At 56.6% G+C, this 57671-nt stretch carries 50 protein-coding genes and 1 riboswitch (1 of these 51 running past the window's edge); of the genes, 25 read left to right on the forward strand and 25 right to left on the reverse strand.

Annotation, left to right across the window (positions count from 1 at the left end):
* Positions 1–465: 465 nt before the first annotated feature.
* Both murI and btuB read right to left on the reverse strand, forming a co-directional pair.
* Complete coding sequence (gene murI / locus SK62_RS19135) at positions 466–1317, reverse strand: glutamate racemase (RefSeq protein ID WP_003862067.1); 852 nt, start codon at positions 1315–1317, stop codon at positions 466–468.
* On the reverse strand, positions 1262–3112 hold the full coding sequence (gene btuB / locus SK62_RS19140; RefSeq protein ID WP_047718196.1) for a TonB-dependent vitamin B12 receptor BtuB: 1851 nt from the start codon (positions 3110–3112) through the stop codon (positions 1262–1264). Before btuB ends, murI begins: the two co-directional genes overlap by 56 nt.
* Before the next feature lie 65 nt (positions 3113–3177).
* Positions 3178–3354, reverse strand: a riboswitch (cobalamin riboswitch).
* Between the two features lie 104 nt (positions 3355–3458).
* Between btuB and trmA the strand changes: the two genes are divergently transcribed.
* The gene (gene trmA, locus SK62_RS19145) at positions 3459–4559 is read left to right on the forward strand and encodes a tRNA (uridine(54)-C5)-methyltransferase TrmA (RefSeq protein ID WP_003862063.1); all 1101 of its coding nucleotides are present in this window, start codon (positions 3459–3461) and stop codon (positions 4557–4559) included.
* 80 nt (positions 4560–4639) lie between these two features.
* On the opposite strand, the gene SK62_RS19150 is transcribed toward trmA, so the two are convergent.
* Positions 4640–4999: a YijD family membrane protein gene (locus SK62_RS19150; protein ID WP_017383113.1), complete on the reverse strand. Its 360-nt coding sequence runs from the start codon at positions 4997–4999 to the stop codon at positions 4640–4642.
* A 9-nt stretch (positions 5000–5008) separates the two neighbouring features.
* Positions 5009–5647 (reverse strand): HTH-type transcriptional repressor FabR, encoded by a 639-nt coding sequence (gene fabR / locus SK62_RS19155; RefSeq protein ID WP_059295810.1) that lies wholly within the window; start codon positions 5645–5647, stop codon positions 5009–5011.
* A 196-nt stretch (positions 5648–5843) separates the two neighbouring features.
* Between fabR and sthA the strand changes: the two genes are divergently transcribed.
* Entirely contained in the window at positions 5844–7244 is a 1401-nt protein-coding gene (gene sthA / locus SK62_RS19160) for a Si-specific NAD(P)(+) transhydrogenase (RefSeq protein ID WP_003862057.1), read from the forward strand.
* On the opposite strand, the gene oxyR is transcribed toward sthA, so the two are convergent.
* The 4 genes from oxyR to argC form a co-directional block, all read right to left on the reverse strand.
* Positions 7227–8144, reverse strand: coding sequence for a DNA-binding transcriptional regulator OxyR (oxyR, locus tag SK62_RS19165; protein ID WP_048249812.1), 918 nt, complete (start codon positions 8142–8144; stop codon positions 7227–7229). The genes sthA and oxyR overlap by 18 nt on opposite strands.
* A gap of 315 nt (positions 8145–8459) precedes the next feature.
* Positions 8460–9833 carry an argininosuccinate lyase gene (argH, locus tag SK62_RS19170; RefSeq protein ID WP_047718194.1) on the reverse strand — a complete coding sequence of 458 codons (1374 nt, stop codon included), beginning with the start codon at positions 9831–9833 and terminating at the stop codon, positions 8460–8462.
* Between the two features lie 105 nt (positions 9834–9938).
* Positions 9939–10715: an acetylglutamate kinase gene (argB, locus tag SK62_RS19175; RefSeq protein ID WP_006808651.1), complete on the reverse strand. Its 777-nt coding sequence runs from the start codon at positions 10713–10715 to the stop codon at positions 9939–9941.
* A 6-nt stretch (positions 10716–10721) separates the two neighbouring features.
* The gene (gene argC / locus SK62_RS19180) at positions 10722–11726 is read right to left on the reverse strand and encodes an N-acetyl-gamma-glutamyl-phosphate reductase (protein WP_047718191.1); all 1005 of its coding nucleotides are present in this window, start codon (positions 11724–11726) and stop codon (positions 10722–10724) included.
* Between the two features lie 88 nt (positions 11727–11814).
* Here argC and argE point away from each other — a divergent pair, with 88 nt between their 5' ends.
* The 3 genes from argE (at position 11815) to SK62_RS19200 (ending at position 17199) form a co-directional block, all read left to right on the forward strand.
* On the forward strand, positions 11815–12966 hold the full coding sequence (argE, locus tag SK62_RS19185) for an acetylornithine deacetylase (RefSeq protein WP_015569956.1): 1152 nt from the start codon (positions 11815–11817) through the stop codon (positions 12964–12966).
* A 271-nt stretch (positions 12967–13237) separates the two neighbouring features.
* Positions 13238–15889: a phosphoenolpyruvate carboxylase gene (gene ppc, locus SK62_RS19190; RefSeq protein WP_017383108.1), complete on the forward strand. Its 2652-nt coding sequence runs from the start codon at positions 13238–13240 to the stop codon at positions 15887–15889.
* A gap of 206 nt (positions 15890–16095) precedes the next feature.
* Complete coding sequence (locus SK62_RS19200; RefSeq protein ID WP_048249814.1) at positions 16096–17199, forward strand: bifunctional L-1,2-propanediol dehydrogenase/glycerol dehydrogenase; 1104 nt, start codon at positions 16096–16098, stop codon at positions 17197–17199.
* Positions 17200–17291: 92 nt separating this feature from the next.
* Here the strand turns inward: SK62_RS19200 and katG are convergent, their stop codons facing one another.
* The 4 genes from katG to metB form a co-directional block, all read right to left on the reverse strand.
* Positions 17292–19472: a catalase/peroxidase HPI gene (gene katG / locus SK62_RS19205; protein WP_017383105.1), complete on the reverse strand. Its 2181-nt coding sequence runs from the start codon at positions 19470–19472 to the stop codon at positions 17292–17294.
* A 145-nt stretch (positions 19473–19617) separates the two neighbouring features.
* Positions 19618–20508 carry a methylenetetrahydrofolate reductase gene (metF, locus tag SK62_RS19210; RefSeq protein WP_003862045.1) on the reverse strand — a complete coding sequence of 297 codons (891 nt, stop codon included), beginning with the start codon at positions 20506–20508 and terminating at the stop codon, positions 19618–19620.
* A 226-nt stretch (positions 20509–20734) separates the two neighbouring features.
* Positions 20735–23167 carry a bifunctional aspartate kinase/homoserine dehydrogenase II gene (locus SK62_RS19215; RefSeq protein WP_017383103.1) on the reverse strand — a complete coding sequence of 811 codons (2433 nt, stop codon included), beginning with the start codon at positions 23165–23167 and terminating at the stop codon, positions 20735–20737.
* Between the two features lie 2 nt (positions 23168–23169).
* Entirely contained in the window at positions 23170–24330 is a 1161-nt protein-coding gene (metB, locus tag SK62_RS19220) for a cystathionine gamma-synthase (RefSeq protein ID WP_015569951.1), read from the reverse strand.
* A gap of 275 nt (positions 24331–24605) precedes the next feature.
* On the opposite strand from metB, the gene metJ reads away from it, so the two are divergent.
* Positions 24606–24923 (forward strand): met regulon transcriptional regulator MetJ, encoded by a 318-nt coding sequence (gene metJ, locus SK62_RS19225; RefSeq protein ID WP_006179183.1) that lies wholly within the window; start codon positions 24606–24608, stop codon positions 24921–24923.
* A 48-nt stretch (positions 24924–24971) separates the two neighbouring features.
* Here metJ and rpmE read toward each other — a convergent pair whose 3' ends face one another.
* Positions 24972–25184, reverse strand: a complete 213-nt coding sequence (gene rpmE, locus SK62_RS19230; RefSeq protein ID WP_003862040.1) for a 50S ribosomal protein L31 — start codon at positions 25182–25184, stop codon at positions 24972–24974.
* A gap of 200 nt (positions 25185–25384) precedes the next feature.
* Here rpmE and priA point away from each other — a divergent pair, with 200 nt between their 5' ends.
* From priA to rraA, 7 genes are all read left to right on the forward strand, one after another.
* The gene (priA, locus tag SK62_RS19235) at positions 25385–27580 is read left to right on the forward strand and encodes a primosomal protein N' (protein ID WP_047718189.1); all 2196 of its coding nucleotides are present in this window, start codon (positions 25385–25387) and stop codon (positions 27578–27580) included.
* Positions 27581–27699: 119 nt separating this feature from the next.
* On the forward strand, positions 27700–28725 hold the full coding sequence (gene cytR / locus SK62_RS19240; RefSeq protein ID WP_032651968.1) for a DNA-binding transcriptional regulator CytR: 1026 nt from the start codon (positions 27700–27702) through the stop codon (positions 28723–28725).
* 92 nt (positions 28726–28817) lie between these two features.
* A complete protein-coding gene (gene ftsN / locus SK62_RS19245; protein WP_047718187.1) occupies positions 28818–29786 on the forward strand; it encodes a cell division protein FtsN in 969 nt (322 codons plus the stop codon).
* Between the two features lie 94 nt (positions 29787–29880).
* Complete coding sequence (hslV, locus tag SK62_RS19250) at positions 29881–30411, forward strand: ATP-dependent protease subunit HslV (protein ID WP_003862036.1); 531 nt, start codon at positions 29881–29883, stop codon at positions 30409–30411.
* A 9-nt stretch (positions 30412–30420) separates the two neighbouring features.
* Positions 30421–31752: an HslU--HslV peptidase ATPase subunit gene (gene hslU, locus SK62_RS19255; protein WP_047718186.1), complete on the forward strand. Its 1332-nt coding sequence runs from the start codon at positions 30421–30423 to the stop codon at positions 31750–31752.
* Between the two features lie 62 nt (positions 31753–31814).
* Positions 31815–32741 carry a 1,4-dihydroxy-2-naphthoate polyprenyltransferase gene (menA, locus tag SK62_RS19260; RefSeq protein WP_094089599.1) on the forward strand — a complete coding sequence of 309 codons (927 nt, stop codon included), beginning with the start codon at positions 31815–31817 and terminating at the stop codon, positions 32739–32741.
* 92 nt (positions 32742–32833) lie between these two features.
* A complete protein-coding gene (rraA, locus tag SK62_RS19265) occupies positions 32834–33319 on the forward strand; it encodes a ribonuclease E activity regulator RraA (protein WP_033487969.1) in 486 nt (161 codons plus the stop codon).
* A gap of 585 nt (positions 33320–33904) precedes the next feature.
* Here the strand turns inward: rraA and zapB are convergent.
* Positions 33905–34144: a septal ring assembly protein ZapB gene (gene zapB, locus SK62_RS19275; RefSeq protein WP_003862031.1), complete on the reverse strand. Its 240-nt coding sequence runs from the start codon at positions 34142–34144 to the stop codon at positions 33905–33907.
* Positions 34145–34543: 399 nt separating this feature from the next.
* Between zapB and SK62_RS19280 the strand changes: the two genes are divergently transcribed.
* From SK62_RS19280 to fpr, 4 genes are all read left to right on the forward strand, one after another.
* A complete protein-coding gene (locus SK62_RS19280; RefSeq protein WP_015569943.1) occupies positions 34544–35389 on the forward strand; it encodes an MIP/aquaporin family protein in 846 nt (281 codons plus the stop codon).
* A 21-nt stretch (positions 35390–35410) separates the two neighbouring features.
* Positions 35411–36919 carry a glycerol kinase GlpK gene (gene glpK, locus SK62_RS19285; protein WP_006808669.1) on the forward strand — a complete coding sequence of 503 codons (1509 nt, stop codon included), beginning with the start codon at positions 35411–35413 and terminating at the stop codon, positions 36917–36919.
* 122 nt (positions 36920–37041) lie between these two features.
* On the forward strand, positions 37042–38052 hold the full coding sequence (gene glpX / locus SK62_RS19290) for a class II fructose-bisphosphatase (RefSeq protein WP_015569942.1): 1011 nt from the start codon (positions 37042–37044) through the stop codon (positions 38050–38052).
* Between the two features lie 96 nt (positions 38053–38148).
* A complete protein-coding gene (fpr, locus tag SK62_RS19295; protein WP_003862024.1) occupies positions 38149–38895 on the forward strand; it encodes a ferredoxin--NADP(+) reductase in 747 nt (248 codons plus the stop codon).
* Here the strand turns inward: fpr and SK62_RS19300 are convergent, their stop codons facing one another.
* Positions 38896–39315 (reverse strand): DUF805 domain-containing protein, encoded by a 420-nt coding sequence (locus tag SK62_RS19300; protein ID WP_006808672.1) that lies wholly within the window; start codon positions 39313–39315, stop codon positions 38896–38898. It abuts the gene before it with no gap.
* A gap of 112 nt (positions 39316–39427) precedes the next feature.
* Here SK62_RS19300 and SK62_RS19305 point away from each other — a divergent pair, with 112 nt between their 5' ends.
* Together SK62_RS19305 and tpiA are read left to right on the forward strand one after the other, a co-directional pair.
* Positions 39428–40024 (forward strand): DUF1454 family protein, encoded by a 597-nt coding sequence (locus tag SK62_RS19305; protein ID WP_017383094.1) that lies wholly within the window; start codon positions 39428–39430, stop codon positions 40022–40024.
* Positions 40025–40135: 111 nt separating this feature from the next.
* Positions 40136–40903, forward strand: coding sequence for a triose-phosphate isomerase (tpiA, locus tag SK62_RS19310; protein WP_003862019.1), 768 nt, complete (start codon positions 40136–40138; stop codon positions 40901–40903).
* A 36-nt stretch (positions 40904–40939) separates the two neighbouring features.
* Here tpiA and SK62_RS19315 read toward each other — a convergent pair whose 3' ends face one another.
* The 6 genes from SK62_RS19315 to cpxP form a co-directional block, all read right to left on the reverse strand.
* Positions 40940–42244 carry an SLC13 family permease gene (locus SK62_RS19315; RefSeq protein WP_023295624.1) on the reverse strand — a complete coding sequence of 435 codons (1305 nt, stop codon included), beginning with the start codon at positions 42242–42244 and terminating at the stop codon, positions 40940–40942.
* 73 nt (positions 42245–42317) lie between these two features.
* Entirely contained in the window at positions 42318–43061 is a 744-nt protein-coding gene (locus tag SK62_RS19320) for a CDP-diacylglycerol diphosphatase (RefSeq protein WP_003862014.1), read from the reverse strand.
* Between the two features lie 111 nt (positions 43062–43172).
* The gene (locus SK62_RS19325) at positions 43173–44162 is read right to left on the reverse strand and encodes a sulfate ABC transporter substrate-binding protein (RefSeq protein ID WP_047718184.1); all 990 of its coding nucleotides are present in this window, start codon (positions 44160–44162) and stop codon (positions 43173–43175) included.
* A gap of 232 nt (positions 44163–44394) precedes the next feature.
* Positions 44395–45357: a 6-phosphofructokinase gene (gene pfkA / locus SK62_RS19330; RefSeq protein WP_003862009.1), complete on the reverse strand. Its 963-nt coding sequence runs from the start codon at positions 45355–45357 to the stop codon at positions 44395–44397.
* A gap of 184 nt (positions 45358–45541) precedes the next feature.
* On the reverse strand, positions 45542–46426 hold the full coding sequence (fieF, locus tag SK62_RS19335) for a CDF family cation-efflux transporter FieF (protein ID WP_017382698.1): 885 nt from the start codon (positions 46424–46426) through the stop codon (positions 45542–45544).
* Positions 46427–46579: 153 nt separating this feature from the next.
* A complete protein-coding gene (gene cpxP / locus SK62_RS19340) occupies positions 46580–47086 on the reverse strand; it encodes a cell-envelope stress modulator CpxP (RefSeq protein ID WP_003862006.1) in 507 nt (168 codons plus the stop codon).
* A gap of 150 nt (positions 47087–47236) precedes the next feature.
* Between cpxP and cpxR the strand changes: the two genes are divergently transcribed.
* Entirely contained in the window at positions 47237–47935 is a 699-nt protein-coding gene (cpxR, locus tag SK62_RS19345; RefSeq protein ID WP_003862004.1) for an envelope stress response regulator transcription factor CpxR, read from the forward strand.
* Positions 47932–49305 carry an envelope stress sensor histidine kinase CpxA gene (gene cpxA, locus SK62_RS19350; protein WP_015569937.1) on the forward strand — a complete coding sequence of 458 codons (1374 nt, stop codon included), beginning with the start codon at positions 47932–47934 and terminating at the stop codon, positions 49303–49305. Before cpxR ends, cpxA begins: the two co-directional genes overlap by 4 nt.
* 43 nt (positions 49306–49348) lie before the next feature.
* On the opposite strand, the gene yiiM is transcribed toward cpxA, so the two are convergent.
* A complete protein-coding gene (gene yiiM / locus SK62_RS19355) occupies positions 49349–50032 on the reverse strand; it encodes a 6-hydroxyaminopurine reductase (protein WP_023304640.1) in 684 nt (227 codons plus the stop codon).
* Between the two features lie 66 nt (positions 50033–50098).
* A complete protein-coding gene (sodA, locus tag SK62_RS19360) occupies positions 50099–50719 on the reverse strand; it encodes a superoxide dismutase [Mn] (RefSeq protein WP_003861999.1) in 621 nt (206 codons plus the stop codon).
* A 288-nt stretch (positions 50720–51007) separates the two neighbouring features.
* Between sodA and rhaT the strand changes: the two genes are divergently transcribed.
* Positions 51008–52042, forward strand: a complete 1035-nt coding sequence (gene rhaT / locus SK62_RS19365; protein WP_017694058.1) for an L-rhamnose/proton symporter RhaT — start codon at positions 51008–51010, stop codon at positions 52040–52042.
* Here the strand turns inward: rhaT and rhaR are convergent, their stop codons facing one another.
* Complete coding sequence (gene rhaR, locus SK62_RS19370; RefSeq protein ID WP_017382695.1) at positions 52043–52891, reverse strand: HTH-type transcriptional activator RhaR; 849 nt, start codon at positions 52889–52891, stop codon at positions 52043–52045.
* Between the two features lie 73 nt (positions 52892–52964).
* Positions 52965–53801, reverse strand: a complete 837-nt coding sequence (gene rhaS, locus SK62_RS19375) for an HTH-type transcriptional activator RhaS (RefSeq protein ID WP_015569934.1) — start codon at positions 53799–53801, stop codon at positions 52965–52967.
* A 301-nt stretch (positions 53802–54102) separates the two neighbouring features.
* On the opposite strand from rhaS, the gene rhaB reads away from it, so the two are divergent.
* The 3 genes from rhaB to rhaD all read left to right on the forward strand — a co-directional run.
* Positions 54103–55572, forward strand: a complete 1470-nt coding sequence (gene rhaB / locus SK62_RS19385; RefSeq protein ID WP_017694057.1) for a rhamnulokinase — start codon at positions 54103–54105, stop codon at positions 55570–55572.
* Positions 55569–56828 carry an L-rhamnose isomerase gene (rhaA, locus tag SK62_RS19390; RefSeq protein WP_015569931.1) on the forward strand — a complete coding sequence of 420 codons (1260 nt, stop codon included), beginning with the start codon at positions 55569–55571 and terminating at the stop codon, positions 56826–56828. Before rhaB ends, rhaA begins: the two co-directional genes overlap by 4 nt.
* A 96-nt stretch (positions 56829–56924) precedes the next feature.
* Positions 56925–57671: the 5' portion of a rhamnulose-1-phosphate aldolase gene (rhaD, locus tag SK62_RS19395; RefSeq protein ID WP_047718182.1), read on the forward strand. 84 nt of this gene lie beyond the right edge of the window; 747 of the gene's 831 nt are visible here — the first part of the coding sequence; it begins with the start codon at positions 56925–56927; its stop codon lies beyond the right edge, outside the window.

The raw sequence follows: 57671 nt of genomic DNA on the forward strand, positions 1-57671 counted from the left end.
CTTCCTGTTACCGTTCGACTTGCATGTGTTAGGCCTGCCGCCAGCGTTCAATCTGAGCCATGATCAAACTCTTCAATTTAAAAGTTTGATGCTCAATGAATTAAACTTCGTAATGAATTACGTGTTCACTCGTTGAGACTTGGTATTCATTTAGTGTCCGAGGACATTAAGAATCCATGTCACTTTGAGTGCCCACACAGATTGTCTGATAAATTGTTAAAGAGCAGTTGCAACGCGGCTTTCAGCTCATCGTTGCGAGGTCCCGTATATTACGTTTTCCTCATTCAGAGTCAAGCAATTATTTTCACTTTTCTCTGTTGGCATTCATCTCTGAACCCCGCTGTCCCGGCGGCTTGTAAGCCGTTGTTCCGTGTCAGTGGAGGCGCATTATAGGGAGTTCTCCGACGTTGACAACCCCTCTTTGAAAAAAAACGTTCAACCGTCTCTTTTTTGCTCAAAACCGTGCTACAGCGCCAGTTTTTCGAGCGTTTCGAAGCCATAACGACGTAAAACGGGCAAAAGTTGTTCGGTTTCTTTTGTTATCGCCATACAGAAAGCGATGTTCGCATCCGCTGATTTCGCATCCGGCGCCTCGTGTTCCAGCAGCCAGGCCGTCCGACGCGCAATCGCAGCACCGGAATCCACCAGCCGGGTCCCTTCAGGCAGAACCTTTAACAGCTCTTCCTGTAATAGCGGGAAATGGGTGCAGCCGAGAACAACCGTATCCGGTGGTTCCTGCATCCGCAGCCATGGACGCAGAATACGGCGCAGCTCTTCAAGCGATACCGTCTCGCCGTGCAGTTTCGCTTCCGCCATTTCCACCAGCTCCGCGGAGCCGAGCATGGCGATCTGGCATTCATTGGCAAAGCGCTCTATAAGCTCACGCGTATAAGGACGTTTTACCGTACCGCGCGTAGCCAGCAACCCCACAATGCCGTTCGCCGTCAGACGCGCCGCAGGTTTGATTGCCGGAACAACGCCCACAACCGGGAACGGGAATTTTTCGCGCAGGGCAGGAAGAGAGACCGTGCTTGCCGTATTACAGGCAATGACCGCCAGCGCCAGGGGATAACGCTTTTGTACCGCGGTGACGATTTCAACCACACGTTCAACAATAAAGTCTTCACTCTTTTCCCCATACGGGAACGCGACGTTATCGAAGGCGTAGATGTAATGGAGATCCGGCAGGAGCTGCCGAATCTCATCATAGACCGACAGCCCACCGACGCCGGAATCAAACACCAGCACGGTGGGACGCGGATCAGAAGGGGTAGCTGCCAGACAAGGTGTATTCCCGTCCTGCAGTTTGGTAGCCATAAACTGTCTCGTAATCTTTATCGAACAGGTTGGCTATTTTACCACGAACTGTGAGATGAGAGGTGACAGGATATGAAACCGCGACGTCCCACAGGCTGACGCCGCCCATTTTCACGCGTTCTGTGGCGTAGGTATTCGGATCAACGGCAACGTCATAGCGAGTGCCCAGATAACGGTACGCCAGATTCCAGTCGAGATCCCACACCTGCCAGTCAAGCTGATACTTAACCTGTTGCTTTGAGCGACGAGCCAGGACTTCGTTAGTTTTCGCATTACGCGGGTCGACGTAGTCGTAAGAAATCTGATGCCCTACCGGGCCAGTGTCGAACTGGGCCGTCGCCTCGATTCCTTTAATACGGGCTTCATCGACGTTGTAATAACGGTAAGTCCGCGGGTCGCTATTAATGAGGTTATCGATATCATTACGATAGCCCGTCACACGCCAGTTTACCGGCCCAGTCAGACCTTCAAAGCCACCTTCCCACTGCTTACTCTCTTCTGGCTTCAGATCCGGATTACCGTAATCTTTACTGTGGATCTGGCTCATGGTCGGTGCTTTATACGCTGTACCGTAAGAACCGATGATGCGATACCCCTCGATGAACTCCCATGCGGCGCTGGTCTGCCAGGTGGCGTGATTGCCAAAATTAGAGTTATCGTCATTACGCGCCGCCGCTTCCAGCGTCACGCTGTTGAACTGCTGCATCGCCGAAAGGAACACGCCGGTATTACGTTGTTCGTAACCTTTTTCCAGATAGCCCGTACCCGCCTGGGTTTTCTGCTTCTGCCAGTCCAGACCCGCGCCGATATTGCCGTGACCCACTTCAACCGTATTCAGCCACTGGGTGGTGTACTGCTTCACGTCATCCATGGTTGCGGAGTCAGCGTAGCGGCCTTTTTTCGGATCATAGTTCTGATCTTTGCTACGGCCATACCCTGCCACCAGCTGTGACTGGAAAATACCCTGGTTATAGCGCAACCCGGTGTCCCAGTTCTGGCTGTAAACCTGACGCGTGTCCGGCCGCCCATCAATGCCGGTCGCACCATAGTGATCGTAACCGTCATACGCGGAGCGGTTATCGTAGCCAAAGCCACGGACGAATCCGCTGACGCTGTCGGTAAACTGCTGCTCCACCGAGCCAAATAGCGATTTACTCATAAAACCATCGCGGTCTGGCTGGCGCGGGGCATCTTTTGCGGCAATATCAAAACCACGGGTATAGGTATAATCACCGGCCATGGTGATTTTGGTTTTATCGAACACCTGCTGGAAGGCACCGTTATAGTTTTGATACCCCTTTGAACCGACACCCGCAGAAATTTCCGCACCCGGCTTGTCGCGCCCGGTAATGATGTTAATCACACCGCCAATCGCGTCGGAGCCATACAGCGCCGAACGTGGGCCGCGAATGTACTCAATACGCTGAATCAGCGACGTCGGAATTTGGCTTAAATCGGGAACATTGCTGATCCCGGCATTATTCAGGGGGATACCATCAATCAGTACCAGAACATGGCGGGATTCCGTACCGCGAATAAACGTTGAAGAGGTTGACCCCATCCCGCCGCTTTGTGCGATGTCCACACCCGGCAGGCGTGACATGATTTCCACAACACTCGTTGCCTGCCAGCGTTCAATATCCTCACGGGTCACGACGGAGGTCGGAGCCAGAACGGTTTTTGCTGGTTGTTCGAAACGGTTTGCTGTCACCACCAACGAGTCGGCGCTTTCCTGCGCCCAGCCCGAAAATGCCGTGACGGAAAACGCCGTCAACAGCGATACTTTTTTAATCATTGTTAAAGCATCCACAATATAAGAAGGATGCCGCAGGCCTCATCGATAGCACGCGATGATGAAACCAAATGCGACGTGATCCCGGCAGGTCTTCGGGCTGGGTGGCGTTATACGGATGAAGACTTCCCATTTTCACAGTGTCTACAACTCTCATCCCGCCAGTCTTTACCGCTGCGCGTCAGCTCCAGATTTGCACTGGATTCCCTTTTCACTCTCAGGAGACCGGAAACAGAATGCTACAATTAGACACGTATAGATGTCCAGATAGCTATTAGCCATTAAATCTGGACATCCACTGCACAATCCCTACAATCCCCGCGTAATTCTTTATCACTCAGGACGCATCATGACCCCCGAACACCTCCCGACAGAACAGTACGACGCACAGCTGGCAGAAAAAGTTGTCCGCCTGCAAAGTATGATGACGCCTTTCAACGCGCCCGTTCCCGAGGTGTTTCGTTCTCCGGTCAGCCACTACCGTATGCGCGCTGAGTTCCGCATCTGGCACGATGGCGATGACCTGTACCACATCATTTTCGATCAGCAGACGAAATCCCGCATTCGCGTAGACAGTTTTCCGGCGGCGAGTGAGCTCATCAACCAGCTGATGACGCTAATGATCGACGGTGTACGCAACAATCCGGTGCTGCGCAACAAGCTGTTCCAGATTGACTACCTGACCACCCAAAGCAATCAGGCCATTGTTTCTCTGCTCTATCACAAAGCGCTGACCGACGAGTGGCGCGAGCAGGCAGAAGCCCTGCGCGATGCGCTGCGCGCGCAGAACATCAACGTGCACCTGATTGGCCGCGCGACCAAAACCAAAATCATGCTGGACCAGGATTACATCGACGAGCGTCTGCCGGTAGCAGGTAAAGAGATGGTTTACCGTCAGGTAGAGAACAGCTTCACCCAGCCGAATGCCGCCATGAACGTGCAGATGCTTGAGTGGGCGCTGAAGGCGACAGAAGGGTCTAAGGGCGATCTGCTGGAGCTCTACTGCGGTAACGGCAACTTCTCGCTGGCGCTGGCGCGTAATTTCGAGCGCGTGCTGGCGACGGAAATCGCCAAACCGTCGGTGGCCGCCGCGCAGTACAACATCGCCGCTAACCATATTGATAACGTACAAATTATTCGTATGGCGGCAGAAGAATTTACCCAGGCGATGAACGGCGTACGCGAGTTTAACCGCCTGCAAGGGATTGATTTGAAGAGCTACCAGTGTGAGACAATTTTTGTCGATCCGCCGCGCAGTGGCCTGGACAGCGAAACCGAGAAGATGGTGCAGGCGTACCCGCGTATTTTGTACATCTCCTGTAACCCGGAGACGCTGTGCAAGAATCTGGAAACATTAAGCCAGACGCACAAGGTTGAACGTCTGGCGCTGTTCGATCAGTTCCCGTATACGCACCATATGGAGTGCGGCGTTTTACTTACCGCACGGTGATCTGTAGGCCGGATAAGCGTAGCGCCATCCGGCATTTTTTGGCAGATGGCGCTTCGCTTACCTGCCCTACAAATAATTCATTACTCCGGTAACTGGCTCTTGCGGCTACGCATGCGCGAGCCAATCCAGAACACCAGCGCCACAGACAGTACCGCAGGCAGGAAGTTAGAGCCAATATCCGGATACTCTGCGCGCACCACGGTGCTGTACAACAGTACACCCAGAATAAAACAGGCTGCGGCCAGTCCCGGTAACCCAACCGGCATGGTGCGGTTCAGATAACGTTGATGCAGGCAGTACACCGTCAGCACCAGCGCGATAATCGGGAAAATCGAGAACGGTACAATTGAGCTAAAAACCGCCGCAAACGTACCATTAATGGATAAGCCAGCGATCAATGCCAGCAACAGCGTTCCTTTATCCTGACCTGACTGTTTCATTACTCACCTTCACTCATCGTTTTGATGTGCCATCTTCTCTTGTTCACGGCGATACCAGTAGTACGCACCTTTAGAAATCATCCGCAGCTGCAATACCAGTCGCTCTTCGAGTTGCTTACGTTGTTCAATGCTGACATCCAGCGCTTCGGCACCCGCGCTGAAAACAATCGTCACCATCGCCTCGGCCTGTGCTTCAGTAAACGCACGCGGCATATGGTTTTCGAGTTCAAGATAGTCGGCAAGTTCCGCGATGAAATGCTGAATTTCACGCGCGACGGCGGCACGAAACGCGGCTGACGTTCCGGAACGCTCACGCAACAGCAGGCGAAACGCGTTAGGGTTATTGCCGATAAATTCCATAAATGTCGACACGGAGGTGCGGATCACGCTGCCGCCTTTGGCGATACGCTGACGCGCCTGACGCATAAGCTGGCGCAGCATCAAACCGCTCTCGTCGACCATGGTCAAGCCCAGTTCATCCACATCACGGAAATGACGATAGAAGGACGTTGGCGCAATCCCGGCCTCGCGCGCCACTTCACGCAGGCTCAAACTGGCAAAACTCCGCTCAGCACTCAGTTGACTGAATGCGGCTTCCACCAGCGAACGCCGGGTTTTCTCTTTTTGTTGTGCTCTTACGCCCATCACGATAGTTGAATCCTTCCAAAGGCCCGTTGGCACTATACCAGAGAATAAAATTAATCTGTTTACCTGGCTTTGTGAATGATTGTTTACGGGCGGTTTGTGCTCCACTGCCCGAAAAAAGCACAACGATAATTGGGTTACCCTGGCAATGATGTTATGATTCTGTTGCTTTTATGTATAAGAACAGGTAAGCCTTGCCATGCCACATTCCTACGATTACGACGCAATAGTTATTGGTTCCGGCCCCGGCGGCGAAGGTGCTGCTATGGGTCTGGTAAAACAGGGAGCCAGAGTAGCGGTTATTGAGCGCTACCATAACGTCGGCGGCGGTTGCACCCACTGGGGCACCATCCCTTCGAAAGCCCTCCGCCACGCCGTTAGCCGCATTATCGAATTTAACCAGAACCCTCTTTACAGCGACCACTCCCGACTTCTTCGCTCCTCCTTTGCCGATATCCTGAATCACGCAGACACGGTCATTAACCAGCAGACGCGCATGCGTCAGGGTTTCTATGAGCGCAACCACTGTGAAATTCTGCAAGGGAACGCGCATTTTGTGGATGAACACACCCTGGCGCTGGAGTGCCACGACGGTTCGGTTGAGACGCTCACCGCTGAAAAATTTGTGATCGCCTGCGGCTCCCGTCCTTACCATCCGGCAGACGTGGATTTCTCGCACCCGCGCATTTACGACAGCGACTCCATCCTCAGCCTGCACCACGAGCCACGCCATGTGATCATCTACGGTGCGGGGGTGATTGGCTGTGAATATGCGTCGATCTTCCGCGGAATGGAGGTCAAAGTTGATCTGATCAACACCCGAGACCGGCTGCTGGCGTTCCTCGATCAGGAGATGTCAGATTCCCTCTCCTACCACTTCTGGAACAGCGGTGTGGTGATTCGCCACAACGAAGAGTACGAGAAAATCGAAGGCTGCGACGACGGTGTGATCATGCACCTGAAATCCGGTAAGAAGCTGAAGGCGGACTGCCTGCTGTACGCCAACGGCCGTACCGGCAACACGGATTCATTGCAGCTGGAGAATATCGGGCTTGAAACCGACAGCCGCGGTCAGCTCAAGGTCAACAGCATGTACCAGACTGCGCTGCCGCACGTTTACGCGGTCGGTGACGTGATTGGTTACCCAAGCCTGGCCTCCGCCGCGTACGATCAGGGCCGCATCGCCGCACAGGCGCTGGTGAAAGGTGAAGCGACGGCGCATCTGATTGAAGATATCCCGACGGGCATCTACACCATTCCGGAAATCAGCTCTGTCGGCAAAACCGAGCAGCAGCTGACGGCCATGAAGGTGCCTTACGAGGTGGGTCGTGCCCAGTTTAAACATCTGGCGCGGGCGCAAATCGTGGGGATGAGCGTAGGTACGCTTAAGATCCTGTTCCATCGCGAGACGAAAGAGATCCTCGGTATTCACTGCTTCGGTGAACGCGCGGCGGAAATCATTCATATCGGCCAGGCGATCATGGAGCAAAAAGGTGGTGGCAACACCATTGAGTACTTCGTTAACACCACCTTTAACTACCCGACCATGGCGGAAGCCTATCGGGTAGCTGCGCTGAACGGCTTAAACCGCCTGTTTTAACGCGCTGTCGAAATGGCCATCCATCGCACCCCGGATGGCCTCTGCCAGCTGCTCATAGCGGCTGCGCAGCGGTGACCCCGGACGATAAACCAGACCAATGGTGCGACGCGGCTCCGGCTTAATACACGGCAGATAGACCACGCCATCACGTTTACGCTCGTGCGGCACCGCCAGCGCCGGCAGCAGCGTAATACCGCTTCCCGCCGCCACCATATTACGCAGCGTTTCCAGGCTGGTTGCGCGGAAATGGGTATCTTCATCGGCACCCGCTTCGAAGCAGAAGCCCATCGCCTGATCGCGCAGACAGTGGCCATCTTCCAGCATCAGCAGCTTTTCCCCGGCCAGATCGGCCATCGGCACGCGATCGCGGTTCGCCCACGGGTGATCTTCATAGATCGCCAGCATCATCGGCTCATCGAACAGCGGTACTTCAATAAACGCTTCACTCTCTTTGACCAGCGCCAGGATCGCGCAGTCGAGCTTGCCGCTGTCCAGCTGCGCCAGCAGCTGATGGGTTTGCGCTTCATGCAGGTACATTTCGAGTTTCGGGAACGTCTGGTGCAGCATCGGAATGATTTGCGGCAACAGGTACGGGCCAACGGTTGGGATCAGGCCAATATGCAGCGGGCCGGACATCGCTTCCCCCTGCTGGCTTGCCATTTCCTTGAGCACTTTGACCTCGCGCAGTACGGTGCGCGCCTGATCCACCAGCAGAAGACCTGCCTGCGTGAACAGTACCTTACGACTGGTGCGCTCCAGCAGCATCACGCCCAGCTCATCTTCCAGCTTGCGGATCTGACCGCTCAGCGCGGGCTGGCTGACGTGGCAGGAGTCTGCCGCGCGGCGAAAATGGCGATGCTCAGCTAACGCTACCAGGTATTCAAGATCACGAATATTCATTATTCATCCTCCGTCGCCACGATAGTTCATGGCGATAGATAGCATAGCAACGAACGATTATCCCTATCAAGCATTCTGTTGAATAATACATCACATAGACGAGGCGGCACGTGTTTGACCCTTGACGTCCCCGCACCGTCAGCGAGTTTCTCTCAAAACTCGAAAAACTAAAGCCAACGTGAACTTTTGCGGACCCCGTGGTCCGCTTTTTTTTGCGTAAAAAAAAGCCCAGCACTAAGCCAGGCTCCGTTTTTCTCCCTCTCCCTGTGGGAGAGGGCCGGGGTGAGGGCACCAGCCCGCACTATTCAAACCAATTCAAACCAACCGGTTTTTCGCATCCGCAATCGCCTGCGCTACCTGCTTCGGCGACACGCCGCCTTTCGCTGCACGCTTATCCAGGCAGGATTGCAGGGCCAGAATCGGGTAGACATCCTCCCCGATAACCGCGCTGAATTTTTGCAGGTCGGCAAGCGCCAGCTCTTCAAGGGCTTTACCCTGACGAATCGCTTCCACCACCGCTTCACCCACAATATGGTGCGCCTCGCGGAACGGTACGCCTTTCGCCACCAGGTAGTCCGCCAGCTCGGTAGAGTTAGCATACCCCTGCTGCGCCGCTTCCTGGCAGCGCGGACGTTTCACCTGAATGCCGTCCAGCACCAGCGCGCCCATATGCAGACAGTCCAGCCAGGTGTCGAGCGCGTCGAACAGCCCCTCTTTGTCTTCCTGCATGTCTTTGTTGTATGCCAGCGGCAGCCCTTTCAGGGTCATCATCATACCGGTCAGCGCGCCCTGCACACGGCCACACTTGCCGCGGATCAGCTCCAGCGCATCCGGGTTTTTCTTCTGCGGCATCAGGGAGGAGCCGGACGTCACGCGGTCGGACAGCTCTACAAACCCCGCTTCGCCAGAGTTAAAGAAGATCAGGTCTTCGGCAAAGCGCGACAGGTGCACCATCCCGATAGAGGCATTCGAGAGCAGCTCCAGCACGTGGTCACGGTCAGAGACGCTGTCCAGGCTGTTGCGGGTGGCGGAGGCAAAGCCCAGCCAGCCTGCCAGCTGCTCACGGTCGATTTCATACGCCGTACCGGCCAGCGCGCCGCTGCCCAGCGGGCTGACGTCCAGACGCTTTAAGGTATCCTGTAAACGGCTCTCATCACGCGCCAGCATCTCAACGTAGGCCAGACACCAGTGCGCGAACGTCACCGGCTGCGCGCGTTGCAGGTGGGTATAACCCGGCATCACAGCATCCTGATTGCTCTGCGCGGTGTCCACCAGCGCGCTCTGCAACTGACGATTCGCCGCCAGCAGTACGCCGACGGTCTCTTTGCACCACAGCTTCAGGTCGGTCGCCACCTGGTCATTACGGCTACGCCCGGTATGGAGCTTTTTACCCAACTGGCCGACTTTGTCGATCAGTTTGCCTTCCACCCAGCTGTGAATATCTTCGGCATCGCTCTGGAGGATTTGCTCCGGATCCAGACGCACCTCTTCCAGCAGGTTGTTCAGCGCCTCTTCCAGCTGCTGCTGTTCGTCTGCGGTCAGCACGCCAACGGTCACCAGCGCTTTGGACCAGGCCACAGAGCCGACAATATCCTGTTCGGCCAGGCGGTAGTCGAAGCGCAAAGAGTCGTTGAACTGTTTGAACCGCTGATCCGCTGCCTGTGTAAAACGCCCACCCCAAAGTGCCATAACGAATTTCCTTAATGATGATATTTTTGCCCGGTGGCGCTGCGCTTACCGGGCCAACAAAATTCACGTAGGCCGGATAAGCGAAGCGCCATCCGGCACAGAAACTTAAGCCAGAATACGCGTACCAATCGGCGTACCGTTAAACAGCGCCGGGAGTTGCTCCGCGTGACGCCAGGAGGCGATATCCACCGGGCGACCCAGCGTGCGTGCCGCATCCAGCGCGGCGTTCACTTTAACGATCATGCCGTCGGTGATAATGCCCTGATCGATCAGCTGCTCGGCTTTTGCGGCGGTCATTTCCGCAATGCGCTGGCCTTTGCCGTCCAGTATGCCGCTCACGTCGGAGAGCAGGATCAGATCTGCGCCCAGCGTGGCCGCCAGCGCGGTTGCCGCCTGGTCCGCATTGACGTTCATCAGCTCGCCCTCTTCGGTCACGCCGATTGAGCTCACCACCGGCAGGAAACCGCCTTCCAGCAGAGTGTTAATCAGCTTAGGCGAACCAGGCTGCGCCAGTCCAACATGGCCAAGCTCTTCGTCGAGCTGGGTCACTTTTACGCTATCGCCATCGCCCAGGTAGAGGCCAACGGACGCAATATGGTGTTTCTTCGCCCATGCCAGCAACGTTTTGTTCGCCGTGCCCGCCAGCGCGCCGGTAATGATGTCAATCTGGTCCGCAGGCGTCACGCGCAGGCCATTTTTCTTTTTCACCGGCAGGTTGAGCCCTTTCATCAGCTCATCCACCACGCAGCCGCCGCCGTGCACAATCACCAGCGGACGTTGGTGTGATTCACGATAGTTCACCAGTGCGGTAAACAGGCGCTCCAGCGCTTCTTCGCTGTCCAGCAGTACACCACCGAGTTTGATAATTAATGGATTCATCATCACACCTTAAATAAGAGCCTGCGTTTCAGGGAAGCCGAAACGAATATTTGCACACTGCATTGCCTGTGCGGCAGCGCCTTTGAGTAAGTTATCTTCTGTGGCGACAACGATGAGATGCTCGCCCTGCACGGCAAAGCCGATGTCGCAGAACGGCAGGCCAACCACGTTTTTCAACGCCGGCACGCCTTTGTCATACAGGCGCACCAGCGGTTTATCCGCATACGCCTGCGTGAAGACCTCGCTCACCTGTTCTTTGGCCACACCCGGCTTCAGGCGGCAGGTAATGGTTTCGAGGATCCCACGCGGGAAGCTGCCGAGGTGCGGGGTGAAAATCACGTCCGCGCCCAGATGGGTGGTGATTTCAGGGTGATGACGGTGATTAAACACGCCATACGGCTGAAGGCTCACTTCGCAGAAGCTGTTGGAGATCGCCGCTTTGCGCCCGGCGCCGCTCACGCCACTGGTGGCGTTGATCACCGGCCACTGATGCAGATCCAGCAGACCGGCGTCGATCAGCGGCTTCAGGGAAAGCTGCGCCGCCGTCGGGTAGCAGCCCGGCACGGCAATCAGATCCGCTTCTTTCAGTTTGTCAGCGCTCCACTCCGCCAGGCCGTACACCGCTTTTTCGAGCAGATCCGGGTGCTGATGGGTGAAACCATAATATTTTTCGTAGAACGCGCTGTCGTTAACGCGAAACGCGCCGGAGAGATCAAAGACCACGCAGCCGGCCGCTAAAAATTGCGGTGCCAGGTCGTGGCTAACTTCATGCGCCGTGGCTAAAAACACAACGTCAACGCCGTCGGTGAACTCGCTGATGTCAGACATGGGCTGCAAAGGCAAATCAACCACGCCCTTAAGCTGTGGATGCAAATCGGAAATTAACTTTCCGGCATCATTGCTTTGCGCTGACACGGTCAAAGCGGTTATGGTCATATGAGGGTGGCGATTTACGTAGCTTACAAGCTCTGCGCCCGCATAACCGCTAGCGCCTACAATCAGCGTATTCAACATCGGGTTCCTTTATGCTCAACGTTAATGTATTTTTATTCATATTTATTGCATGAATATTGATACTATCACGACCTAAGGTGTGTCAACAATGAAAATGAACTTACCGCCATTTATCGAGATCTACCGCGCCCTGATTGCCACACCGTCCATCAGCGCGACGGAAGAAGCCCTGGATCAGAGCAATGAGTCTTTAATCAATCTGCTGGCGGGTTGGTTTAGCGATCTTGGGTTTAACGTTGAGGTTCAGCCCGTCCCCGGAACACGCCATAAATTTAACCTGCTCGCCAGTACCGGACATGGCGCGGGCGGCCTGCTGCTGGCTGGCCACACTGACACCGTGCCGTTTGACGATGGCCGCTGGACGCGCGATCCGTTCACGCTGACCGAGCATGACAACAAGCTTTATGGTCTGGGCACCGCCGACATGAAAGGCTTTTTCGCCTTTATCCTCGACGCGCTGCGTGACGTGGACGTGACAACCCTGAAAAAGCCGCTCTACATTCTGGCGACCGCCGATGAAGAGACCAGCATGGCGGGCGCACGTTATTTCTCTGAAAATACATCGATTCGTCCTGACTGCGCGATCATCGGCGAACCGACCTCTCTGCAACCGATTCGGGCGCATAAAGGCCATATTTCTACCGCGGTGCGCGTGCTCGGACAGTCCGGCCACTCCAGCGATCCGGCGCGCGGCGTGAACGCCATTGAGCTGATGCATGACGCGATTGGCCGCATCATGACCCTGCGCGACGATCTGAAAGAGCGCTATCACTACGAGGCGTTCACCGTGCCGTATCCGACGCTAAACCTCGGCAGCCTGCACGGCGGTGATGCGTCCAACCGTATCTGCGCCTGCTGCGAACTGCATATGGATATCCGTCCTCTGCCGGGCATGACGCTGAGCGATCTGGATGGCTTACTGAACGAAGCGCTGGCGCCGGTCAGCGAGCGCTGGCCGGGACGTCTGACGGTCTCCGAACTGCATCCGCCGATTCCGGGCTACGAATGTCCGCCTGACCACCAGCTGGTTCAGGTGGTGGAAAAACTGCTCGGCGAGAAAACCGACGTGGTGAACTACTGCACCGAAGCGCCGTTTATTCAGACACTGTGCCCGACGCTGGTTCTGGGCCCTGGCTCCATCAACCAGGCCCACCAGCCGGACGAATATCTCGAAACCCGCTTCATCAAACCCACCCGCGAACTCATTACCCAGGTTGTGCATCACTTCTGCTGGCATTAAAAACGCACCGAACAGTCCCCTCTCCCTGTGGGAGAGGGTTAGGGTGAGGGCAACAAATCGCATGATCTCCGTCACATTCCCATAAGCATCTCTTATCTGACGCAATACGAATTAAATTTCGTAAATTGCCCACATTTATTCGTTTGCTGAACCGTTTTCGCAGCAATTGACGACGGGGGTTTTACGTGGCTTTATAAAGGGAGATGACAAAATAATGTCCAGAAGATTTTCGCATGGGCATAAACAAAAATGATGGGGTGACTGGGTTTTTATGAACGAACAATATTCCGCGTTGCGTAGTAATGTCAGTATGCTCGGCAAAGTGCTTGGAGATACCATCAAAGACGCACTGGGGGAGAACATCCTCGACCGCGTTGAAACCATCCGCAAGCTGTCCAAATCTTCCCGCGCCGGTAACGAGGCCAATCGTCAGGAGCTGCTCACCACCTTGCAGAACCTCTCTAACGATGAGCTGCTGCCCGTTGCCCGCGCCTTCAGCCAGTTTCTGAACCTGGCAAACACCGCTGAGCAATACCACAGCATTTCGCCAAAAGGCGAAGCGGCCAGCAACCCGGAAGTCATTGCCCGCACCCTTCGTAAACTCAAAGACCAGCCCGACCTCAACGAAGCGACCATCAAAAAAGCGGTGGAATCCCTTTCGCTGGAGCTGGTGCTGACCGCACACCCAACCGAAATCACCCGTCGTACGCTGATCCACAAAATGGTGGAAGTGAACAACTGTCTGAAGCAACTGGATAACAAAGACATTGCCGACTACGAACGTAACCAGCTTATGCGCCGTCTGCGCCAGCTGATTGCCCAGTCCTGGCACACGGATGAAATTCGTAAGCATCGCCCAAGCCCGGTCGACGAAGCCAAATGGGGCTTTGCGGTGGTGGAAAACAGCCTGTGGGAAGGGGTCCCCAACTACCTGCGCGAGCTGAACGAACAGCTGGAAGAGAACCTGGGCTACCGCCTGCCGGTTGATTTTGTTCCGGTGCGCTTTACCTCCTGGATGGGCGGCGACCGCGACGGCAACCCGAACGTGACGGCGGAAATCACCCGCCATGTCCTGCTGCTGAGCCGCTGGAAAGCGACCGACCTGTTCCTGAAAGATATTCAGGTGCTGATCTCCGAGCTGTCGATGGTGGAAGCCACGCCGGAACTGCGCGCGCTGGCCGGTGAAGAAGGCGCCAGCGAACCGTACCGTTTCCTGATGAAAAAACTGCGCGGTCAGCTGATGGCCACTCAGGCCTGGCTGGAAGCGCGCCTTAAAGGCCAGCGCCTGCCGAAGCCGGAAGGTCTGCTGAGCCAGAACGAACAGCTCTGGGAGCCGCTGTACGCCTGCTATAAATCGCTCCAGGCCTGTGGGATGGGCATCATTGCCAACGGCGAACTGCTCGACACCCTGCGCCGCGTGAAGTGTTTCGGCGTGCCGCTGGTGCGTATCGACGTTCGTCAGGAAAGTACCCGTCATACCGAAGCACTGGGCGAGCTGACCCGCTACCTCGGCATCGGCGACTATGAAAGCTGGTCAGAAGCCGACAAACAGGCGTTCCTGATCCGCGAGCTGAACTCCAAGCGCCCGCTGCTGCCGCGCAACTGGGAGCCAAGCAACGACACCCGCGAAGTACTCAACACCTGTAAAGCGATCGTGGATGCGCCGAAAGGATCGGTGGCCGCCTATGTGATCTCCATGGCGAAGACCCCGTCCGACGTGCTGGGCGTTCACCTTCTGCTGAAAGAAGCGGGCATTGACTATGCTCTGCCAGTGGCCCCGCTGTTTGAGACCCTCGACGACCTGAACAACGCTAACGACGTGATGACCCAGTTGCTGAACATCGACTGGTATCGCGGCTTTATTCAGGGCAAACAGATGGTGATGATTGGCTATTCCGACTCCGCGAAAGATGCGGGCGTGATGGCAGCCTCCTGGGCGCAGTATCAGGCGCAGGATGCGCTAATCAAAACCTGCGAAAAAGCCGGTATTGAACTGACCCTGTTCCACGGACGCGGCGGCTCCATTGGTCGTGGCGGTGCGCCTGCACACGCAGCGCTGCTCTCTCAACCACCAGGAAGCCTGAAAGGCGGCCTGCGCGTGACCGAGCAGGGCGAGATGATCCGCTTCAAGTACGGCCTGCCGGAAGTGACCATCAGCAGCCTGTCGCTCTATACCAGTGCGATCCTGGAAGCCAACCTGCTGCCGCCGCCGGAGCCAAAAGAGTCCTGGTGCCGGATCATGGACGAGCTGTCTGACATCTCCTGCGACCTCTATCGCGGCTACGTGCGTGAAAACAAAGACTTTGTGCCTTACTTCCGCTCAGCAACGCCTGAGCAGGAGCTGGGTAAACTGCCTCTGGGTTCGCGCCCGGCCAAGCGTCGCCCGACCGGCGGCGTTGAATCCCTGCGCGCCATTCCGTGGATCTTCGCCTGGACGCAAAACCGTCTGATGCTGCCGGCCTGGCTGGGTGCCGGTGCGGCGCTGCAAAAAGTGGTGGAAGACGGAAAGCAGAGCGAACTGGAAACCATGTGCCGCGACTGGCCATTCTTCTCTACCCGTCTGGGCATGCTGGAGATGGTCTTCTCGAAAGCCGACCTGTGGCTGGCGGAATACTACGATCAGCGTCTGGTGAAACCAGAGCTGTGGGCGCTGGGTAAAGAGCTGCGCGAGCTGCTTGAAGGCGATATTAAAGTGGTGCTGGATATCGCTAATGACTCCCACCTGATGGAAGACCTGCCGTGGATCGCCGAGTCTATCCAGCTGCGTAACATCTACACCGACCCGCTGAACGTTTTACAGGCTGAACTGCTGCACCGTTCGCGTCTGGCGGAGGAGGAAGGTAAAGAGCCGGATCCGCGCGTTGAACAGGCGCTGATGGTAACGATAGCAGGCGTTGCGGCAGGTATGCGCAACACCGGTTAATGCTCAGTGCCCGGCAGCGCTACGCTTGCCGGGCACTTCTCGATCTTCCCCCTTCCCTGATCTCCTCCTCAATCTTTGCCACCGGTAAGGCAATCACGTTTCCCTTAGACGTAGCGCAACAAATGACCGGCACGCCGGGAGTAGAGTCACTCTTAGTGCAGTTCGAACAGGACAGAATTTACCTCAAACACTAAGGGAGTAATGTTATGGACCGTGTCATTCAATCCCCGGGAAAATACATCCAGGGCGCAGATGTTCTCACTCGCCTCGGCGACTACCTGAAGCCGCTGGCAAATCGCTGGCTGGTGGTGGGCGATAAATTTGTGCTGGGTTTTGCTGAAGAAACCCTGCGCCAGAGTTTTAAAAAAGCCGGACTCCATGCCGAAATTGCACCATTTGGTGGCGAATGTTCGCAAAATGAAATCGATCGCCTGAAAAAGCTGGCCGACAGCGCTGACTGTCTGGCGGTGCTGGGTATCGGCGGCGGAAAAACGCTGGATACTGCCAAAGCGCTGGCCCACTTTATGGACGTGCCGGTGGCCATTGCCCCGACCATTGCCTCCACCGATGCGCCGTGCAGCGCCCTTTCCGTGATTTATACCGACAGCGGCGAGTTCGATCGCTACCTGATGCTACCGCACAACCCGAACATGGTGATTGTCGATACCAAAGTGGTGGCGGGCGCACCTGCACGCCTGCTGGCCGCCGGGATTGGCGATGCCCTGGCAACCTGGTTTGAAGCGCGTGCCTGCTCACGTAGCGGCGCGACGACCATGGCGGGCGGCAAGTGTACGCAGGCAGCGTTAGCGCTGGCAGAGCTGTGCTACAACACGCTGGTTGAAGAGGGCGAGAAAGCGATGCTGGCGGCGGAACAGCACGTGGTCACACCGACGCTGGAACGCATTATCGAAGCCAACACCTATCTCAGCGGCGTGGGCTTTGAAAGCGGCGGGCTGGCGGCGGCGCATGCCATTCACAACGGCATGACGGCGGTGCCGGATGCGCATCATTTCTACCATGGTGAAAAGGTCGCATTCGGCACGCTGACGCAACTGGTACTGGAGAACGCGCCGGTTGAAGAAATTGAGACCGTCGCCGCGCTTTGCCACAGTGTTGGGCTGCCGATCACGCTGGCGCAGCTGAATATCAAAGAGGATATTCCGGCCAAAATGCGGCTGATCGCGGAGGCGTCCTGTGCCGAAGGGGAAACCATTCACAACATGCCTGGCGGCGTAACGCCGGATCAGGTCTATGCGGCGCTGCTGGTGGCGGACCAGTATGGACAGCGATTCTTGCAGGAGTGGGAGTAACGAAAAAAGCCGGGTGGCGCTGCGCTTACCCGGCCTACATGGCACTTTAATTTGTAGGCCGGGTAAGGCGTAGCCGCCACCCGGCACAATGGTTACTTCACATCAAACCGGTCCAAATCCATCACTCGCGCCCATGCGGCAACAAAATCACGAACGAACTTCTCGTGTGCATCACTGCTGGCGTAAACTTCGGCCAGCGCACGCAGGACGGCGTTTGAACCGAAGACCAGATCGGCGCGGGTCGCGGTGTATTTCACTTCCCCGCTGGCGCGATCGCTACCGGCAAACAGCTCGTTTGAGTCGTCGGTCGCTTTCCACTGGGTGTTCATATCCAGCAGATTAACGAAGAAGTCGTTGCTCAGCACGCCCTCGCGGTTGGTAAACACGCCATTCTTGCTGCCATCGAAGTTTGCACCCAGTACGCGCAGACCGCCGATCAGCACCGTCAGTTCCGGCGCGGTCAGGGTCAGCTGCTGGGCTTTGTCGATCAGCAGCGACTCCGTAGTGGACACATCCACCTGCGCACGGTAGTTGCGGAAACCGTCGGCAACCGGTTCGAGCAGGTTAAACATCTCGATGTCCGTCTGGTCCTGACGCGCATCCACGCGGCCCGGGGTGAACGGTACGTTGACGTAAACGCCCGCGGCTTTCGCCGCCTGCTCAACGCCCACAACACCCGCCAGCACGATGATATCGGCCAGTGAAGCTTTGTTGGTGGTGCGCTGGATGGCTTCCAGAGCCGGTAACGCCCGCACCGCCGCGGCGTTCACATCCCAGTCGCGCTGAGGCGCCAGCGCCAGACGCGCGCCGTTAGCGCCGCCACGCTTGTCGCCGCCGCGGAAGGTCGATGCCGACGCCCAGGCCACGGAAACCAGCTCGCTCACGGAGAGACCAGAGGCCGCGATTTCCGCTTTCAGGCTTTCAATATCTTCCTGCGTCGGATGGAACACCGGTTGAGGCAGCGGATCCTGCCAAATCAGATCTTCTTTCGGTACTTCCGGGCCGATGTACCGCGCTTTTGGCCCCATATCGCGGTGGGTCAGCTTGAACCACGCGCGCGCAAAGGCTTCGTTGAAGGCCTGCGGATCGTTCAGGAAGCGACGGGAAATTTTCTCGAATTCCGGATCAAAACGCAGCGTCAGGTCGGTGACCAGCATGGTTGGCTTGCGTTTTTTTGACGGGTCGAACGGGTCAGGCATAATTTCCGGCGCATCCACGGCTTCAAACTGAATGGCGCCCGCCGGGCTACGCGTCTGCACCCATTCGTATTTGAACAGGTTCTCGAAGAAGTAGTTGCTCCACTGGGTCGGGGTTTGAGACCAGATAACTTCCAGCCCGGAGGTGATGGCGTCAGCGCCAATACCGGTGCCGTGCGTGCTGGCCCAGCCCAGGCCCTGCGCTTCAATCGGCGACGCTTCCGGGTCAGTGCCCACGTGCGTGGCTTCACCTGCGCCGTGCGTTTTACCGAGCGTATGGCCGCCCGCAATCAGCGCGACGGTCTCTTCGTCATTCATGCCCATGTTGCCAAAGGTAGCGCGGATCGCCGCCGCCGCAGACAGCGGTTCACCGCTGGCGTTCGGCCCTTCCGGGTTAACGTAAATCAGGCCCATTTCAGTGGCCGCAAGCGGGCGCTTCGCCAGCGCTTCCGGGTCACGGTGGGTCAGCCAGGCTTTTTCATCGCCCCAGTTCACGTCCAGATCCGGTTCCCAGACGTCTTCACGCCCGGCACCGAAACCAAAGGTGCGGAAGCCGGAGTTCTCCAGCGCCACGTTACCCGCGAGGATAAAGAGGTCAGCCCAGGAGATTTTTTGTCCGTATTTTTGCTTAATTGGCCACAGCAGGCGGCGAGCCTTATCCAGGCTGACGTTATCCGGCCAGGAGTTCAGCGGTGCAAAGCGTTGCTGACCGCGTCCGGCGCCGCCGCGACCGTCAACGGAGCGATAGGTACCCGCACCGTGCCAGGCCATACGGATAAACAGGCCCGCATAGCTGCCCCAGTCGGCAGGCCACCACGGTTGTGAGTCGGTTAACAGTGCTTTGAGATCGCCCTTAAGGGCGGAATAGTCGAGCTTGCTGAATTCTTTGCGGTAGTCGAAGTCTTCACCCAGAGGGTTAGAACGGCTGGAGTGTTGATTAAGTAGATCGATGCGAAGTTGTTTAGGCCACCATTCTTTGCTGCCGGTACCTGCACCCGCGCTATGATCGACGCCGCCCTGGTGGAACGGACATTTGCCGGCGGATGCCGCGTTATTGGTCTCGTCTGACATGCTCATCGCTATGCTCCCTTTACAGTGTTACCGTTACGATATACACCACTAGCGATAAGAGATAGTTGAATTAATCCACAGATTCGATAGCTAATACCTTTTAACTCTCCGTTCGATTAAAAAACCCTCATTTTATGAGGGGTTTTTTACTTTACAGCGCCGGGCGAACACCGAGCGTATGGCAAATGGCGTAGCTCATTTCCGCGCGGTTCAGGGTATAGAAATGGAAATCTTTCACCCCTTCGCGACTTAAAATCTTCACCATGTCCATCGCGATATTGGCCCCCACCAGCTTACGTGTTTCCGGATCGTCGTCCAGCCCTTCGTACATTTTGGACATCCACAGCGGAATGCGCACGTTGGTCATATCTGCGAATTTCTTCGCCTGTTTGAAGTTCGAGACCGGCAGAATGCCAGGAATGATTTCGACATCAATACCCGCCGAGACGCAGCGGTCGCGAAAGCGCAGGTAGCTTTCCACGTCAAAGAAGAACTGAGTAATCGCGCGGTTAGCACCGGCCTCCACTTTACGCTTCAGGTTGAGCAGATCCGCCTGGGCGCTTTTGGCTTCCGGGTGAACTTCAGGGTAGGCGGCCACGGAGATATCAAAGTCGGCAACGTCTTTCAGCAGCCCGACCAGATCGGCGGCAAACATCTCTGGCTTGCCGCTGCCTGGCGGGAGGTCGCCGCGCAGGGCCACAATGTGGCGAATGCCGTTATTCCAGTAGTCCTGGGCAATGGCGCGCAATTCATCACGGGTGGCGTCGATACAGGTCAGGTGCGGTGCCGCTTCCAGACCGGTTCGATCTTTAATGCCCTTAATGATGCTGTGCGTGCGGTCACGCTCACCGGAGTTGGCGCCGTAGGTCACGGAGACGAACTTCGGCTTGAGGCTGCTCAGACGATCGATAGAGCTCCACAGGGTTTGCTCCATTTCACTGGTGCGCGGCGGGAAAAATTCAAAAGAGACGTTAATCTGGCCGTTTACTTCGGCCAGGCTCTGATTCAGGGCTTCCCGCTGGTTGGCGTGAAAAAAGCTCATACCTTACCTCTATCTTTCGCGTGTCGTTGTTTGTTATGTTGTGAACTTCTATACGTTTAGACGTCCAGATGTAAAAATGACGGAAAAGCGGGATGACGTCAACAGAAATAATCAACATTAACGGTGAGGTTTGTTCAGGAAAGATGAAGGGCGTTCATGATGGGGGTGAGTGCGGTCTGCTGCCCTCACCCTAACCCTCTCCCACGGGGAGAGGGAACAAGCGAAATTACAGCAGCTTAGCCAGACGATTAATATCAGACTGAATGGCTCCGGCGGTGACATCGCGTCCCGCGCCCGGGCCACGGATCACCAGCGGGTTATCGCGATACCAGCGGCTTTCGATGGCGAAGACGTTGTCGCACGGCAGGAGCGCCGCCAGCGGATGTTCAGGACGCACCGCCTCCACGCCCACGCGCGCTTTACCGTTCGCCTCGAAACGCGCCACATAACGCAGCACCAGGCCCATCTCGTTAGCCGCTTCCAGACGTTGCACCATCTGCTCGTTCAGCTCGTCACCGTTCTCGAAGAAGTGATCGACGGACCCTTCCTCGCAGCCCGCAGGCACCAGAGACTCAACGCGTACCTGACCCGGCTCAATGTCGTAGCCGGCTTCACGCGCCAGGATCACCAGCTTACGCATCACATCTTTACCGGCAAGGTCAACGCGCGGATCCGGCTCGGTTAAGCCCTGCTGCCACGCCTGATCCACCAGGTCGGTGAACGGAACGGTGCCGTCAAACTGCAAAAACAGCCAGGAGAGCGTGCCGGAGAAGATCCCGCTCAGCGCCAGAATGCTGTCGCCGCTTTCAATCAGGTCGCGCACGGTATGGTTCACTGGCAGGCCCGCGCCAACGGTGGCGTTATACAGCCAGTGACGGCCCGTTTTTTCGAATGCGTCATGGATCTGACGGTATTTATCAGTGCTGCTCGCGCCCGCCAGCTTGTTGGCGCTGATGACGTGGAAACCGTGGCTGGCGAAATCCAGATACTGATCGGCCAGCTGCTCGCTGGCGGTCACGTCCAGCACCACCAGATCGTCGTACGGGTGCGCGCGCATCCACAGGAACAGCGACTCTTCATCCTGCTCAACCGCTTCATCGTTAAAGAAGGCCAGCGCCCGGCTGGCGTCCAGCCCTTCGTAGTTCAGCAGGCTGCGGCGGCTGTCCACCACCCCTGCCAGAATAAATTCAAACCCGGTACGCGCCGAAAGCGTTACCTGCTCGCGGGCGAACAGCTCCAGCCAGCGGGAACCGATGTTCCCTTTCCCGAACAGTACCAGGCCGATGCGTTTTTCCGCGCGGAACAGGGAGGTGTGCAGACCCTGAATCAGGCTTTCGGTTGGCCCTTTACGCAGCACGGCAACCAGACTGATGCCCTCTTCCGACTGCCAGGTGAACTCCACCGGCTGACCTTTCAGTTGCTGCCAGAAGCGGTGGCAGTGGAGCGGGTTACGGGTGACGCCCGCGCCCACCATCGCCACTAGCGCCAGCCCCTGACGCAGGCGAAGCTCGCCCGGCAGGCCCGCTTCATCCAGAATTTTCAGGGCGCTGTCCACCACTTCAGCGGTATAGCAGAACTGCAACAGCTGACGATCGTTATGTACGCCAACGGCCAGCGGACGCACCTGGGCACGTTTCAGGATGGTGTCGATATCTTTGTGTGCCAGTTTGAAATCCTGGCCCGCAGGCACCTGGAACTCAATCAGGCAGATGTCATCATGGCTGGTGACAATGCGCGCGCCCGTACCGGATGCCAGCACGCGTTCAATGCGGGTGGAACCCTGATCCGGCGTGTAGCTACAGCGTAGTTGCAGGTCGATGTCGCTGCCGGAAACCGGCTGTAGCGTGCGCGCGTGCAGCACCGGGGCCGCCAGACGCGCCAGTTCGCTCGCTTCGTCGAGACGCAGCAGCGGCAGCAGGCAGGCATCTTTTACTTTGCGCGGGTCCGCGCTGTAGACACCGGCCACGTCGCTCCAGATGGTGACGCGGGACACGCCCGCCAGGGCGCCAATCTGCGTTGCCGAGTAGTCAGAGCCGTTGCGGCCCAGCAGAACGGTTTCGCCAGCATTGCTGCGGCTGATAAAACCGGTGACGACAATACGTTTACCAGGATGTTGCACCAGCAGCTGTTGCAGCAGCGGGTAAGACAACCCTTCGTCCACCTGCGGCTGTGCGGCACGTTCGGCACGCAGGAAATCACGCGCGTCGAGCCAGGCGGCTTCCACACCAAGATGTTGCAGCACGGCGGCCATCAGGCGCGCAGACCACACTTCACCGTGGCCAACCACTTCCGCATACACTGCATCGGTAATGCCGCTGTCCAGCAGAGCGGCCAGACGCTCAAGGTCGTGCGTAAAAGCGCTAATCAGCCCGTCCGCCACGTCCGCAGGCAGCAAACCGGCAATCAGTTCACTCTGGTAACGACGTAAGGACTGTTGCACCTGATGCGCAGAGAGGCGATCGGTCTGGCTCAGTTTCAGCCAGCTAATCAACTGGTTGGTGGTGCTGCCCGCCGCAGAGACAACCATCATGTCCCCCGGCTGTGAATACTCGGTCATGATCCCTGCGACACGCAGGTAACATTTCACATCAGCAAGACTACTACCACCAAACTTGTGCAGCTGACGACCCTTCGTCCCTGCCTGCGCTATCACACTCATGATTACCCCTTGGCTGCGACCCGGAAGCCATTTTCCAGATCGGCAATTAAATCTTCAGAATCTTCAATACCGGTCGAGATACGCAGCAGCGTCTCGGAAATCCCGGCGGCGGCACGTGCTTCGGGTGCCATACCTGCGTGCGTCATGGTTGCGGCGTGGGAGATCAAGCTTTCTACTCCCCCTAAGGATTCCGCCAGCGTAAACAATGACAACCCGCTCAGGAAGCGACGCAGCGTTTGCTCGTCACCGTCCAGTTCAAAACTTAACATCGCGCCAAATCCTTTCTGTTGGCGCGCGGCAATCTCGTGCCCCTGATTTTCCGGCAGCGACGGGTGATAAAGCTTCTTCACCAGCGGCTGGGTTTTCAGGAAATCCACGATCGCCTGGGCATTACGCTGCGCCACGTCCATACGCGGCGACAGCGTACGGATGCCGCGCAACAGCAAATAGCTGTCGAACGCGCCCGCGGTGACGCCAATGTTATTGGCCCACCATGCCAGTTCGGTGACTACCTCAGGATCTTTGGCAATCACCACACCTGCTACTACGTCAGAATGGCCGTTCAGATATTTAGTGCATGAATGCAACACCAGATCGGCACCCAGTGCCAGTGGGTTCTGAAGGGCCGGACTGAGGAACGTATTATCCACTACACTTATCGCTCCCGCATCCCTTGCGAGCTGACAAATTTTCGCAATATCGACTACGCGCAACAATGGATTGCTTGGACTTTCCACCAGCACCAGCTTCGGCTGCTCGGCAAGCGCCTGTTTCAGCGCCTGTTCGTCGTTTTGATCGACAAACAGCACACGGTAGCAGCCACGTTTCGCCAGGCTATCAAACAGACGATAGCTGCCGCCATAACAGTCGTGCGGCGCCACCAGCAGATCGCCAGGTTTCAGGAACACCGTAGTCACCAGGTGAATGGCAGACATGCCGGTATTGGTTAATACCGCACCCGCGCCGCCTTCCAGTTCCGCCAGCGCGCGCTGCGTGACGTCACGCGTAGGATTGCCGCGACGCGAGTAGTCATGCGCGCGGGGTTCATTAAATCCGGTGAAATTATAGGTGCTGGAGAGATGAATTGGCGGGACAACGCAGCCGTACTGCTCGTCATCATTCAATCCGCTACGCACTGCGATGGTGGCCTGTTTACGCGTCATGGTGAGGCTTCCTGGCGAATGAGGTGAAAAGTCAGGCACCAGAGTAAACATTGAAAGTATGGACGTCAATACATCTGGACATCTAAACTTCTTTGCGTATAGATTGAGCAATGTGCAAATAGCCGTTAAAATTATATGCTTTAGGACACGCTACAGCGGCAATATCCGTGCCTCGGTATCGTCTCTACGGTAAACTACGCAAGATTACGGTTCAAAACTGATGGTTACCGGTTTTGCACCTTTAGATTAATGACTGAGAGGATTAAAGGTATCTCATGGCTGAATGGAGCGGCGAATATATCAGCCCATACGCTGAGCACGGTAAGAAGAGTGAGCAAGTCAAGAAAATCACGGTGTCCATTCCTCTGAAGGTGTTGAAGATCCTCACCGATGAACGTACGCGTCGTCAGGTGAACAACCTGCGTCACGCCACCAACAGCGAACTGCTGTGCGAAGCGTTCCTGCATGCGTTTACCGGCCAACCGTTGCCGAACGATGACGATCTGCGCAAAGAGCGCAGTGACGAAATTCCAGAAGAGGCGAAGGTGATCATGCGTGAACTGGGTATCGACCCGGATACGTGGGAATACTGATAAGCGGATACAAAAAAGGCACCTTGCGGTGCCTTTTTTTCGGGAAACTTATTTAGCGCCCGGGATGCTGAAACGCTTGTTGAAGCGGTCAACACGGCCACCGGTTGCAACATCACGCTGCTTACCAGTGTAGAACGGGTGGCATTTGCCGCACACGTCCAGGTTCAGATCGTGACCCACGGTAGAGCGGATCTGGATAGAGTTACCGCAAGAGCAGTTTGCAGTAATCATTTCGTATTTCGGGTGAATATCTTTTTTCATGGGAGAACCTCAGTTAAGGCCGCGTCGCTCTTCCAGCCCTAACGCCAGACACCACGCGATGTTGAATGTAAGTTCTTTGGCGTAAAATACACCAAAGGCGGCGAATCATACAGAATTTGACCAACGTATGCAAACTGATCCGCACGCCGCTTTCACTAATGTGTATACTAACGCGCCACTTTTTAAGTCAGGAAGATTCGATGCCCGTCGCTCACGTTGCCCTGCCCGTTCCGCTTCCCCGCACCTTTGACTACCTGCTACCCGACAGCATGAGCGCCAAAGCGGGCTGTCGCGTGACCGTGCCGTTTGGCAAACAGCAGCGCGTGGGGATCGTGGTGTCCGTCAGCGAACACAGCGAACTGCCGCTTAACGAGCTGAAATCGGTTGTTGAGGTGCTGGACAGCGAGCCGGTTTTCTCCACCAGCACCTGGCGACTGCTGCTGTGGGCGGCAGATTATTATCATCATCCGATTGGCGACGTGCTGTTCCATGCCCTGCCCATTATGCTGCGCCAGGGCAAGAGCGCCAGCCACGCGCCAATGTGGTACTGGTTTGCCACCGAGCAGGGCCAGGCGGTGGACATTAACAGCCTGAAGCGCTCGCAGAAACAGCAACAGGCGCTGGCCGCGCTGCGCCAGGGAAAAATCTGGCGCCATCAGGTCGACGAGCTTGAGGTAAGCGAAACCGCGTTGCAGGCATTAAGGAAGAAAGGGCTGAGCGAACTGGCCAGTGAAGCACCTGCCCTTCACGACTGGCGCGACGGCTTTTCCGTCTCGGGCGGTGGCCTGCGTCTGAATACCGAGCAGGCCACCGCCGTGGGCGCGATTCACAGCGCCGCCGATCGTTTTTCCGCCTGGCTGCTGGCGGGCGTCACCGGCTCCGGTAAAACCGAAGTATATCTGAGCGTGCTGGAAAACGTGCTCGCGCAGGGCAAACAGGCGCTGGTGATGGTGCCGGAAATCGGCCTGACGCCGCAAACCATCGCGCGTTTCCGTGAACGCTTTAATGCGCCCGTTGAGGTTCTGCACTCCGGCCTGAACGACAGCGAGCGCCTCAGCGCCTGGCTGAAAGCGAAAAACGGCGAAGCAGCAATTGTGATCGGCACCCGTTCATCGCTGTTTACGCCCTTTAAAAATCTCGGCGTTATCGTAATCGATGAAGAGCATGACAGCTCCTATAAACAGCAGGAAGGCTGGCGCTATCACGCCCGCGACTTAGCCGTGTACCGCGCCCACAGCGAGCAAATCCCCATTATTCTCGGGTCCGCCACCCCCGCGCTTGAAACGCTGCACAACGTTCGCCAGCGTAAATACCACATGCTGCGCCTGACGCGCCGTGCGGGGAATGCCCGCCCGGCCATTCAGCATGTGCTGGATTTGAAAGGCCAGCAGGTGCAGGCCGGGTTAGCGCCTGCGCTGATTAGCCGCATGCGCCAGCATTTGCAGGCGGGCAACCAGGTGATCCTGTTCCTGAACCGCCGCGGCTTCGCGCCTGCGCTGCTGTGCCACGACTGCGGCTGGATCGCGGAGTGCCCGCGCTGCGATCACTACTACACCTTCCACCAGGCTCAGCGCCATTTACGCTGCCACCACTGCGACAGCCAGCGTCCGGTCCCCCGTCAATGCCCGTCCTGCGGCTCAACGCACATCGTGCCGGTCGGTCTGGGAACGGAACAGCTTGAACAGGCGCTCGCGCCCTTCTTCCCGGACGTACCCATCTCCCGTATCGACAGGGATACCACCAGCCGTAAAGGGGCGCTGGAGCAGCAACTGGCGGAAGTGCATCGCGGCGGCGCGCGCATCCTGATTGGTACTCAGATGCTGGCGAAAGGGCACCACTTCCCGGACGTGACGCTGGTCGCCCTGCTGGACGTCGACGGCGCGCTGTTCTCCGCGGATTTTCGCTCCGCCGAGCGTTTCGCCCAGCTTTATACCCAGGTTGCCGGTCGCGCTGGTCGAGCGGGTAAGCAGGGCGAGGTGGTGCTGCAAACGCACCACCCTGAACATCCGCTGCTGCAAACTCTGCTGCACAAAGGCTATGACGCCTTCGCGGACCAGGCGCTGGCCGAACGTCAGACGATGCAGCTTCCCCCATGGACCAGCCACGTTATCATCCGTGCGGAAGATCATAATAACCAGCAGGCGCCGCTGTTCCTGCAACAGCTGAGAAACCTCCTGCAAGCCAGCCCGCTGGTGGATAATCAGCTGTGGATTTTAGGCCCGGTATCCGCGCTCGCCCCGAAACGCGGCGGCCGTTTCCGCTGGCAACTGTTACTTCAGCACCCCTCGCGTATCCGTTTACAGCAGATCGTCAGCGGCACGCTGGCGCTGATCAATACCCTACCGGAAGCGCGAAAAGTGAAGTGGGTTCTTGACGTCGATCCGATTGAAGGCTGAAGACGGATCGAAAAATTTAATGCGCCTCACACTTTTTATGAAAATTCTGTAACCGATTCCATTAACTATCTGTAAAAATGGTGCTGTCCGCAGTTCGGTGTTCAGGCGAGGAGAAGACGTTGAAGTCCAGGAAAGAGGTTGCCTCGGCGACCATGAAAGACGTTGCCGAGAAAGCACAAGTCTCAACAGCAACCGTGTCCCGCGCATTGATGAACCCTGACAAAGTCTCCCAGGCGACCCGAAACCGGGTTGAAAAGGCGGCGCTTGAGGTCGGTTATTTCCCGCAAGCCATGGGGCGCAACGTTAAACGCAACGAATCCCGCACCATCCTGGTGATCGTGCCGGATATCTGCGATCCCTTCTTCAGCGAAATCATCCGCGGCATTGAGGTCACGGCCGCCGCCCAAGGCTATCTGGTGCTGATTGGCGATTGTGCTCACCAGAACCAGCAGGAAAAAACGTTCATCGACCTGATCATCACCAAGCAGATTGATGGCATGCTGCTGCTTGGCTCACGCCTGCCGTTTGATGCCAGCATTGAAGAACAGCGCAATTTACCGCCGATGGTCATGGCGAACGAATTCGCGCCGGAGCTGGAGCTGCCAACCGTTCATATCGATAACCTCACCGCCGCATTCAACGCCGTGAACTATCTTCAGGAACTGGGGCATAAGCGTATCGGCTGTATCGCCGGACCAGAAGAGATGCCGCTGTGTCATTACCGCTTGCAGGGCTACGTTCAGGCGCTGCGCCGTACCGGGGCTATCGTCGATCCGCACTACATTGCGCGCGGTGATTTCACCTTTGAAGCGGGCGGGCAGGCGCTGGAAAAATTGCTGTCCTTGCCAGAACCGCCCACCGCGGTCTTCTGCCACAGCGACGTGATGGCGCTGGGGGCGTTATCCTACGCCAAACGTCACGGCCTGCGCGTGCCGCAGGACCTGTCGATAATCGGTTTTGATAATATTTCACTTTCGGAGTTTTGCGATCCGCCGCTTTCGACCGTTGCACAGCCGCGGTATGACATCGGCCGTGAAGCGATGCTGCTTTTGCTGGATCAGCTGCACGGTCAATCAGTTAGCAGTGGGTCACGACTACTGGATTGTGAGCTGATTGTGCGCGGCTCTACCCAGGCATTAACTTAAAGTAAATACCTTTCGACACCCTTATCTGGTCAAAGCCCCGTCGCTTAAGTAACATGGCGGGCTGACGAACGAATAAATACAGCGAAACGATAGTGGCACAACGAGATTATGTACGTCGCGGCCAGCCGGCACCTTCGCGACGCAAAAAGAGTAGTTCAAAAAGCAAGCAACGCAGCCTGTCTGCTGTCTCCCCAGCTATGGTCGCCATTGCTGCGGCTGTGCTGGTGGCCTTTATTGGCGGCCTCTACTTCATTACGCATCATAAAAAAGAAGAGTCTGAAGCCCTTCAGGGTAACAAGGTCGTTGGCAACGGCCTGCCGCCGAAGCCTCAAGAGCGCTGGCGCTACATTAAAGAGCTGGAAAGCCGCCAGCCTGGCGTACGTGCGCCTACCGAGCCTTCTGCCGGGGGTGAAGTAAAGAATGCCGATCAGCTGACGGACGAACAGCGTCAATTGCTCGCTCAGATGCAGGCGGACATGCGCCAGCAGCCTACGCAGCTGAACGAAGTACCGTGGAACGAACAAACCCCGGCGCAGCGTCAGCAAACGTTGCAGCGCCAGCGTCAGGCTCAGCAGCAAACGCAACAGCAGCAGTGGACGCAGACGCAGCCGGTACAGCAGCCGCGTACACAACCGCAGCAGCAGACGCGTACCGTACAAACTCAGCCTGTCCAGCAGCAACCGAAGGCGCAGCCGCAGAAGCAAACGGCACAGCCGTATCAGGATCTGTTGCAGACGCCTGCGCATACCACTGCGCAACAGCCAAAAACGCAGCAGGCTGCGCCGGTCACCAAAGAGACCGAGGCACCGAAGCAGACGGCTGAGAAAAAAGATGAACGCCGCTGGATGGTTCAGTGCGGTTCGTTTAAAGGCGCCGAACAGGCAGAAACGGTGCGTGCTCAGCTGGCATTTGAAGGATTTGACTCTCGCATTACCACCAACAACGGCTGGAATCGCGTAGTGATTGGACCGGTCAAAGGCAAAGAAAACGCAGACGGCACCATTTCCCGTTTGAAAGTGGCTGGCCACACAAACTGCATTCGACTCGCCTCCGGGGGTTGAAACCCCCAAAATCCCCCCCATCTATCATTTAATTCAGCCCTGAGCACAGGCTCAGGGCTTCTGTTTCCCGAATCTGTAACCAGGGGGTCTGCTCGTGACAACAATAGTAAGTGTACGCCGTAACGGCCAGGTGGTAATTGCCGGTGATGGCCAGGCCACGCTGGGTAATACCGTCATGAAAGGCAACGTGAAGAAAGTACGTCGTCTTTATAACGACAAAGTGATCGCCGGTTTCGCAGGCGGCACGGCTGATGCCTTCACGCTGTTTGAACTGTTTGAACGCAAACTGGAAATGCATCAGGGTCATCTGGTGAAAGCCGCCGTTGAGCTGGCAAAAGACTGGCGTACCGACCGCATGCTGCGCAAGCTCGAAGCGCTGCTGGCCGTGGCTGACGAAAACGCCTCGCTGATCATCACCGGTAACGGCGACGTGGTTCAGCCTGAAAACGACCTGATTGCCATCGGCTCTGGCGGCCCGTACGCCCAGGCCGCAGCCCGTGCGCTGTTGGAAAATACCGACATGAACGCGCGCGATATCGCGGTGAAAGCGTTGGATATTGCAGGTGATATCTGCATCTATACCAACCACAATCACACCATCGAAGAATTACCGTCTAAAGCGTAAGGATCGCCCATGTCTGAAATGACCCCACGCGAAATTGTCAGCGAACTGAACAAGCACATTATCGGCCAGGACGACGCCAAGCGCTCCGTGGCTATCGCACTGCGTAACCGCTGGCGTCGCATGCAGCTCGACGAAGAGCTTCGCCACGAAGTGACACCCAAAAATATTCTGATGATCGGCCCGACCGGTGTGGGTAAAACCGAAATCGCCCGTCGTCTGGCCAAACTGGCTAACGCGCCGTTCATCAAAGTTGAAGCCACCAAGTTCACCGAAGTGGGCTATGTGGGTAAAGAAGTGGACTCCATCATCCGTGACCTGACCGACTCGGCGATTAAGATGGTGCGTGTCCAGGCAATTGAGAAAAACCGCTATCGCGCCGAAGAGATGGCCGAAGAGCGTATTCTCGACGTGCTGATCCCACCGGCAAAAAACAACTGGGGACAGGCTGAACAGCAGCCTGAACCTTCTGCTGCGCGTCAGGCATTCCGCAAAAAACTGCGCGAAGGCGAGCTGGACGACAAAGAGGTTGAGATCGATCTCGCTGCCGCGCCAATGGGCGTGGAAATTATGGCGCCTCCGGGCATGGAAGAGATGACCAGCCAGTTGCAGTCCATGTTCCAGAACCTGGGCGGACAGAAGCAGAAAGCGCGTAAGCTGAAAATCAAAGACGCGATGAAGCTGCTGATTGAAGAAGAAGCCGCGAAGCTGGTTAACCCGGAAGAGCTGAAACAGGATGCTATCGACGCGGTTGAGCAGCACGGTATCGTGTTTATCGACGAAATCGACAAGATCTGTAAGCGCGGCAACGCGTCCGGCCCGGATGTCTCACGCGAAGGCGTTCAGCGCGACCTGCTGCCGCTGGTGGAAGGTTGCACCGTCTCCACCAAGCACGGCATGGTTAAAACTGACCACATTCTGTTTATCGCCTCCGGTGCGTTCCAGATTGCCAGCCCGTCTGACCTGATCCCGGAACTTCAGGGACGTCTGCCAATCCGCGTCGAGTTGCAGGCGCTGACCACCGAAGATTTCGAACGTATCCTGACTGAGCCAAACGCTTCTGTGACCGTACAGTACAAAGCGCTGATGGCGACCGAAGGCGTGAACATTGAATTTACCGATGACGGTATCAAGCGCATCGCCCAGGCCGCGTGGCAGGTCAACGAAACCACCGAAAACATCGGTGCGCGTCGTCTGCACACCGTGCTGGAACGCCTGATGGAAGACATCTCTTATGATGCGAGCGACCTTAACGGTCAAAGCATTACCATTGACGCAGACTATGTGGGCAAACACCTGGATGCGTTAGTGGCAGATGAAGATCTGAGCCGTTTTATTCTATAATCGCGTTCAATGCATTTTCATCACTGTTGATGGGGGCTATGGCCCCCATTTTTATTGGCTAAATAACTATGACTGATATCAGCCGTACACAGGCGTGGCTCGAAAGTCTGCGCCCTAAAACGCTTCCTCTGGCTTTTGCCGCCATTATCGTCGGTACCACGCTTGCCTGGTGGCAGGGTCATTTCGATCCGCTGGTAGCAGGTCTGGCGCTTGTCACCGCCGGGCTGCTGCAAATCCTCTCTAATCTCGCCAATGATTACGGCGATGCGGTAAAAGGCAGCGACAAGCCTGACCGCATCGGGCCGCTGCGCGGGATGCAAAAAGGGGTGATTACCCAGGCACAGATGAAGCGGGCGCTGATTATCACCGTGGTGTTGATTTGCCTGTCCGGGCTGGCGCTGGTGACGGTCGCCTCGAAAACCACCAGTGATTTCATTGGCTTCCTGGTGCTGGGCTTGCTCGCCATTATTGCAGCCATTACCTATACCGTCGGGACGCGTCCTTACGGGTATATTGGTCTGGGCGACATCTCCGTGCTGGTGTTCTTCGGCTGGCTGAGCGTGATGGGAAGCTGGTACTTACAGGCGCACACGGTGATCCCTGCCCTGTTCCTGCCGGCGACCGCCTGTGGTCTGCTGGCGACGGCGGTGCTGAATATCAATAATCTGCGCGACATCGACAGCGACCGCGAGAACGGTAAAAACACGCTGGCCGTGCGTCTGGGTCCGGTGAATGCACGCCGCTATCACGCCTGCCTGCTCATCGGCGCGCTGGTCTGCCTGGCGCTGTTCAATCTGATTTCGCTGCACAGCCTCTGGGGCTGGCTGTTTGTGCTCGCCGCACCGCTGCTGGTTAAGCAGGCCCGCTACGTTATGCGTGAACTCAGCCCGGCCGCCATGCCACCGATGCTGGAACGTACGGTAAAAGGCGCGCTGTTGACTAACCTGCTGTTCGTCATCGGGATTGTCTTAAGCCAGACGCTGAGTTAGCTGACAAATATCAATTAACAATTGATGATTTTGCCAACAACGCATTTCGCACGATATACTGAACACATTCGCAGCAACAGAGCGTTAAACCTATGAAATACGATACCTCCGAGCTTTGTGACATCTACCAGGAAGATGTCAACGTCGTTGAACCCCTGTTCTCCAACTTTGGTGGACGGTCGTCGTTTGGCGGACAAATCATCACGGTGAAATGTTTCGAGGACAACGGGTTGCTGTACGATCTGCTCGAAGAGAACGGTCGTGGTCGCGTCCTGCTGGTGGATGGTGGCGGTTCCGTGCGCCGTGCATTGATTGATGCTGAACTGGCGGGAATTGCCGTCCAGAACGAGTGGGAAGGCATTGTGGTGTACGGTTCCGTGCGTCAGGTGGACGATCTCGAAGACCTGGATATCGGGATTCAGGCCATCGCGGCCATACCGGTAGGCGCAGCGGGCGACGGCATCGGCGAAAGCGACGTGCGCGTTAACTTCGGCGGCGTGACCTTCTTCTCGGGCGACCACCTTTATGCTGACAATACCGGCATTATCCTTTCTGAGGATGCGCTGGATATTGAGTAGTTAATCGGTAAGCGAGATGCATAAAAAAACCGCCAACAGCAATGTGGCGGTTTTTTTTGTCCCTCGGGATTCGCGGTCCGTTGGGTGATATTGCAACCTTTAACCAGGATTTTTATCTTACCCTGGTTCATTCCTCAGGTAACCCCTGTCGACCCTTTATAAATTCCTAATTATGTGTGGAAACCTTAACTCCGCAGCTGTTGCTCATTATGATGCTGTGTCCCTTTCCGCCATCTCGCAAATGGGCATCGGTCCAGGGAAAGGTGTATTCACAACCGTAAAGCAACCTTTAACCGGGCTTGTGTCCACCGACTTATCACCGGTGGTGAACGGTGGAGCGGTAAGCAGCAGGGACCGCATAATGAAACGCTATTTATGTATCGCGTTCATTGTCGCCAGCGTACTCGTTGTAAAGAGCGATGAACCTGTTGGGTTTGTTGCTTTTGCTACGACAGCGCAGGACAAGTAGCGTTAAGGCCGCCCAGGGCGGCCTTTTTTATGGTTTGATATCGGTTAGGGAAACCATAAAAAAGCCGGGTGGCGGCTTCGCCTTACCCGGCCTGTTCAATGCATTCCCTAAGGAAATCAAACTTCTTCCATACGTCCCAGCAGCGCCTGCAAGCGTTCCTGCCAGCCGTTCTGCTGTTCGCGCAGCTGGTTGTTTTCGCGCTCCAGTTCTTCACGGCTGTGCTGAGCATTCTGAACTTCCTGTGACAGGGAGTTGTTCTTTTCTTTCAGCTCTTCAATTTCCATTTGCAGCAGCGTGATGGTGTCAATCGCCTGCTGTACTTTCGATTCCAGTTTCTCAAACACTTCTAAAGACATGATCCTACCTCTCCTGAATTGCAAGGCGACGCTTTAACGTAAACGCGCACAACATATGTTCCGATTGTATGGAGCGCCGTCGCCCCTGTCCAGCGGCATGCCACGCAGATCGCGGTTTGCAACACTTTTCGGCCTCGTCCTGGTGCGTTCGCCGCATATACCCCTAAGTTGTTAACCCATAAGTTAAAGAAATGATTCAGCCCATAATCATTATCTGATGCAAAAACGCGCTTTATGGCGCGAAAACGCTCATTTTATTGACGCAGACCACACATTTAGATTTCGATATTTCTCGTTTGTGCTCGTTAACGATAAATTAACACTATGTCTACAGGGCATCGTGACTGTCACGGGCGGTCACGCAAACAATAAACATTACTCTTTTGCAGGATTCCGATTATGAGTCAGACATCAACCTTAAAAGGCCAGTGTATTGCCGAGTTCCTGGGTACCGGGTTGTTGATATTCTTCGGAGTAGGCTGTGTCGCAGCACTGAAAGTGGCGGGTGCCAGTTTTGGTCAGTGGGAAATCAGTATTATCTGGGGTCTGGGCGTGGCGATGGCCATCTACCTGACCGCAGGGGTTTCCGGTGCACATCTTAACCCGGCGGTGACCATCGCGTTGTGGCTATTCGCGTGTTTTGACGGACGCAAAGTTGTTCCTTTTATCATTTCGCAATTTGCCGGCGCCTTTTGCGCAGCGGCGTTAGTTTACGGGCTTTATTACAATCTTTTCATCGACTTCGAACAGACGCATCATATGGTGCGTGGCAGTGTCGAAAGTCTGGATCTGGCAGGCATTTTCTCAACGTATCCGAATCCGCATATCAATTTTGTGCAGGCGTTCGCGGTTGAGATGGTGATTACCGCTATTCTGATGGGCGTCATCATGGCGCTGGGCGACGATGGAAACGGCATTCCGCGCGGCCCGCTGGCGCCACTTTTGATTGGCCTTCTGATTGCGGTAATTGGCGCATCCATGGGTCCGCTGACCGGCTTTGCGATGAATCCGGCGCGTGACCTGGGTCCAAAAACCTTCGCCTTCTTTGCGGGATGGGGCGATGTCGCCTTCACGGGCGGCAAAGACATTCCTTACTTCCTGGTTCCGCTGTTCGGGCCAATCGTAGGGGCGGCGCTGGGCGCATTCGGCTATCGCAAATTAATTGGTCGCCACTTACCGTGCGACACCTGTGTGGAAGAGGAGAAAGAGACGGCTTCCACCACACAACAAAAAGCTTCGCTGTAATCTGACTACGGGACACATACCATGACCGAAAAAAAATATATCGTTGCGCTCGACCAGGGCACCACCAGCTCCCGCGCTGTCGTAATGGATCATGACGCGAACATTGTCAGCGTGTCTCAACGCGAATTTGAGCAAATTTATCCGCGTCCAGGCTGGGTAGAACACGACCCGATGGAGATCTGGGCGTCGCAAAGCTCCACGCTGGTGGAAGTGCTGGCTAAAGCCGACATCAGTTCTGACCAGATTGCCGCTATCGGTATCACCAACCAGCGTGAAACGACTGTGGTCTGGGAGCGCGAAACCGGTAAGCCCATCTACAACGCCATTGTCTGGCAGTGCCGTCGTACGTCAGAGATCTGCGAACAGCTGAAGCGCGAAGGAATGGAAGAGTACGTGCGCAGCGCCACCGGCCTGGTGGTTGACCCCTATTTCTCCGGCACCAAAGTGAAGTGGATCCTCGACCACGTGGAAGGTTCACGCGAGCGCGCACGACGTGGCGAGCTACTGTTCGGCACCGTCGATACCTGGCTTATCTGGAAGATGACTCAGGGACGCGTTCACGTTACCGACTACACCAACGCCTCGCGCACCATGCTGTTCAACATCAACACCCTGGAGTGGGATGACAAGATGCTGGACGCGCTGGACATTCCGCGCGCGATGCTGCCAGAAGTCCGTAAGTCTTCAGAGGTGTATGGCCAGACCAACATTGGCGGTAAAGGTGGCACCCGTATTCCTATCGCCGGTATCGCCGGTGACCAGCAGGCGGCCCTGTTCGGCCAGCTGTGCGTCAAGGAAGGGATGGCGAAGAACACCTACGGCACCGGTTGTTTTATGCTGATGAACACCGGCGAGAAAGCGGTGAAATCAGAAAACGGTCTGCTGACCACCATCGCCTGCGGCCCGCGCGGCGAAGTGAACTATGCCCTGGAAGGCGCGGTATTCATGGCGGGTGCCTCCATTCAGTGGCTGCGCGACGAGATGAAGCTGATCAGCGACGCGTTTGACTCCGAATACTTCGCGACCAAAGTGAAAGACACCAACGGCGTGTACGTGGTGCCAGCGTTCACCGGTCTGGGCGCACCGTACTGGGATCCGTATGCCCGCGGCGCGATTTTCGGCCTGACGCGCGGCGTGAACTCAAACCACATCATTCGCGCGACGCTGGAATCCATCGCCTACCAGACGCGCGACGTGCTGGAAGCGATGCAGGCTGACTCCGGCATTCGTCTGCACGCCCTGCGCGTGGACGGCGGTGCGGTCGCGAACAACTTCCTGATGCAGTTCCAGTCCGACATTCTGGGCACCCGCGTTGAACGTCCTGAGGTGCGAGAAGTGACGGCGCTGGGCGCGGCGTATCTGGCAGGTCTGGCGGTTGGCTTCTGGCAAAACCTCGACGAGCTTCAGGAAAAAGCGGTTATCGAACGCGAATTCCGTCCTGGCATCGAAACCACCGAGCGCAACTACCGCTACAGCGGCTGGAAGAAAGCGGTGAAACGTGCCCTGGCGTGGGAAGAGCACGACGAGTAAACCTATATTCCCTCTCCCCTGGGAGAGGGTTAGGGTGAGGGGCTCCGACCGCACCGGTCCCCTCGCCCCTCCCCACTCTGTGATAAACTTCGTGCAATTCCTTTTGATTGTACGAGTACCTCATGAAACGTGAACTTGCTATCGAGTTTTCCCGCGTCACCGAAGCTGCCGCCCTCGCAGGCTACAAGTGGCTGGGCCGTGGCGACAAAAATACCGCAGACGGCGCTGCCGTCCACGCCATGCGCATTGTGCTTAATCAGGTCAATATCGATGGCACTATCGTCATTGGCGAAGGCGAAATCGACGAAGCGCCGATGCTCTATATAGGTGAAAAAGTCGGGACGGGCAAAGGCGATGCGGTGGATATCGCGGTCGACCCGATTGAAGGCACGCGCATGACGGCGATGGGCCAGGCCAACGCGCTGGCGGTACTGGCGGTGGGCGATAAGGGCTGCTTCCTCAACGCGCCCGATATGTACATGGAAAAACTGATCGTCGGTCCTGGCGCTAAAGGCGCTATCGACCTTAGCCTGCCGCTGGACGCCAACCTGCGCAATATCGCCGCGGCGCTGGGTAAAGCGCTCAGCGAACTCACCGTGACCATTCTGGCGAAACCGCGCCACGACGCCACCATCGCGTACCTGCAAGCGCTCGGCGTACGCGTGTTTGCTATTCCGGATGGCGACGTTGCCGCCTCTATTCTGACCTGCATGCCGGACAGCGAAGTCGACGTGCTTTACGGCATCGGCGGCGCGCCGGAGGGTGTGGTCTCTGCGGCAGTGATCCGCGCGCTGGACGGCGATATGCAGGCGCGTCTGCTGCCACGCCATGAGGTCAAAGGCGACAGCGACGAGAACCTTCGCATTGGTGCAGACGAACTGGCGCGCTGCGCGGCGATGGGCATCGAGGCCAATAAAGTGCTCGCGCTGAACGAGATGGCCCGCAGCGATAACGTGGTCTTCTCCGCAACCGGCATCACCAAAGGCGATCTGCTGGACGGCATCACCCGCAAGGGCAACATGGCCACCACTGAAACCCTGCTGATCCGTGGTAAATCCCGCACCATTCGTCGCATTAAGTCCATTCATTATCTCGATCGTAAAGATCCGGACGTACAGACGCACATTCTGTAAAACCGTTTGATCGATAGAGCTTTCCGGCCCGAATGGGCTGGAAATGTTTCCCGCAAGTACGGAAGATAGAAGAGAGAAACAGCACAGGAGAAGATCATGGCGGACTGGGTAACAGGTAAAGTCACAAAGGTACAGTTCTGGACCGATGCGCTATTTAGCCTCACGCTGCACGCTCCCGTTCATCCGTTTACTGCCGGGCAGTTTGCCAAGCTCGGGTTGGATATCGACGGTGAACGCGTACAGCGCGCCTACTCTTACGTTAATGCGCCTGATAACCCGGACCTTGAGTTCTATCTGGTCACCGTCCCGGACGGTAAGCTCAGCCCACGCCTCGCCGCGCTGAAGCCGGGCGATGAAGTGCAGATTGTCTCCGACGCGGCGGGGTTCTTCGTGCTGGATGAAATCCCCGACTGTGACACGCTCTGGATGCTGGCGACCGGCACGGCCATTGGCCCGTATCTTTCCATTCTGCAATACGGCAAAGATCTGGAGCGCTTTAAAAATATCGTGCTGGTTCACGCCGCGCGCTACGCCGCAGACCTGAGCTATTTGCCGCAGATGCAGGCGCTGGAACAGCGATATGGCGGGAAGTTAAAAATTCAGACGGTGGTCAGCCGCGAAACCGCAGCCGGCTCGTTAACCGGTCGCGTTCCGGCGTTGATTGAAAGCGGCGCGCTGGAAGAAGCGGTGGGTTTACCGATGAATACCGAAACCAGCCATGTGATGCTGTGCGGTAACCCGCAGATGGTACGCGATACGCAGCAGTTGCTGAAGGATACCCGGCAGATGACGAAGCACCTTCGCCGCCGGCCGGGCCACATGACCGCCGAACACTACTGGTGATCAGCGGTACTTCACCTCAAGGGTATCTTTTCCATATTTGTTCTCGCTCTGGGTGCCGATAAACGCGCCCAGTTCGACAACCATCATTACAAAGATAACCGTCGGCAGCAGTCTGCCCACCACCCATGGGAGGATTGAGGGCAGCATTGACCAGTTCCCCGCCACCAGCATCCACGCCAGAATAATCAGGAAAGCCCATGCGCCGGAGCGGCCACGATCGTGCAGACGTTTCACCACTACGGCGGCGGTTGGCCACAGTAAACAGACCAGCGCAAATGCCGCCGTTTGCGTGCTCAGCCATGCGTTGTAGGCAACAAAAAACAGAAGCAGCATGGCGACAACCCACGTTGCAATCCAGATCCAGAAGTCACGGCGTCCAATACGCCCTTTGAATGAAAACAGCCACTGCTGTATGGTCATGTAAGGTTCCTTATTATTGTTTAGCCCGCATTTTACCCTGGAGTTGTGACCTTTTGACAAGCCGACCAGATATCGTTTTAATCATGGGCAATGACGGCCAGGGGCAATGTTGATGAAAAGTTCGGCACACTCTCTTTATTTGTGTTTAGCGATGCTGAGCGCCAGTTTTTCCCTGTATGCCGCGGAAACGGCTTCCCCGGTCACCGCCCCCTATCTTCTGGCGGGCGCCCCCTCTTTCGATCAATCTATCAGCCAGTTCCGCGAAGCCTTCAACAAAGAAAACCCCTCACTTCCGCTGGGAGAGTTCCGTGCGATTGACAGCGCCCGCGATACGCCGACCCTGACCCGCGCGGCCAGCAAAATTAACGAGAATCTGTATGCCTCTACCGCCCTTGAGCGCGGAACGTTAAAAATCAAAAGTATGCAGATCACCTGGCTGCCGATTCAGGGGCCAGAGCAGAAAGCGGCGAAAGCGAAAGCGCTGGAGTACATGAGCGCTATTCTGCGCGCCTTTACCCCCACCTTCACGAAAGCGCAAAGCCAGCAAAAGCTGCAAAAACTGCTTACCGCCGGGAAAAACAAACGCTATTACGCCGATACGGAAGGTGCCGTTCGCTATGTCGTCGCAGATAACGGCGAAAAGGGGCTGACCTTCGCGGTTGAACCGATTAAGCTGGCCCTATCAGACGCACTCGAGGGGGCGAATTAATGACAAAAAGCAAAGCCTTTCGAGGGAAAATCTCTATACTGATTCACAGACCATGCTGCCCGACAGGGCGGCCATATTCCTTAATTCGCTTATTGAGCGTGGAGAATTGAAATGCGACATCCTTTAGTGATGGGTAACTGGAAACTGAACGGCAGCCGCCACATGGTAAACGAACTGGTTGCTAACCTGCGTAAAGAGCTGGCTGGCGTGACCGGCTGCGCGGTTGCTATCGCTCCGCCGGATATGTACCTGGATCTGGCTAAACGTGCCGCTGACGGCAGCCACATCATTCTGGGCGCGCAGAACGTTGACGTTAACCTGTCTGGCGCGTTCACCGGTGAAACCTCCGCTGAAATGCTGAAAGATATCGGCGCGAAATACATCATCATCGGCCACTCCGAGCGTCGCACCTATCACAAAGAATCCGATGAGTTCATCGCGAAGAAATTCGCTGTGCTGAAAGAGCAGGGTCTGATCCCGGTTCTGTGCATCGGTGAAACCGAAGCAGAAAACGAAGCAGGCAAAACCGAAGAAGTGTGCGCACGTCAGATCGACGCTGTGCTGAAAACCCAGGGCGCGGCAGCGTTCGAAGGCGCGGTTATCGCTTACGAGCCAGTCTGGGCGATCGGTACCGGCAAATCTGCAACTCCAGCGCAGGCACAGGCGGTGCACAAGTTCATCCGTGACCACATTGCAAAAGCAGACGCAAAAGTGGCTGAGCAGGTCATCATCCAGTACGGCGGTTCCGTTAACGCATCAAACGCAGCTGAGCTGTTCACCCAGCCAGACATCGATGGCGCACTGGTTGGCGGCGCATCCCTGAAAGCAGACGCTTTCGCGGTGATCGTTAAAGCGGCAGAAGCGGCTAAGCAGGCGTAATTGCCTTTGTGGCGGGTGGCGCTTCGCTAACCCGCCCTACAAACGACCTAACACGCTAAACCACAAATAATCCAGCGGCAGCAGCACCAGATACGTCGCAATCGCCAGCGCCAGACAAAGCAGCATCCCCGCCTTCGCAGGCACTTTCCCTAAGCCCATCGCCACTACAATCGGCGACGCCTGATACGGCAGCAGCGGCGTGGAATACCCCAGCACCTGAATCATGATCACCGACAGCAGCGGGAAGCCGGTCGCGTCCGAGAAGCTCTGCGCCAGCGTGGTGTACAGCGCAGGAACGCCGTTGGCGGTCATAATGAAGTTGAGCGCCGTGGTGATCCCCGTCAGCGCCAGGAAGCTGGTAAACGGGCGGTCTGCATCCAGCGGCATGATATGGAGCAACGCCTCGCCTACGGCCGCACCGATACCGGTCTGCGTCACCGTAATGGCCAGCCCGAGTATACCCGCGACGTAAATACAGGTGCGCATATTCACCCCCGCCGAGAACTCCTCCCCGGTGATAAAACCGATGCGCGGCAGCATAACGATGACCGAGGCCGCCAGCCCCGTCCACGCTGGCCCAACGCCGTGCCAGCTCTCCGTCACCCACATCGTCAACACCACCGCCAGCAGCCAGGCGAGTCGTTTTTCGTCACGCCCCATCGGTTCCGATGGCGTGAGATCCTTCGCCGGTTTCGGGTTGCCGGGGAACAGCCAGCAGATCAGGCCAATCAGAATCAGGCCTTTGAGAATACCCAGCACCGGGGTGTGCAGCAGCAGATACGGGACATAGTTGAGGTGGATACCGTATGAGCCTTCCGCCGCGCCGCTCATCACCAGGTTGGGCACGTTGGCGGGCAAAATAGTGGCCGAGAGCTGGAAGGTGCCAAACCCGACCGCCAGCGCCAGGCCAAACCAGGCCCGCGAGCCATCAGGAATGCCGGCCCGCTTCGCCATCGCGGCGACAATCGGCATCAGCAGCGCAATACGTCCCATGTTCGACGGCATCACGAATGCCAGGGCATAGCTCAGCAGCACAACGCTCGCCACCATCAGCGCCCAGGAGTCGGTAAGCTTTGCCGACAGCGCCCGGGCAGCCCTGTCCGCCAGGCCGGTTTTCCGAATCGCCACGCCCAGCACAAAGCCGCTGAACACCAGCCAGAAGGCAGACGAGGCGAAGCCGCCGAAGATCACTTCCGGCGGGGCGATTCTGGCGGTCATCGCCGCCGTGAAAAACAGCAGCGCGGTGATAAATTCCGGCAACAGCGACGTCGCCCACAGCACGATGGTGACGCCGACGATCAGCGAGGGAAGCAGCAGAGGATGCGTTAACCAGAGCGACATACCTGTCTCCTGTAGAATTTTTCAGCAAGTCTACGGCGACAGGCAGGGCGAGTAAACGCTATTTATGGTGGGGTCACTTCAGGATATCGCATTGATGATCCTGCAATTCCTCAGCCGACGCGCGGTTAAAGGTAAGCAGGTTACGCTCTGTCGCCAGCAATACAAACGAGCCGTCCGACTGCTGTGCCATCGCCAGCGCGAAGCGTCCCATATGATCGCGGGCTTCCGGCAGCTCTTCCGCCAGCATCATAAACGGGCTGCGCTGCACCAGTTCGTTCTCCGTCACCCGACGGGCAAGGTATTCATGCCCTTCCAGCCCGCCCGGAAGCGGTAACCACTGGGTGCTGATTTGCCCCTGCGACGCGTTCAGCTTCTCGCGCACGTCCGGGCGCAGACAGGAGATGTGGATATGAAAATGGTTTTGCGTGCGCCCGGTCGGGGAGTTGATGGTCAGCGAAACGGCGCTGTCAGGCACGTCGGCCCCCCGTTTCATACTCATAAAATGGCGAGACTGCCATGCCAGCCAGAAGAAATTCGGTGTCTGCGGCTCAGTCAGCAGCGGGCTTTCGGTGCCGTTGATACGGTACGTGGGCATCAGCAGGTATTGCAGCGGCCCGTTGCGGTCCTTGAACACCACGTAGCCCGCATCTGGCTTCACCTGCGCACACGGTGCCGGGTTACGGTTATGCAGCTGGTTGGGCACACACTGGTCGAGAACGATATGACGCAACGCATTCGGATTACCCGCTTTCATCCAGTACACGCCGCCTGCGGCAAGGGCGATAACGATCAGAATCAGTAAGATAATTTTTTTCACAACGCGTTCCCTGTTTTCAATAGAGGCAAAAGAGTAACGCAAAATGATGACCAAATAAAAAACCCGGCGGATTTCTCACACCGGGTTACCGTGTCGTTCTTTGTAAAACGCTTAGCGCTTGCTGATCTGGTCGAAGGTGCCGCCGTTAGAGAAGTGCTCTTTCTGCGCTTTGGTCCAGCCGCCAAACACATCATCAATAGTGAACAGCTTCAGTTTCGGGAAGGCGTTTTCGTATTTCTTCGCGACGGCCTCATCGCGTGGGCGGTAGAAGTTTTTCGCCGCAATTTCCTGCCCTTCCGGTGAGTAGAGGTACTTCAGGTAGGCTTCCGCCACCGCTTTGGTGCCCTTCTTATCAACAACCTTATCGACGACGGAGACGGTCGGCTCAGCGAGGATGGATTCGCTCGGGGTGACGATCTCGAACTTGTCTTTACCCAGCTCGTTGGTCGCCAGCAGGGCTTCGTTTTCCCAGGCGATCAGCACGTCGCCAATGCCGCGTTCGACGAAGGTGTTGGTTGCACCGCGCGCGCCGGAGTCCAGCACTTCGACGTTTTTAAACAGTGCTTTGACGAAGTCCTGTGCTTTGGCCTGATCGCCGTTGTTGTGGTGCAGCGCGTAGCCCCAGGCTGCCAGATAGTTCCAGCGTGCGCCGCCGGAGCTTTTTGGGTTCGGGGTGATGACAGACACGCCCGGCTTAATCAGGTCGTTCCAGTCCTTAATCTGTTTCGGGTTGCCTTTACGCACCAGGAAGACAATGGTCGAGGTGTATGGCGCAGAGTTGTCCGGCAGGCGCTTGATCCAGTTTTTGTCGATACGGCCACGCTCCGCGATCGCGTCCACGTCATAAGCCAGCGCCAGGGTCACCACGTCGGCTTCAATACCGTTGATCACCGATGTCGCCTGCTTACCGGAACCGCCGTGAGACTGGCGAACCACCACGTTATCGCCGGTTTCCTGTTTCCAGTGCGCCGCGAAAACTTTGTTGTACTGATCGTACAGTTCACGCGTCGGATCGTACGACACGTTCAGTAACTGAATGTCCTTTGCCAGAACGCTGGTCGATGCCAGCAATAATGTTAACCCCACGCCCCATTTATTCATCGCCCAGCTCTCTTGTGTAGTGTTTTGATGAATGCAGCGTGCCAGAAAGCTAACCGATGATTAAAGAATAAAAAAAGATTGGCTATAACGTGCAGGAATAAAAAAAAGTGAATGAGCGGCCTGATGCCCTCACCCCAACCCTCTCCCACGGGAGAGGGAGCAACCATAAAAAACGGTAACCCAAGGGTTACCGTTTTGCATTTACCTTGCCGCCACCGGGCAACAGAGCCAATCAGTACAGTTTTTTCGCGCAGTCCAGCCAGTCACCTTTGAACGGACGCTTCATGTTTTCAATGGCGTCGATGATGTCATGGTGAACCAGTTTCTCGTTCTGAATACCGACGCAGCGGCCGCCGTGGCCCTGAAGCAGTAGCTCGATCGCGTACGCGCCCATGCGGGACGCCAGGATACGGTCGTACGGGCCTGGGGAACCACCACGCTGAATGTGACCCAGAACGGTCGCGCGGGTTTCGCGTTTGGTTTCGGTTTCGATGTACTTCGCCAGCTCGTCAACGTCACAGATGTGCTCGGTGATAGCAACGATGGCGTGTTTCTTACCTTTCGCGATACCGGCTTTGATTTCAGCGACCAGATCTTCACGGCTAAATTCCACTTCCGGCACCACCACGAACTCACAGCCACCGGCAATTGCCGCCGCCAGAGTCAGGTCACCGCAGTAACGGCCCATCACTTCAACAATAGAAATACGCTGGTGAGAGGAAGAGGTGTCACGCAGGCGGTCAATCGCTTCCACAACGGTACCCAGCGCGGTGAAGTAACCGATGGTGTAGTCGGTGCCTTTGATGTCATTGTCGATGGTGCCAGGCAGGCCGATGCACGGGAAGCCCATTTCAGTCAGACGTTTTGCACCCATGTAGGAGCCGTCGCCGCCGATAACCACCAGCGCATCCAGACCCCGTTTTTTCATGTTTTCGATAGCCACTTCACGGATGTGTTCGTCACGGAATTCCGGGAAGCGTGCAGAACCGAGGAAAGTACCGCCACGGTTGATCATGTCAGACACGCTGTAGCGGTCGAGCTGAACCATGCGGTCTTCATACAGACCCAGGTAACCGTCATAGATACCAAAAACTTCCAGACCTTCCGTCAGCGCTGCACGGACAACCCCACGGATTGCCGCGTTCATGCCCGGCGCATCACCGCCGCTTGTCAACACACCGATTTTCTTAATCATGACTACCTCTGAACTTAGGAATGCAAAATTGAAATCTGCTGCCGGAAGAAACTGTTCAACCGTCGAATACTGCAAATAGTATATCAATCCCTTCCAGCTGAATTGATTCAGGTCAGGCCATATGGTGGTAATTTATCCACAAAATGCTGCTCTGGCTCACTTTTTTACAACGAATTACGAAAGCTCAAAACGCCCTGGGTACGACAGAGCACGGATCCTGATGAATAATGACGTCTGACCCAGGGAAACGCTGCAAAATCGCCTGCTCCACCTGTTCAGCGACCATATGCGCCTGAACCAGTGGCAGGTTGTCTTCCATTTCCAAATGAATCTGAATAAAGCGGGTCGGCCCTGACTGCCGCGTACGAAGATCGTGAGCACCACTGACGCCAGGCCAGTTGGTCACGATGGCATAAATTTCATCACGTTCTGCATCCGGAAGCGCACGGTCAAGAAGCGACTGTACCGCTTCATACCCCATCCGCAAGGCGCTGTATAAAATATAGATTCCTATCCCTAACGCAAACAACGCATCGGCCCGATGCCAGCCATACCAGGCCAGACCAAGCGCAATAAGAATAGCCCCATTCATCATAACATCAGACTGATAATGAAGCATATCGGCCCGTACAGCCTGGCTTTGTGTTTTGCGTACAACCCAGCGCTGGAACGTTACAAGAACAAGTGTGCTTATAAGTGCAACTACCGTTACGACCACGCCAACGCCCGGATCGTTCATCGGAGAAGGCGAAATAAGATGCTGAATACCGGTCAAAAACAGGAAAAGCGCAGAGCCCGAAATAAACATGCTTTGTGCCAGCGCGGCCAGCGATTCCGCTTTGCCGTGGCCAAACGTATGCTCTTCATCCGCCGGTTGCAGCGAGTAGCGCACCACCAGCAGGTTGGTCAGCGAGGCGGCAATATCCACCAGTGAATCCACCAGTGCCGCCAGAATACTGACCGACCCGGTGTACCACCACGCGAAAATTTTAATGATCAGCAAACACGACGCCATCACCGTCGCGGCTATTGCGGCCCGGCTTACCAGCCGTCCATAGGATTGATTCATAAACACTCCTGTCATGCCATGGCGCTAGTATAACGGATGGTGGTGGAGTGAAAGGATGAATAAAGCGTTAACAAACCTGAACAATGGGCAAAAAAAACCCCCACATCATGTGGGGGAAGACAGGGATGGTGTCTATGGCAAGGAAAACAGGGTTTACTGGTTACTACGGGTACTGCTATTGCTACTGAAAAGCGTCATATCTGAGCTTCGCTGCATCCGTGCAACCTCACGCAACTGATTCATACGTTGCTGATGTTTGGTATTCAAAACCGCTTGCTGCTCGGGCGTTAGCAGGTGGAACATCTGGTTGCGAACCTTCGCCATCTCTACCTGGCGGGCAACCTGTTCCTGCGCCATTTTTTCGGCCTGAGCGCGTACAGCGCTTTCGTCAAAATTTTCTGCGGTGACAAGGCGATGCATTGTCTCCATTTCGCTAACATTAACAGGGGGCTGGTCGTGTCTTGCCCTCTGCATCAGATCTCGCATCTGTTGACGCTGATGTTCGGTTAAACTTATGCCGTCAAACATATGGCTTTGGCTGCTGTGCTGCGTTGCGCCCTCTGCTGAGGAACCGTTATCGCTGATGATAGCTACAGCAGCCTGGCTAAACGCACTGAAGGCCAGCGTTGAGGCCATGACGGCAGCGGTAACTTTGCGCATCACTTGCTCCCAAAATCTTTCGTGTCGCGATTCAACGAGAGACAGTCTACGATTCAGGCTGCAAACATGCGTCAGGGGGTGTAAAACAACGTAAAGTCATGGATTAGATAGCCTTGATGTCGTAATTTCTGCCTCGGAGGTATTTAAACAATGAATAAAATCCTGTTAGTTGATGATGACCGAGAGCTCACATCTCTTTTAAAGGAGTTGCTCGACATGGAAGGTTTCAACGTCCTGGTTGCCCATGATGGCGAGCAGGCGCTGAGTCTCCTTGACGACAGCATCGATTTACTTTTGCTCGACGTCATGATGCCGAAGAAAAACGGTATTGATACGTTGAAAGAGCTTCGCCAGACACACCAGACCCCCGTCATTATGCTGACCGCACGCGGCAGCGAGCTTGACCGCGTACTCGGCCTTGAGCTGGGTGCGGATGACTATTTACCTAAGCCGTTCAACGACCGTGAACTGGTGGCCCGTATTCGCGCGATCCTGCGCCGCTCTCACTGGAGCGAGCAGCAGCAGAATACCGACAACAGCTCACCTACGCTGGAAGTGGACTCCCTGAGCCTGAACCCGGGCCGCCAGGAAGCGAGCTTCGACGGTGAAACGCTGGAGCTAACCGGCACCGAGTTCACCCTGCTGTATCTGCTGGCGCAGCATCTCGGCCAGGTGGTGTCGCGTGAACACTTAAGTCAGGAAGTGCTCGGCAAACGCCTCACCCCGTTTGACCGCGCCATCGACATGCACATCTCTAACCTGCGCCGTAAGCTGCCGGAGCGTAAAGACGGTCACCCATGGTTTAAAACCCTGCGTGGTCGCGGTTATCTGATGGTTTCCGCTTCATGATAGGCAGCTTAACCGCCCGCATCTTCGCCATCTTCTGGCTGACGCTGGCACTGGTTTTAATGCTCGTTTTGATGTTGCCAAAACTCGACTCACGCCAGATGACGGAGCTACTCGACAGCGAGCAACGTCAGGGCGTGATGATCGAGCAGCACGTGGAAGCGGAGCTGGCAAACGATCCGCCGAACGATTTAATGTGGTGGCGCAGGCTGTTTCGCGCTATCGACAAGTGGGCGCCCCCCGGACAACGTCTTTTACTGGTCACCAGTGAAGGCCGCGTGATTGGGGCCGATCGCAATGAAATGCAGATTATCCGCAACTTTATTGGCCAGGCGGATAATGCCGATCACCCACAGAAAAAGAAATATGGTCGGGTAGAGATGGTCGGTCCTTTCTCGGTGCGGGATGGGGAAGACAATTACCAGCTCTATCTGATTCGCCCTGCGAGCAGTTCCCAGTCCGACTTTATCAACCTGCTGTTTGACCGTCCGCTTTTGCTGTTGATTGTCACGATGCTGGTCAGTTCCCCGCTGCTGTTATGGCTGGCGTGGAGCCTGGCGAAACCGGCGCGTAAGCTGAAAAATGCGGCGGACGAAGTGGCGCAGGGCAACCTGAGGCAGCATCCGGAGCTGGAATCCGGGCCGCAGGAGTTCCTGGCCGCCGGAACCAGTTTTAACCAGATGGTCTCTGCTCTTGACCGCATGATGACCGCGCAGCAACGCCTGCTGTCGGATATCTCCCACGAGCTGCGGACGCCGCTCACGCGCTTACAGCTGGGTACCGCCCTGCTGCGCCGCCGCAGCGGCGAGAGCAAAGAGCTGGAGCGTATTGAGACGGAAGCGCATCGCCTGGACAGCATGATCAACGATCTGCTGGTGATGTCGCGCAATCAGCAGAAAAACGCGCTGGTGAGCGAAACGGTGAAAGCCAATCACCTCTGGCATGAGGTGCTGGACAACGCGGCGTTCGAAGCGGAGCAGATGGGCAAATCGTTCACCGTCAACTTCCCGCCGGGCCCGTGGCCGCTCTACGGTAACCCCAACACGCTGGAAAGCGCGCTGGAGAATATCGTGCGTAACGCCCTGCGCTATTCGCACACGAAGATTGAAGTGGCGTTTTCGGTGGATAAAGACGGGATTACCGTCATTGTCGATGACGATGGTCCTGGCGTCAGCCCGGAAGATCGCGAGCAGATTTTCCGTCCGTTCTACCGCACCGACGAGGCGCGCGACCGTGAATCTGGTGGTACGGGGCTAGGTCTGGCAATTGTTGAAACCGCCATGCAACAGCACCGTGGCTGGGTGAAAGCCGATGACAGCCCGCTGGGCGGGCTGAGGTTAACGCTATGGCTGCCGCTGTATAAGCGTTCGTAACCGTATGTGCCGGGTGGCGGCTTCGCCTTACCCGGCCTACTTTCTACGGAACCTCTTTCCCCCACAATCTCCGCGAACTGCTCTCGATCTTGCCGCTTAACCGCCGCTTCTGCATCGTTCTGGTCCAGCTGGTGGATAATCCCGCCGCTGACAGCAGGCGGTGATACTGCTCGTCATCAAACGGCATATGCCAGGCAATTGCGCAGGCCTCGTATACCGACACCTCACTCAAGCGCGAAGCCAGCTCAAGCGGCGCATCCGCCGAAACCTGTCCCGCCTGCACAACGCGATACAGCCAGCCGGTTTTACCCGCGTTTTGCAGCTGGGCCGACATATCCTGAATGCCGAAATGGTAATTAAGCTTAAAGCACGGTGAGCGCGGCTGGGTGACCTGAATCAAAGCATCGCCCCAGCGGTAAATATCGCCGATAAAGACGTTCTTCTCCGTCAGCCCCTCCGTTGAGAGATTTTCGCCAAACGCGGGGGCGACGAAGAGGTCCGTCTGTTCAGGAAATTCGGCTTTCCAGTGCTGATAGTGCTCGCGCGGATAGTGGCACAGCGCGCGATCAGGCCCGCCGTGGATTTTCTTTTCAGCCTGCTGGTCACCCGCAAGCCCGAGATCGGTCAACGTCAGCTCACCGTCGACCTGCACTTTGGCGATGGCGCTCGGGCGGCTGCCTTCGTACTCCCTTACCTTGCCTGTAAACACATTCACCGGGTAATGCATCTCCACTCCTTCAGATACAAAAAAAGCGAGTCATCAGACTCGCTTCTCACAGGCGTCAATGCAACCTTATTTTTTAGCGGCGAAACGCGCTGCTGCTTCGTCCCAGTTTACTACATCCCAGAAGGCTTTGATGTAGTCAGGGCGACGGTTCTGGAACTTCAGGTAGTAAGCGTGTTCCCACACGTCCAGACCCAGAATTGGGAAGCCGGATGCGCCAGAGATAGCTTCACCCATCAGCGGGGAGTCCTGGTTAGCGGTAGAAACGACCGCCAGTTTGTCACCTTTCAGGACCAGCCACGCCCAGCCAGAGCCGAAACGGGTTGCAGCGGCTTTTTCGAATTCCGCTTTGAAGTTGTCAACGGAACCGAAGTCACGCTCGATAGCCGCTTTCAGGTCGCCCTGAAGGGTGGTGCCGGTTTTCAGGCCTTTCCAGAACAGGCTGTGGTTAGCGTGACCGCCCGCGTTGTTGCGCAGCACGGTTTTCTTGTCTGCCGGCAGCTGGTCCAGTTTGGTGATCAGCTCTTCAACAGGCAGATTAGCGAACTCTGGCAGGCTTTCCAGCGCAGCATTCGCGTTGTTCACATAGGTCTGGTGGTGTTTAGTGTGATGGATTTCCATCGTCTGCTTGTCGAAATGCGGTTCCAGTGCGTCGTAGGCATACGGCAGGGATGGCAGTGTATAACTCATAATCCTCTCCATTATTGTCGGGCGGCACAGCTGCTAATGCCGCGTAAGCAGTTGGTTCATTATAGTTAATTAAATGATATTGAAAATGATTATCAATGCCGTAGTTTTTATAAGGTTATTAGATTTTTGATAAATGACAAAATTGTGAGTCTGCTCACGTGCTTAACGTGCTGATTGCCATCCTGAACAAAAGTGCGGCAACCTTCTGAAGGTTCCCAAACCGCCTCATTTTTACACTCATCAAGTCGGCGGGAAGCCTCCGGCTATAAAAACGATGAGGATGTAAAAATGAATCATGCGATTACGATGGGTATTTTCTGGCATTTGATAGGCGCGGCCAGTGCAGCCTGTTTCTATGCCCCGTTTAAAAAGGTGAAAGGCTGGTCATGGGAAACCATGTGGTCCGTTGGCGGCACCGTGTCCTGGCTGATTTTGCCGTGGACAATCAGCGCCATGCTGCTGCCCGATTTCTGGGGCTACTTCTCCTCCTTCAACGCCTCCACCCTGCTGCCGGTATTCCTGTTCGGCGCGATGTGGGGCATCGGTAATATCAACTACGGCCTCACCATGCGCTACCTAGGCATGTCGATGGGGATTGGCATCGCGATTGGCATTACGCTGATTGTTGGCACCCTGATGACGCCAATCCTCAACGGCCACTTCGACGTGCTGATCAACACTCAGGGCGGGCGAATGACGCTGCTGGGCGTGCTGGTGGCGGTGATCGGCGTGGGCATCGTCACCCGCGCAGGCCAGCTGAAAGAACGCAAGATGGGCATCAAAGCCGAAGAGTTCAACCTGAAGAAAGGGCTGCTGCTGGCGGTGATGTGCGGCGTCTTCTCGGCGGGCATGTCGTTCGCCATGAACGCCGCCAAACCGATGCACGACGCCGCTGCGGCGCTGGGCGTCGATCCGCTGTACGCTGCCCTGCCAAGCTACGTGGTGATCATGGGCGGCGGCGCGCTGGTAAACCTCGGCTTCTGCTTCATTCGTCTGGCAAAAGTGAAGAACCTGTCGGTAAAAGCCGACTTCTCGCTGGCAAAACCGCTTATCGTCACCAACGTCCTGCTCTCCGCCCTCGGCGGTCTGATGTGGTATCTGCAATTCTTCTTCTACGCCTGGGGTCACGCCAGTATTCCGGCGCAGTATGACTACATGAGCTGGATGCTGCACATGAGCTTCTACGTGCTGTGCGGCGGGCTGGTTGGGCTGGTGCTGAAAGAGTGGAACAATGCCGGGCGTCGTCCGGTTGGCGTGCTGAGCCTGGGCTGTGTGGTGATTATCATTGCGGCCAATATCGTCGGCCTCGGCATGGCGAACTGATTACGCTGCCTTTCGACTGCGATGACGCCACTGAACCGGCGTCATCCCCACCTCACGGTTAAACACCACCGAAAAGTAGTTACTGTCCTCAAAGCCGCAGCGCATCGCCACTTCACTCACCATCAGCTCCGTATGCTGTAACAGGTACTGGGCGTGGCAGATGCGCAGCTGGCGCAGATAGTGGTTGACCGTCATCCCCGTCTGGGTGCGGAACTGCTGGCGCAGCGCGCGCTCGCTGCACTGCTCCTGCTCGCAGAATTTTTCCAGCACGAAACTCTTGTTCAGACTGCCCGCAAGCCGGGTGATGAGCTTATCCAGCAGCGCTTCCTGCGTGGTAGCAGAGGGATTATCCGTAGCGTAACGATGCCGCTTCAGGGTCATCACCAGCTGGGCAAAAAGCAGCTCCGACATCTGGTTTGCCACCGGATCGCTCTTCTGGCTCTCCTGCTCCAGCTGGGAAATCGTCTGGCGCACCTGAGCCATGCCGTTGCTGCTTAAGCGCCAGTGCGGTTCGCCTCTGGCATCATGAAAACCGGGGATATTGCCCGCCCAGTCGACATTCAGTTTAAGTCTGTCGGGGCAGTAGATGACGTTCTGCAACACCAGATCGTTAACCGAGGCGTAGGAGTGTTTGTCTTCAGCGCGGATGTAGAACAGGTCTCCGCGCGTGATGCGGTAGGGGCGGTCGTTGAGGACGTGCAGGCCGTTGCCTCGCCATACCAGCACCAGCTCGCAAAACTCGTGGGTGTGCTCGGCAAAGACGTTTTGCGGGTAGCGGTCGGCCACCGCGACGGCCTGACTCGCGGAGGCAAAAAAATCATCTTTGCGAAGAATGAGCTGAGCAGCCACACCACAACCTCTACGGCGAATAACCGGACATTATTAGACTTTTTGCAGCAAAAAAACGGTGACTGCCCTCGCGTTACTGAAGCAACGCGTCTTTCCCCTGACGAATATCACGCGGCGACCAGTTAAACTCCCGGCGAAAAAGCGTCGAAAAGTGGTTACTGTCGCCGAATCCGCAGCGATAGGCGATATCGGTGACGCTTTCGTCGGTATGACGTAAAAGGTGCCGCGCTTTGATCAGGCGCAGACGGTTGAGGTAGCGCTGCGGCGTCAGCCCGGTATGCTGCTTGAGCTGACGATGCAGCGTGCGCAGCGAGAGCGAAAAGTCATCCGCCAGCGTTTCCCAGCAGACATCTTCGGCAAAATGATCTTCCAGCCAGGCCATCAGCTGGTTCAGGCGCGCGTCGTTATTTTCCAGCCCTTCCACCAGGCTGCTGCGCCGCAGCAGCACCAGCAGCTGCATAAACAGCAGCTCGCGGGTAGCAATGGCGTGCGTCTCCTGTCCATCCTCGCTCTGCTCCATCTGGCTCACCAGCTGACGCACCTGCTGCAACGTGGACTGATTCACCCGCCAGTGCGAGGGGTAGTGACCGTCCTTCTCCTGCGGCAACAGCTGATTCAGCCCGGAGAGAAACTGGAACGCATCCGGAGAACGATAGAGCACATTGGTCAGGCAAAGGTTGTCGGTATGTTCATACAGGTGCCTGTCGTGATCGCGCACGAAGCACACCGTACCGCCGCTGATGGTATACGGCTGACCGTTAAACACGTGGATGCCCGTTCCGTGCTCAACAATCACAATTTCATGAAAATCATGATGATGCTCCGGGAACGCAGCCTGAGGCAGCCGTGGCTCAATCGCGACCGGCGAAGCCCCCGAAGGAAAAAAATCGACGCTGTGCAGTACGGTCATAACGGCCCCCACCAATGAGAAAAGTTCTCAAAATAGTAATTAAGGCCTTCCACGCTCACCTTAAATTTTTGACAGCAAACCGCGCAAAAGCTGTCGGTTTTTCAAGAAACAGGCGGAAAAATCAGGAAATGCGGTCAGCGTCACACTGCCTGCAAACCCCGCCATTACTGGAAACTGTGAACTCCCTCACGTTCATCTTTGCTTTCTTGCCAGCGCGAGATTTGGGCTGTCAGTGGCGAGAAGGTGGCTATTTCTTCCCTTTCTTACACTCCTCGCTAATGACTTAAGAAAGGACCCGACCATGACTTTTCGCCATTGTGTGGCTGTCGATTTAGGCGCATCCAGCGGCCGTGTAATGCTCGCCACCTGGGACTGCGACCTGCACACCCTTACGCTTCGCGAAATGCACCGTTTCGCCAATTGTCTGCAAAAACAGGACGGTTTTGTTACCTGGGATATCGACGCCCTGGAAGCAGAGATCCGCACCGGACTTCACAACGTCTGCGAAGACGGTATTCGCATCGACAGTATCGGCATTGATACCTGGGGTGTGGATTACGTACTGCTGGACAGTCACGGCGAACGCGTCGGCCTGCCCGTCTCCTACCGCGACAGCCGCACCGATGGGCTAATGGCGCACGCCATCGCCCAGCTTGGCAAGGAGAACATCTATGGTCGCAGCGGCATTCAGTTTCTGCCGTTTAACACGCTGTATCAGCTGCGCGCGCTGGTTGAGCAACAGCCAGAGCTGGTCGAAAAGGTGGCGCATGCGCTGCTGATCCCGGACTACTTAAGCTACCGTCTGACAGGCAACATGAACTGGGAATACACCAACGCCACCACCACGCAGCTGGTTAACATCAACACCGATAACTGGGATGAACATCTGCTGGCCTGGACGGGCGCCTCGCCGTCCTGGTTCGGCGCGCCAACCCATCCGGGCAATGTGATCGGCCACTGGCTTTGCCCGCAGGGGAATGAGATCCCTGTTGTCGCCGTTGCCAGTCACGACACCGCCAGCGCGGTCATTGCCTCGCCGCTCGCCGGCAAAGATGCGGCGTACCTCTCTTCCGGCACCTGGTCGCTGATGGGCTTTGAGAGCAAAACACCCTACACCAGCGATGCCGCACTGGCGGCGAACATCACTAACGAAGGTGGCGCCGAAGGGCGCTACCGGGTGCTGAAGAACATCATGGGCCTGTGGCTTCTCCAGCGGGTGCTGAAAGAGCAGAACATCAACGACCTGCCCGCGCTTATCGCGGAAACCGAAACGCTGAAGGCCTGCACCTTCCTGATTAACCCGAACGACGACCGCTTTATCAATCCGGCGCACATGAGCGCTGAAATCCAGGCCGCCTGTTTTGAAGCGGGGCAGCCGGTACCTTCCCGCCCCGCCGAGCTGGCGCGCTGCATTTTTGACAGTCTCGCCCTGCTCTATGCCGACATCCTGAGCGAGCTGGCTGACCTTCGCGGCAAACCGTTCACGCAGCTGCATATCGTGGGCGGCGGCTGCCAGAACCAGCTGCTGAACCAGCTCTGCGCGGATGCCTGCGGCATTACCGTGGTGGCAGGTCCGATTGAAGCCTCCACGCTCGGCAATATCGGCATTCAGCTGATGACCCTGGACGAACTTTCAAACGTCGACGATTTCCGTTCGGTGGTGACGGCGAATAACAGCCTGACCACCTTCACCCCCCATCCCTGCCATGAAATTGCCCGCTACCGGGCGCAGTTTCAGCAAAAACGACTGACTAAGGAGCTTTGCGCATGACCACTCAACTTGAACAAGCCTGGGACCTGGCTAAACAGCGTTTCGCCGCCGTCGGCGTGGATGTCGAAGAGGCGCTGCGCCAGCTCGACCGTCTGCCCGTCTCCATGCACTGCTGGCAGGGTGATGACGTTGCTGGCTTCGAGAACCCGGGCGGTTCCCTGACGGGGGGTATTCAGGCCACGGGTAACTATCCGGGCAAAGCGCGCAACGCCACCGAACTGCGTGCGGATCTGGAGCTGGCGCTGAGCCTGATCCCCGGGCCAAAGCGCCTGAATCTGCACGCCATTTATCTCGAATCCGACGAGCCGGTGGCGCGTAATGAAATCAAACCGGAGCACTTTACGAACTGGGTGGCGTGGGCGAAAGCCAACAAGCTGGGCCTGGACTTTAACCCCTCCTGCTTCTCGCACCCGCTGAGCGCGGACGGCTTTACCCTTGCGCACGCCAACGACGAAATCCGCCAGTTCTGGATCGACCATGTCAAAGCCAGCCGCCGCGTTTCTGCGTATTTCGGCGAGCAGCTTGGCACGCCGTCGGTGATGAACATCTGGATCCCGGACGGCATGAAGGATATCACCGTAGACCGACTGGCCCCGCGCCAGCGCCTGCTGGCCGCGCTGGATGAAGCCATCAGCGAGAAGCTGGACCCGGCGCACCACATCGATGCCGTCGAGAGCAAGCTGTTCGGCATTGGCGCCGAGAGCTACACCGTCGGCTCGAACGAGTTCTACATGGGGTACGCCACCAGCCGCCAGACCGCGCTGTGCCTGGATGCCGGTCACTTCCATCCGACCGAGGTGATCTCCGACAAAATCTCCGCTGCCATGCTCTACGTGCCGCGCCTGCTGCTGCACGTCAGCCGCCCGGTGCGCTGGGACAGCGACCACGTGGTGCTGCTGGATGACGAAACCCAGGCGATTGCCAGCGAAATCATCCGCCACAACCTCTTTGACCGCGTACACATTGGCCTCGACTTTTTCGACGCCTCCATCAACCGCATCGCGGCGTGGGTTATCGGCACCCGCAACATGAAGAAAGCCCTGCTGCGCGCGCTGCTGGAGCCTGTCGCCGCCCTGAAACAGCTGGAAGAAAACGGCGACTACACCGCGCGCCTGGCGCTGCTGGAAGAGCAGAAATCCCTGCCGTGGCAGGCGGTGTGGGAGATGTACTGCCAGCGTCACGATGCGCCTGCGGGCAGCCAGTGGCTGGACAACGTGCGGGCATATGAGAAAGACGTTCTTGCCGCTCGTCAGTAAAAAACATTGCCCGGCGGCGCGTTGCTTGCCGGGCCTACAGGTAAAAGTAGGCCGGGTAAGCGTAGCGCCACCCGGCATTTTCAAAGGAAACACAGTATGCAGACCATCACCACCTCCTGGTTCGTCCAGGGCATGATCAAAGCCACCTCCGACGCCTGGCTGAAGGGCTGGGACGAGCGCAACGGCGGCAACCTGACGCTACGCCTGGACGACGCGGATATCGAGCCATTTGCCGCCGATTTCCACCAGAAGCCGCGCTATATCGCCCTGAGCCAGCCGATGCCGCTGCTCGCCAACACGCCGTTTATCGTCACCGGTTCCGGGAAGTTCTTCCGCAACGTTCAGCTCGACCCGCAGGCCAACCTCGGCGTAGTGAAAGTGGATAGCGACGGCGCGGGCTACCACATTCTGTGGGGGCTGACGGATGAGGCGGTGCCCACCTCAGAACTGCCGGCGCACTTCCTCTCCCACTGCGAGCGCATCAAGACGACCAATGGCAAGGACCGCGTGATCATGCACTGCCACGCCACCAACCTGATCGCCCTGACCTACGTGCTGGAAAATAATTCTGATTTCTTCACCCGCAAACTGTGGGAAGGCAGCACCGAGTGTCTGGTGGTGTTCCCGGACGGCGTCGGCATTCTGCCGTGGATGGTGCCGGGCACCGACGAAATCGGCCAGGCAACCGCGACGGACATGCAGAAACATTCACTGGTGCTGTGGCCGTTCCATGGCGTCTTCGGCAGCGGCCCGACGCTGGATGAAACCTTCGGCCTGATCGACACCGCCGAGAAATCCGCGGAAGTGCTGGTGAAGGTCTATTCCATGGGCGGCATGAAGCAG

Source organism: Enterobacter sp. BIDMC109, from assembly GCF_001037885.1.
GTDB lineage: Bacteria > Pseudomonadota > Gammaproteobacteria > Enterobacterales > Enterobacteriaceae > Enterobacter > Enterobacter hormaechei_C.

Bases quoted from the DNA above. Each gene is read 5' to 3' on its own strand.
- SK62_RS19280 (WP_015569943.1), top strand. From the start codon at position 34,544: ATGAGTCAGACATCAACCTTAAAAGGCCAGTGTATTGCCGAGTTCCTG.
- SK62_RS19305 (WP_017383094.1), top strand. From the start codon at position 39,428: ATGAAAAGTTCGGCACACTCTCTTTATTTGTGTTTAGCGATGCTGAGC.
- priA (WP_047718189.1), top strand. From the start codon at position 25,385: ATGCCCGTCGCTCACGTTGCCCTGCCCGTTCCGCTTCCCCGCACCTTT.
- btuB (WP_047718196.1), bottom strand. From the start codon at position 3,112: ATGATTAAAAAAGTATCGCTGTTGACGGCGTTTTCCGTCACGGCATTT.
- tpiA (WP_003862019.1), top strand. From the start codon at position 40,136: ATGCGACATCCTTTAGTGATGGGTAACTGGAAACTGAACGGCAGCCGC.
- SK62_RS19150 (WP_017383113.1), bottom strand. From the start codon at position 4,999: ATGAAACAGTCAGGTCAGGATAAAGGAACGCTGTTGCTGGCATTGATC.
- hslU (WP_047718186.1), top strand. From the start codon at position 30,421: ATGTCTGAAATGACCCCACGCGAAATTGTCAGCGAACTGAACAAGCAC.
- cpxP (WP_003862006.1), bottom strand. From the start codon at position 47,086: ATGCGCAAAGTTACCGCTGCCGTCATGGCCTCAACGCTGGCCTTCAGT.
- ppc (WP_017383108.1), top strand. From the start codon at position 13,238: ATGAACGAACAATATTCCGCGTTGCGTAGTAATGTCAGTATGCTCGGC.
- glpK (WP_006808669.1), top strand. From the start codon at position 35,411: ATGACCGAAAAAAAATATATCGTTGCGCTCGACCAGGGCACCACCAGC.
- pfkA (WP_003862009.1), bottom strand. From the start codon at position 45,357: ATGATTAAGAAAATCGGTGTGTTGACAAGCGGCGGTGATGCGCCGGGC.
- rpmE (WP_003862040.1), bottom strand. From the start codon at position 25,184: ATGAAAAAAGATATTCACCCGAAATACGAAATGATTACTGCAAACTGC.
- zapB (WP_003862031.1), bottom strand. From the start codon at position 34,144: ATGTCTTTAGAAGTGTTTGAGAAACTGGAATCGAAAGTACAGCAGGCG.
- fieF (WP_017382698.1), bottom strand. From the start codon at position 46,426: ATGAATCAATCCTATGGACGGCTGGTAAGCCGGGCCGCAATAGCCGCG.
- glpX (WP_015569942.1), top strand. From the start codon at position 37,042: ATGAAACGTGAACTTGCTATCGAGTTTTCCCGCGTCACCGAAGCTGCC.
- cpxA (WP_015569937.1), top strand. From the start codon at position 47,932: ATGATAGGCAGCTTAACCGCCCGCATCTTCGCCATCTTCTGGCTGACG.
- sthA (WP_003862057.1), top strand. From the start codon at position 5,844: ATGCCACATTCCTACGATTACGACGCAATAGTTATTGGTTCCGGCCCC.
- cpxR (WP_003862004.1), top strand. From the start codon at position 47,237: ATGAATAAAATCCTGTTAGTTGATGATGACCGAGAGCTCACATCTCTT.
- SK62_RS19300 (WP_006808672.1), bottom strand. From the start codon at position 39,315: ATGACCATACAGCAGTGGCTGTTTTCATTCAAAGGGCGTATTGGACGC.
- oxyR (WP_048249812.1), bottom strand. From the start codon at position 8,144: ATGAATATTCGTGATCTTGAATACCTGGTAGCGTTAGCTGAGCATCGC.
- argE (WP_015569956.1), top strand. From the start codon at position 11,815: ATGAAAATGAACTTACCGCCATTTATCGAGATCTACCGCGCCCTGATT.
- metJ (WP_006179183.1), top strand. From the start codon at position 24,606: ATGGCTGAATGGAGCGGCGAATATATCAGCCCATACGCTGAGCACGGT.
- argC (WP_047718191.1), bottom strand. From the start codon at position 11,726: ATGTTGAATACGCTGATTGTAGGCGCTAGCGGTTATGCGGGCGCAGAG.
- rhaB (WP_017694057.1), top strand. From the start codon at position 54,103: ATGACTTTTCGCCATTGTGTGGCTGTCGATTTAGGCGCATCCAGCGGC.
- murI (WP_003862067.1), bottom strand. From the start codon at position 1,317: ATGGCTACCAAACTGCAGGACGGGAATACACCTTGTCTGGCAGCTACC.
- sodA (WP_003861999.1), bottom strand. From the start codon at position 50,719: ATGAGTTATACACTGCCATCCCTGCCGTATGCCTACGACGCACTGGAA.
- metF (WP_003862045.1), bottom strand. From the start codon at position 20,508: ATGAGCTTTTTTCACGCCAACCAGCGGGAAGCCCTGAATCAGAGCCTG.
- rraA (WP_033487969.1), top strand. From the start codon at position 32,834: ATGAAATACGATACCTCCGAGCTTTGTGACATCTACCAGGAAGATGTC.
- fpr (WP_003862024.1), top strand. From the start codon at position 38,149: ATGGCGGACTGGGTAACAGGTAAAGTCACAAAGGTACAGTTCTGGACC.
- SK62_RS19315 (WP_023295624.1), bottom strand. From the start codon at position 42,244: ATGTCGCTCTGGTTAACGCATCCTCTGCTGCTTCCCTCGCTGATCGTC.
- argH (WP_047718194.1), bottom strand. From the start codon at position 9,833: ATGGCACTTTGGGGTGGGCGTTTTACACAGGCAGCGGATCAGCGGTTC.
- trmA (WP_003862063.1), top strand. From the start codon at position 3,459: ATGACCCCCGAACACCTCCCGACAGAACAGTACGACGCACAGCTGGCA.
- rhaA (WP_015569931.1), top strand. From the start codon at position 55,569: ATGACCACTCAACTTGAACAAGCCTGGGACCTGGCTAAACAGCGTTTC.
- argB (WP_006808651.1), bottom strand. From the start codon at position 10,715: ATGATGAATCCATTAATTATCAAACTCGGTGGTGTACTGCTGGACAGC.
- yiiM (WP_023304640.1), bottom strand. From the start codon at position 50,032: ATGCATTACCCGGTGAATGTGTTTACAGGCAAGGTAAGGGAGTACGAA.
- metB (WP_015569951.1), bottom strand. From the start codon at position 24,330: ATGACGCGTAAACAGGCCACCATCGCAGTGCGTAGCGGATTGAATGAT.
- SK62_RS19215 (WP_017383103.1), bottom strand. From the start codon at position 23,167: ATGAGTGTGATAGCGCAGGCAGGGACGAAGGGTCGTCAGCTGCACAAG.
- SK62_RS19325 (WP_047718184.1), bottom strand. From the start codon at position 44,162: ATGAATAAATGGGGCGTGGGGTTAACATTATTGCTGGCATCGACCAGC.
- katG (WP_017383105.1), bottom strand. From the start codon at position 19,472: ATGAGCATGTCAGACGAGACCAATAACGCGGCATCCGCCGGCAAATGT.
- rhaT (WP_017694058.1), top strand. From the start codon at position 51,008: ATGAATCATGCGATTACGATGGGTATTTTCTGGCATTTGATAGGCGCG.
- SK62_RS19200 (WP_048249814.1), top strand. From the start codon at position 16,096: ATGGACCGTGTCATTCAATCCCCGGGAAAATACATCCAGGGCGCAGAT.
- rhaS (WP_015569934.1), bottom strand. From the start codon at position 53,801: ATGACCGTACTGCACAGCGTCGATTTTTTTCCTTCGGGGGCTTCGCCG.